The 55,229-nt window shown below is 61.7% G+C and carries 59 protein-coding genes and 1 pseudogene (2 of these 60 cut by a window edge); 50 read left to right on the forward strand and 10 right to left on the reverse strand.

Going from position 1 to position 55,229, the window contains the following annotated elements:
- The 30 genes from fliG to DM813_RS16020 all read left to right on the forward strand — a co-directional run.
- Positions 1 to 7: the 3' end of a flagellar motor switch protein FliG gene (gene fliG, locus DM813_RS15875; RefSeq protein ID WP_038613367.1), read on the forward strand. It extends 1,013 nt beyond the left edge of the window; the window shows 7 of its 1,020 coding nt (coding positions 1,014-1,020); the start codon falls outside the window, past its left edge; it ends in the stop codon at positions 5 to 7.
- Between the two features lie 29 nt (positions 8 to 36).
- Positions 37 to 798, forward strand: a complete 762-nt coding sequence (gene fliH, locus DM813_RS15880) for a flagellar assembly protein FliH (RefSeq protein ID WP_128324345.1) — start codon at positions 37 to 39, stop codon at positions 796 to 798.
- Positions 788 to 2,155 (forward strand): flagellar protein export ATPase FliI, encoded by a 1,368-nt coding sequence (gene fliI, locus DM813_RS15885; protein WP_128324346.1) that lies wholly within the window; start codon positions 788 to 790, stop codon positions 2,153 to 2,155. The genes fliH and fliI overlap by 11 nt, the downstream gene beginning before the upstream one ends.
- A 6-nt stretch (positions 2,156 to 2,161) precedes the next feature.
- Positions 2,162 to 2,614: a flagellar export protein FliJ gene (fliJ, locus tag DM813_RS15890; protein WP_128324347.1), complete on the forward strand. Its 453-nt coding sequence runs from the start codon at positions 2,162 to 2,164 to the stop codon at positions 2,612 to 2,614.
- A gap of 93 nt (positions 2,615 to 2,707) precedes the next feature.
- Positions 2,708 to 3,010 (forward strand): STAS domain-containing protein, encoded by a 303-nt coding sequence (locus DM813_RS15895; RefSeq protein ID WP_128324348.1) that lies wholly within the window; start codon positions 2,708 to 2,710, stop codon positions 3,008 to 3,010.
- An 8-nt stretch (positions 3,011 to 3,018) separates the two neighbouring features.
- Positions 3,019 to 4,719 (forward strand): ATP-binding SpoIIE family protein phosphatase, encoded by a 1,701-nt coding sequence (locus DM813_RS15900; protein ID WP_128324349.1) that lies wholly within the window; start codon positions 3,019 to 3,021, stop codon positions 4,717 to 4,719.
- Positions 4,720 to 4,744: 25 nt separating this feature from the next.
- On the forward strand, positions 4,745 to 5,092 hold the full coding sequence (locus DM813_RS15905; protein ID WP_128324350.1) for an Hpt domain-containing protein: 348 nt from the start codon (positions 4,745 to 4,747) through the stop codon (positions 5,090 to 5,092).
- An 80-nt stretch (positions 5,093 to 5,172) separates the two neighbouring features.
- On the forward strand, positions 5,173 to 6,462 hold the full coding sequence (locus DM813_RS15910; RefSeq protein ID WP_128324351.1) for a flagellar hook-length control protein FliK: 1,290 nt from the start codon (positions 5,173 to 5,175) through the stop codon (positions 6,460 to 6,462).
- Positions 6,463 to 6,602: 140 nt separating this feature from the next.
- Complete coding sequence (gene fliL, locus DM813_RS15915) at positions 6,603 to 7,100, forward strand: flagellar basal body-associated protein FliL (protein WP_128324352.1); 498 nt, start codon at positions 6,603 to 6,605, stop codon at positions 7,098 to 7,100.
- Positions 7,101 to 7,109: 9 nt separating this feature from the next.
- Positions 7,110 to 8,078 carry a flagellar motor switch protein FliM gene (gene fliM, locus DM813_RS15920; protein ID WP_128324353.1) on the forward strand — a complete coding sequence of 323 codons (969 nt, stop codon included), beginning with the start codon at positions 7,110 to 7,112 and terminating at the stop codon, positions 8,076 to 8,078.
- Positions 8,079 to 8,126: 48 nt separating this feature from the next.
- Positions 8,127 to 8,597 (forward strand): flagellar motor switch protein FliN, encoded by a 471-nt coding sequence (fliN, locus tag DM813_RS15925; RefSeq protein ID WP_128324354.1) that lies wholly within the window; start codon positions 8,127 to 8,129, stop codon positions 8,595 to 8,597.
- Positions 8,598 to 9,050, forward strand: coding sequence for a flagellar biosynthetic protein FliO (gene fliO / locus DM813_RS15930; RefSeq protein ID WP_128324355.1), 453 nt, complete (start codon positions 8,598 to 8,600; stop codon positions 9,048 to 9,050).
- Positions 9,050 to 9,802 (forward strand): flagellar type III secretion system pore protein FliP, encoded by a 753-nt coding sequence (gene fliP / locus DM813_RS15935; RefSeq protein ID WP_128324356.1) that lies wholly within the window; start codon positions 9,050 to 9,052, stop codon positions 9,800 to 9,802. The genes fliO and fliP overlap by 1 nt, the downstream gene beginning before the upstream one ends.
- Before the next feature lie 21 nt (positions 9,803 to 9,823).
- A complete protein-coding gene (gene fliQ / locus DM813_RS15940) occupies positions 9,824 to 10,093 on the forward strand; it encodes a flagellar biosynthesis protein FliQ (RefSeq protein WP_128324357.1) in 270 nt (89 codons plus the stop codon).
- A gap of 7 nt (positions 10,094 to 10,100) precedes the next feature.
- Positions 10,101 to 10,877, forward strand: coding sequence for a flagellar biosynthetic protein FliR (fliR, locus tag DM813_RS15945; RefSeq protein ID WP_128324358.1), 777 nt, complete (start codon positions 10,101 to 10,103; stop codon positions 10,875 to 10,877).
- 2 nt (positions 10,878 to 10,879) lie between these two features.
- Positions 10,880 to 12,016, forward strand: coding sequence for a flagellar biosynthesis protein FlhB (gene flhB, locus DM813_RS15950; protein ID WP_128324359.1), 1,137 nt, complete (start codon positions 10,880 to 10,882; stop codon positions 12,014 to 12,016).
- A gap of 181 nt (positions 12,017 to 12,197) precedes the next feature.
- Positions 12,198 to 14,327, forward strand: a complete 2,130-nt coding sequence (flhA, locus tag DM813_RS15955) for a flagellar biosynthesis protein FlhA (RefSeq protein ID WP_128324360.1) — start codon at positions 12,198 to 12,200, stop codon at positions 14,325 to 14,327.
- A gap of 11 nt (positions 14,328 to 14,338) precedes the next feature.
- Positions 14,339 to 15,649, forward strand: a complete 1,311-nt coding sequence (gene flhF / locus DM813_RS15960; RefSeq protein ID WP_128324361.1) for a flagellar biosynthesis protein FlhF — start codon at positions 14,339 to 14,341, stop codon at positions 15,647 to 15,649.
- A 119-nt stretch (positions 15,650 to 15,768) separates the two neighbouring features.
- Entirely contained in the window at positions 15,769 to 16,602 is an 834-nt protein-coding gene (fleN, locus tag DM813_RS15965) for a flagellar synthesis regulator FleN (RefSeq protein WP_038613333.1), read from the forward strand.
- A complete protein-coding gene (fliA, locus tag DM813_RS15970; protein ID WP_045189022.1) occupies positions 16,599 to 17,339 on the forward strand; it encodes an RNA polymerase sigma factor FliA in 741 nt (246 codons plus the stop codon). Before fleN ends, fliA begins: the two co-directional genes overlap by 4 nt.
- Positions 17,340 to 17,443: 104 nt before the next feature.
- The gene (locus DM813_RS15975; protein WP_036990294.1) at positions 17,444 to 17,818 is read left to right on the forward strand and encodes a chemotaxis response regulator CheY; all 375 of its coding nucleotides are present in this window, start codon (positions 17,444 to 17,446) and stop codon (positions 17,816 to 17,818) included.
- Positions 17,819 to 17,837: 19 nt separating this feature from the next.
- The gene (locus tag DM813_RS15980) at positions 17,838 to 18,626 is read left to right on the forward strand and encodes a protein phosphatase CheZ (protein ID WP_128324362.1); all 789 of its coding nucleotides are present in this window, start codon (positions 17,838 to 17,840) and stop codon (positions 18,624 to 18,626) included.
- A 12-nt stretch (positions 18,627 to 18,638) separates the two neighbouring features.
- The gene (locus tag DM813_RS15985; protein ID WP_128324363.1) at positions 18,639 to 20,864 is read left to right on the forward strand and encodes a chemotaxis protein CheA; all 2,226 of its coding nucleotides are present in this window, start codon (positions 18,639 to 18,641) and stop codon (positions 20,862 to 20,864) included.
- 44 nt (positions 20,865 to 20,908) lie between these two features.
- A complete protein-coding gene (locus DM813_RS15990) occupies positions 20,909 to 22,027 on the forward strand; it encodes a protein-glutamate methylesterase/protein-glutamine glutaminase (RefSeq protein ID WP_128324364.1) in 1,119 nt (372 codons plus the stop codon).
- On the forward strand, positions 22,027 to 22,767 hold the full coding sequence (locus tag DM813_RS15995) for a flagellar motor protein (RefSeq protein ID WP_128324365.1): 741 nt from the start codon (positions 22,027 to 22,029) through the stop codon (positions 22,765 to 22,767). The genes DM813_RS15990 and DM813_RS15995 overlap by 1 nt, the downstream gene beginning before the upstream one ends.
- Positions 22,768 to 22,770: 3 nt before the next feature.
- Complete coding sequence (gene motD, locus DM813_RS16000; RefSeq protein WP_128324366.1) at positions 22,771 to 23,658, forward strand: flagellar motor protein MotD; 888 nt, start codon at positions 22,771 to 22,773, stop codon at positions 23,656 to 23,658.
- Between the two features lie 45 nt (positions 23,659 to 23,703).
- Positions 23,704 to 24,492, forward strand: coding sequence for a ParA family protein (locus DM813_RS16005; protein WP_128324367.1), 789 nt, complete (start codon positions 23,704 to 23,706; stop codon positions 24,490 to 24,492).
- A complete protein-coding gene (locus tag DM813_RS16010; RefSeq protein ID WP_128324368.1) occupies positions 24,492 to 25,364 on the forward strand; it encodes a CheW domain-containing protein in 873 nt (290 codons plus the stop codon). Before DM813_RS16005 ends, DM813_RS16010 begins: the two co-directional genes overlap by 1 nt.
- Positions 25,365 to 25,425: 61 nt before the next feature.
- Positions 25,426 to 25,905: a chemotaxis protein CheW gene (locus DM813_RS16015; RefSeq protein WP_028945467.1), complete on the forward strand. Its 480-nt coding sequence runs from the start codon at positions 25,426 to 25,428 to the stop codon at positions 25,903 to 25,905.
- A gap of 1 nt (position 25,906) precedes the next feature.
- Entirely contained in the window at positions 25,907 to 26,305 is a 399-nt protein-coding gene (locus DM813_RS16020) for a DUF2802 domain-containing protein (RefSeq protein ID WP_128324369.1), read from the forward strand.
- A 42-nt stretch (positions 26,306 to 26,347) separates the two neighbouring features.
- Here DM813_RS16020 and DM813_RS16025 read toward each other — a convergent pair whose 3' ends face one another.
- The 3 genes from DM813_RS16025 to DM813_RS16035 form a co-directional block, all read right to left on the reverse strand.
- Positions 26,348 to 29,092 carry a dermonecrotic toxin domain-containing protein gene (locus tag DM813_RS16025; RefSeq protein ID WP_128324370.1) on the reverse strand — a complete coding sequence of 915 codons (2,745 nt, stop codon included), beginning with the start codon at positions 29,090 to 29,092 and terminating at the stop codon, positions 26,348 to 26,350.
- Positions 29,093 to 29,186: 94 nt separating this feature from the next.
- Positions 29,187 to 29,531, reverse strand: coding sequence for an EscU/YscU/HrcU family type III secretion system export apparatus switch protein (locus tag DM813_RS16030; RefSeq protein WP_128324371.1), 345 nt, complete (start codon positions 29,529 to 29,531; stop codon positions 29,187 to 29,189).
- Complete coding sequence (locus tag DM813_RS16035) at positions 29,528 to 31,096, reverse strand: flagellar hook-length control protein FliK (protein WP_128324372.1); 1,569 nt, start codon at positions 31,094 to 31,096, stop codon at positions 29,528 to 29,530. Before DM813_RS16035 ends, DM813_RS16030 begins: the two co-directional genes overlap by 4 nt.
- Before the next feature lie 163 nt (positions 31,097 to 31,259).
- On the opposite strand from DM813_RS16035, the gene ccmA reads away from it, so the two are divergent.
- The 12 genes from ccmA to DM813_RS16095 all read left to right on the forward strand — a co-directional run bounded on the left by ccmA (position 31,260) and on the right by DM813_RS16095 (position 40,087).
- Positions 31,260 to 31,892, forward strand: a complete 633-nt coding sequence (gene ccmA, locus DM813_RS16040; RefSeq protein WP_128324373.1) for a cytochrome c biogenesis heme-transporting ATPase CcmA — start codon at positions 31,260 to 31,262, stop codon at positions 31,890 to 31,892.
- On the forward strand, positions 31,889 to 32,557 hold the full coding sequence (gene ccmB / locus DM813_RS16045; RefSeq protein WP_038616869.1) for a heme exporter protein CcmB: 669 nt from the start codon (positions 31,889 to 31,891) through the stop codon (positions 32,555 to 32,557). Before ccmA ends, ccmB begins: the two co-directional genes overlap by 4 nt.
- 43 nt (positions 32,558 to 32,600) lie before the next feature.
- Positions 32,601 to 33,377, forward strand: coding sequence for a heme ABC transporter permease (locus DM813_RS16050; RefSeq protein WP_128324374.1), 777 nt, complete (start codon positions 32,601 to 32,603; stop codon positions 33,375 to 33,377).
- Complete coding sequence (gene ccmD / locus DM813_RS16055; RefSeq protein ID WP_128324375.1) at positions 33,374 to 33,550, forward strand: heme exporter protein CcmD; 177 nt, start codon at positions 33,374 to 33,376, stop codon at positions 33,548 to 33,550. Before DM813_RS16050 ends, ccmD begins: the two co-directional genes overlap by 4 nt.
- Entirely contained in the window at positions 33,547 to 34,002 is a 456-nt protein-coding gene (ccmE, locus tag DM813_RS16060) for a cytochrome c maturation protein CcmE (RefSeq protein ID WP_128324376.1), read from the forward strand. Before ccmD ends, ccmE begins: the two co-directional genes overlap by 4 nt.
- A gap of 11 nt (positions 34,003 to 34,013) precedes the next feature.
- Entirely contained in the window at positions 34,014 to 35,987 is a 1,974-nt protein-coding gene (locus tag DM813_RS16065) for a heme lyase CcmF/NrfE family subunit (RefSeq protein WP_206617414.1), read from the forward strand.
- The gene (locus tag DM813_RS16070; RefSeq protein WP_128324378.1) at positions 35,984 to 36,520 is read left to right on the forward strand and encodes a DsbE family thiol:disulfide interchange protein; all 537 of its coding nucleotides are present in this window, start codon (positions 35,984 to 35,986) and stop codon (positions 36,518 to 36,520) included. Before DM813_RS16065 ends, DM813_RS16070 begins: the two co-directional genes overlap by 4 nt.
- Positions 36,517 to 36,993, forward strand: coding sequence for a cytochrome c-type biogenesis protein (locus tag DM813_RS16075; RefSeq protein WP_128324379.1), 477 nt, complete (start codon positions 36,517 to 36,519; stop codon positions 36,991 to 36,993). Before DM813_RS16070 ends, DM813_RS16075 begins: the two co-directional genes overlap by 4 nt.
- Positions 36,986 to 38,206, forward strand: coding sequence for a c-type cytochrome biogenesis protein CcmI (ccmI, locus tag DM813_RS16080; protein ID WP_128324380.1), 1,221 nt, complete (start codon positions 36,986 to 36,988; stop codon positions 38,204 to 38,206). Before DM813_RS16075 ends, ccmI begins: the two co-directional genes overlap by 8 nt.
- Before the next feature lie 10 nt (positions 38,207 to 38,216).
- Positions 38,217 to 38,630 carry a hypothetical protein gene (locus DM813_RS16085; protein WP_128324381.1) on the forward strand — a complete coding sequence of 138 codons (414 nt, stop codon included), beginning with the start codon at positions 38,217 to 38,219 and terminating at the stop codon, positions 38,628 to 38,630.
- A gap of 45 nt (positions 38,631 to 38,675) precedes the next feature.
- Complete coding sequence (locus tag DM813_RS16090; RefSeq protein WP_128324382.1) at positions 38,676 to 39,614, forward strand: 2-hydroxyacid dehydrogenase; 939 nt, start codon at positions 38,676 to 38,678, stop codon at positions 39,612 to 39,614.
- A 65-nt stretch (positions 39,615 to 39,679) separates the two neighbouring features.
- Positions 39,680 to 40,087 carry a GFA family protein gene (locus DM813_RS16095; RefSeq protein ID WP_128324383.1) on the forward strand — a complete coding sequence of 136 codons (408 nt, stop codon included), beginning with the start codon at positions 39,680 to 39,682 and terminating at the stop codon, positions 40,085 to 40,087.
- Here DM813_RS16095 and DM813_RS16100 read toward each other — a convergent pair.
- Positions 40,080 to 40,973, reverse strand: a complete 894-nt coding sequence (locus DM813_RS16100) for a LysR substrate-binding domain-containing protein (protein WP_128324384.1) — start codon at positions 40,971 to 40,973, stop codon at positions 40,080 to 40,082. The genes DM813_RS16095 and DM813_RS16100 overlap by 8 nt on opposite strands.
- 153 nt (positions 40,974 to 41,126) lie before the next feature.
- Between DM813_RS16100 and DM813_RS16105 the strand changes: the two genes are divergently transcribed.
- From DM813_RS16105 to DM813_RS16115, 3 genes are all read left to right on the forward strand, one after another.
- A complete protein-coding gene (locus DM813_RS16105; protein WP_128324385.1) occupies positions 41,127 to 42,068 on the forward strand; it encodes a DMT family transporter in 942 nt (313 codons plus the stop codon).
- Between the two features lie 46 nt (positions 42,069 to 42,114).
- Positions 42,115 to 42,453: an FKBP-type peptidyl-prolyl cis-trans isomerase gene (locus DM813_RS16110; RefSeq protein ID WP_128324386.1), complete on the forward strand. Its 339-nt coding sequence runs from the start codon at positions 42,115 to 42,117 to the stop codon at positions 42,451 to 42,453.
- Positions 42,454 to 42,663: 210 nt separating this feature from the next.
- Positions 42,664 to 43,326 (forward strand): histidine phosphatase family protein, encoded by a 663-nt coding sequence (locus tag DM813_RS16115; RefSeq protein WP_128324387.1) that lies wholly within the window; start codon positions 42,664 to 42,666, stop codon positions 43,324 to 43,326.
- A 7-nt stretch (positions 43,327 to 43,333) separates the two neighbouring features.
- On the opposite strand, the gene DM813_RS16120 is transcribed toward DM813_RS16115, so the two are convergent.
- Positions 43,334 to 44,254 (reverse strand): LysR family transcriptional regulator, encoded by a 921-nt coding sequence (locus DM813_RS16120; RefSeq protein WP_128324388.1) that lies wholly within the window; start codon positions 44,252 to 44,254, stop codon positions 43,334 to 43,336.
- Between the two features lie 105 nt (positions 44,255 to 44,359).
- On the opposite strand from DM813_RS16120, the gene DM813_RS16125 reads away from it, so the two are divergent.
- From DM813_RS16125 to DM813_RS16135, 3 genes are read left to right on the forward strand one after another with little or no spacing between them, the layout of a single operon-like run.
- Positions 44,360 to 45,601, forward strand: a complete 1,242-nt coding sequence (locus DM813_RS16125; protein ID WP_128324389.1) for a D-amino acid dehydrogenase — start codon at positions 44,360 to 44,362, stop codon at positions 45,599 to 45,601.
- A 35-nt stretch (positions 45,602 to 45,636) separates the two neighbouring features.
- Positions 45,637 to 45,987 (forward strand): RidA family protein, encoded by a 351-nt coding sequence (locus tag DM813_RS16130; RefSeq protein ID WP_128324390.1) that lies wholly within the window; start codon positions 45,637 to 45,639, stop codon positions 45,985 to 45,987.
- 9 nt (positions 45,988 to 45,996) lie between these two features.
- Positions 45,997 to 46,893: a transporter substrate-binding domain-containing protein gene (locus DM813_RS16135; RefSeq protein ID WP_128324391.1), complete on the forward strand. Its 897-nt coding sequence runs from the start codon at positions 45,997 to 45,999 to the stop codon at positions 46,891 to 46,893.
- A 6-nt stretch (positions 46,894 to 46,899) separates the two neighbouring features.
- On the opposite strand, the gene DM813_RS16140 is transcribed toward DM813_RS16135, so the two are convergent.
- A complete protein-coding gene (locus DM813_RS16140) occupies positions 46,900 to 47,337 on the reverse strand; it encodes an Lrp/AsnC family transcriptional regulator (protein WP_128324392.1) in 438 nt (145 codons plus the stop codon).
- A gap of 130 nt (positions 47,338 to 47,467) precedes the next feature.
- Between DM813_RS16140 and DM813_RS16145 the strand changes: the two genes are divergently transcribed.
- On the forward strand, positions 47,468 to 48,373 hold the full coding sequence (locus DM813_RS16145) for a DMT family transporter (protein WP_128324393.1): 906 nt from the start codon (positions 47,468 to 47,470) through the stop codon (positions 48,371 to 48,373).
- 61 nt (positions 48,374 to 48,434) lie between these two features.
- Positions 48,435 to 49,355: pseudogene (locus DM813_RS16150) on the forward strand (class I SAM-dependent methyltransferase); the annotation flags it as partial.
- A 76-nt stretch (positions 49,356 to 49,431) separates the two neighbouring features.
- Here DM813_RS16150 and DM813_RS16155 read toward each other — a convergent pair.
- From DM813_RS16155 to DM813_RS16170, 4 genes are all read right to left on the reverse strand, one after another.
- Positions 49,432 to 50,910 (reverse strand): PepSY domain-containing protein, encoded by a 1,479-nt coding sequence (locus tag DM813_RS16155; RefSeq protein ID WP_128324394.1) that lies wholly within the window; start codon positions 50,908 to 50,910, stop codon positions 49,432 to 49,434.
- A gap of 10 nt (positions 50,911 to 50,920) precedes the next feature.
- The gene (locus DM813_RS16160) at positions 50,921 to 53,089 is read right to left on the reverse strand and encodes a TonB-dependent receptor (RefSeq protein WP_128324395.1); all 2,169 of its coding nucleotides are present in this window, start codon (positions 53,087 to 53,089) and stop codon (positions 50,921 to 50,923) included.
- A gap of 100 nt (positions 53,090 to 53,189) precedes the next feature.
- Complete coding sequence (locus DM813_RS16165; RefSeq protein ID WP_128324396.1) at positions 53,190 to 53,576, reverse strand: DUF2946 domain-containing protein; 387 nt, start codon at positions 53,574 to 53,576, stop codon at positions 53,190 to 53,192.
- Between the two features lie 43 nt (positions 53,577 to 53,619).
- Positions 53,620 to 55,229: the 3' portion of a mechanosensitive ion channel family protein gene (locus DM813_RS16170; RefSeq protein WP_128324397.1), read on the reverse strand. It continues 427 nt past the right edge of the window; 1,610 of the gene's 2,037 nt are visible here — the last part of the coding sequence; its start codon lies beyond the right edge, outside the window; the stop codon is at positions 53,620 to 53,622.

Below are 55,229 nucleotides of genomic sequence, written 5' to 3' on the forward strand. Positions count from 1 at the left end.
GATCTAAAGTCCGCGATTTTTTGAGTGCGTGCAATCATGTCGACCAACGAGCACCTGAGCGAACTGATTCGCGCCAACGAGGTTGAGGGTTTCGATCGCTGGGCGCTGCCCAGCTTCGACCCTGAACCCGAGCCAGAGCCCGAGCCCGAACCTGAAGTGGTTCAGGAAGAAATCGAGGAAGTGCCGCTGGAAGAAGTCCAGCCACTGACCCTCGAAGAGCTTGAGAGCATTCGCCAGGACGCCTATAACGAAGGCTTTGCCATCGGTGAACGCGAGGGTTTCCACAGCACTCAGCTCAAGGTCCGCCAGGAGGCCGAAGCGGCCCTGGCGACCAAGTTGGCCAGCCTTGAGCAATTGATGGGCAACCTGCTTGAGCCCATCGCCGAGCAAGACAGCCAGATCGAGAAAGCCTTGGTCAGCCTGGTCGCGCACATGGCTCGCGAGGTCATCGGTCGCGAGTTGCGCATCGACTCCGGGCAGATCACACAGGTGTTGCGCGAGGCGCTGAAGCTGCTGCCCATGGGCGCCGAAAACATCCGCATTCATATCAATCCGCAGGACTTCGAGCAGGCCAAGGCCTTGCGCGAGCGTCACGAAGAACGCTGGAAGCTGCTTGAAGACGAAGCCTTGCTGCCTGGCGGTTGCCGGATTGAAACGGACCATAGCCGCATCGATGCGACCATGGAAACCCGGCTCGAGAAAGCCTTGGCGCAACTGTTCGATCAATTGCATGACCAGGGCCTGCACCCGGCCGCACCTGACCTGACGGTCGAGCTGGACACAGCCGATGCGCCTTGAACGCACCAGTTTTGCCAAGCGCCTGGGTACTTACGCCGATACCGTAAAACTGCCCGCCCAGCCGGTGGTTGAGGGGCGCCTGCTGCGCATGGTCGGCTTGACCCTGGAGGCTGAAGGCCTGCGCGCAGCAATTGGCAGCCGCTGTGTGGTGATCAATGATGACAGCCATCACCCGGTGCGCGTCGAAGCGGAAGTGATGGGTTTTTCCGGCAGCAAAGTGTTCCTGATGCCGGTCGGCAGTGTTGCCGGCATCGCGCCGGGTGCGCGCGTTGTGCCGTTGGCCGACAGCGGGCGTCTGCCGATGGGCATGAGCATGCTTGGGCGGGTGCTCGACGGTGCCGGGCGCGCGCTCGATGGCAAGGGTGGCATGAAGGCCGAAGACTGGGTGCCCATGGATGGTCCGACCATCAACCCGCTCAATCGCGACCCCATCAGCCAGCCGCTGGATGTCGGCATTCGCAGCATCAACGGTTTGCTCACGGTCGGGCGCGGTCAGCGTCTGGGCCTGTTTGCCGGTACCGGTGTCGGTAAGAGTGTGCTGCTGGGGATGATGACCCGCTTCACCGAGGCCGACATCATTGTGGTCGGCCTGATCGGTGAGCGTGGTCGTGAGGTGAAGGAATTCATCGAGCACATTCTCGGTACCGAGGGGCTCAAGCGCTCGGTGGTCGTGGCCTCTCCGGCAGACGATGCGCCGCTGATGCGTTTACGCGCGGCAATGTACTGCACGCGCATTGCCGAATACTTCCGTGACAAGGGCAAGAATGTCCTGTTGCTGATGGATTCGCTGACCCGTTTCGCCCAGGCCCAGCGGGAAATCGCCCTGGCCATCGGCGAGCCGCCCGCCACTAAAGGCTATCCACCCTCGGTGTTTGCCAAGCTGCCCAAGCTGGTCGAGCGCGCCGGTAACGGCGAGGCCGGTGGCGGCTCGATAACTGCGTTTTACACCGTGCTGTCCGAAGGTGACGATCAGCAGGACCCGATTGCCGACTCGGCGCGGGGTGTGCTCGACGGGCATATCGTCCTGTCCCGGCGCCTGGCTGAAGAAGGGCACTACCCGGCCATCGACATCGAAGCGTCGATCAGCCGGGTCATGCCGCAGGTGGTCAGCCCGGACCAGATGCGTGAGGCGCAGCAGTTCAAGCAGCTGTGGTCGAGACTGTCGCAGAGCCGCGACCTGATCAGTGTCGGTGCCTATGTGGCCGGCGGCGATGCCGAAACCGACCTGGCCATTGCCCTGCAGCCCAAGCTGGTACATTTCCTGCGCCAGGGGTTGAACGACAATGTCGGTATGCAGCAAAGCCGTGAGCACCTGGCCAGCGTTTTTGCGCAGCCCAAATCCGACACGGGCGGCTGATAGGTCATGGCTCAGCCCAGTCGTGCGGCGCGCCTGGCGCCGGTCGTCGAGATGGCCGAAAACGCCGAGCGTCAGGCTGCCCAGCGTCTGGGCCAGTTCCAGCAGCAGGTGAACCTGGCACAGGCCAAGCTCGCCGAGCTCGACCGCTTTCGCGCGGACTACCAGTTGCAGTGGATTGACCGCGGCGGGCAGGGCGTGTCCGGTAGCTGGCTGGTCAATTACCAGCGCTTTCTCGGGCAACTGGAAAGTGCGATGACTCAGCAACGCCAGAGCCTGGCCTGGCACCAGAACAACCTCAACAATGCCCGCGGCACCTGGCAGCAGGCGTATGCGCGGGTTGAGGGGTTGCGCAAGCTGGTTCAGCGCTACATTGACGAAGCGCGGGTGATCGAGGACAAGCGCGAGCAGAAACTGCTCGACGAACTGTCCCAGCGACTTCCGCGCCATGATCGCTACTGATGCGCGCCAGGATGGCCCTGGCTTGCCGCGCGGTGGGCGGGCTGCTAAACCTTCTAGATGACTGCATGGGTCGTAACGGAAAGGATTGCCACTATGGGCGTTATCTCTGAGTTGTCCCAGGATGGGAAAAAACTGACGATCAAGGTCAAGGGGCGTTTTGACTTTGGCAAGCATCAGGAGTTTCGCGAGGCCTATGAGCGCAACGCGCAACCCGCCTCGGTGGTGGTTGATCTGAAAGAAGCCACCTACCTCGACAGCTCGGCGCTGGGCATGCTGCTGTTGCTGCGCGATCACGTCGGTGGCGATGACTCGGAAATCCGAGTGGTCAACACCAGCTCGGATGTCCGCAAGATTCTCGCCATTTCCAACTTCGACAAACTGTTCGACATCAGTTGAGCCAGGCCATGCCTGACGCCGTCTTGACGGTGCTGATCGCCGAAGACAGTGCGACCGACCGCATGCTGCTGGCGCGTATCGTCAGCAAACAAGGGCATGCTGTGCTCACGGCTGAAAACGGCGAACAGGCGGTGGCTTTGTTTGCCGAGCAGCGGCCGCAACTGGTGCTGCTCGATGCGCTGATGCCGGTCATGGACGGCTTTGAGGCCGCCCGGCAGATCAAGGCATTGGCAGGCGAGGCGTTGGTGCCGATCATCTTCCTCACCTCATTGAGTGAAGAGGAGGCGCTCGTGCGGTGCCTTGAGGCGGGCGGCGACGACTTTCTGGCAAAACCCTACAGCCCGGTGATTCTGGCTGCCAAGATCAAGGCCATGGATCGCCTGCGCCGGCTGCAGGCGACGGTGCTGGAGCAGCGCGACCAGATTGCCCGCCACCACCATCATTTGCTCAACGAGCAGCGCGTGGCCAAGGCAGTATTCGACAAGGTGGCGCATGCCGGTTGCCTGAGTTCACCCAATATCCGTTACCTGCAATCGCCCTACGCGTTGTTCAACGGTGACCTGCTGCTGGCCGCCTTTACCCCGTCCGGGGATATGCATGTGCTGCTGGGGGATTTTACCGGGCATGGTTTGCCGGCGGCGGTAGGGGCCATGCCCCTGGCCGAAGTGTTCTATGGCATGACAGCCAAGGGCTATGGCCTGGCAGAAACCCTGCGCGAGATGAACGCCAAGCTCAAGCGCATCCTGCCTGTGGATATGTTCTGTTGTGCGCTGCTACTCAATCTGAGTTTTTCCCGGCGCATGGTTGAAGTCTGGAACGGCGGCATGCCTGACGGCTATGTGCTGGATACTGACGGGGGTGAGCCATTGCCATTGGTGTCCCGGCATTTGCCTTTGGGGGTGCTGGCGCCTGAGCGCTTCGACGACTCCACGCAGGTACTACCGTTGGCGCTGGGCCAGCGCCTGTTCTTGCTATCGGATGGTGTGGTCGATACCAGTGACGACAACGATCAGCTGTTTGGGGTCGAGCGGCTGCGTCGGGTGCTGGTCGCCAATCGTCAGCCGGAGTTGTTGTTTGAAGAGGTGCTTGGGGCGCTGGAGGCGTTCCGTGGGTGCTGCCGCGATGACGTGAGCCTGCTGGAGATCGGCATCGTTGATCCGGATGCCTTGTCGCCGCCGCCAATGACCTATTCCGATAGTGGCCAGTGCGCGCCGCTGGACTGGTCGTCGCAGTTCGAGTTTCGTGCCGACACGCTCAAACGCTTCAATCCGTTACCTTACCTTTTGCAACTTTTGCAGGAGATACATGGCCTGCGCACCCAGAGCGGCGCCCTGCACAGTGTGCTCAATGAACTTTATTCCAATGCCCTGGAGCACGGCGTGCTGGGCCTGGATTCGGCGCTCAAGCGGGATGCCCGCGGCTTTGCCGAGTATTACCGTCAGCGCAACGAGCGCTTGCAGGCGCTGAACAGCGGCTATATTCGATTGAGGTTGCGTGTCGAGCCGCAAGGCCTGGGTGGGCGGCTGATTATCGAGGTAGAAGACAGCGGTAAGGGCTTTGATGTGAACAAGGTGCTCGGACGTCCATTGGTTGAGCAGGGGTTGTATGGGCGCGGGCTTAACCTGATACGCCGACTGAGCCGGCATGTGGAGTGGGCTGACGAGGGGCGGCGCGTATGCGTGGAGTTCACCTGGGAGGCTCTGGCATAATCCAGCTTGATCAAGGAGTGAGCAAGTGTCCGATATCCACATCGATCGTAACGTACTGCGTGACCTGCAAGAGGTCATGGAGGAGGGTTACGTGTGTTTGCTGGAAACCTTTCTGGATGACTCCGACAAACGTCTGAGCCAGTTGCATGAAGCCAAGAGCGCCCTGGAGCTGGGCCATGCAGCGCACAGCTTCAAAGGCAGCAGCAGCAACATGGGCGCGTTGGCGCTGGCCGCGCTGTGTCAGCAGCTCGAGGCGCGCGTCAAGCAACAGCCGTTGTACGGCATCGAGGACCTGATCAACCAGATCGATCGCGAGTACGAGGTTGTTCGTCATTTGTATGCCGAGGAGCGCCATCGGGTGTCGATCGGCTAAATATTCTCTGGAAATTGGCGCGACTTTTGCTGCGTCATTGCCAACTTACGTTCATTACACGCTGTCGCGGAGATTTCCACATGCCTGTCGCTTCCAATCCACTGCTGCAAAACAGTGTTGCGACGAAACCTTCGCGGGTTGCTGCCAATCAGCCGGACAAAGTGCTGCAGGCCCCGAACGACAAGGCTTCGGGCTTCTCCAGTGTGTATGCCCAGCAGTCCCGGGAGACAGCTACTGATGCGCTCAAGCGCGGCAAAGGTGCGGCGGGCGACAAGGAGGCGGTCGACGGCAAGGGTGCTGCCGCCGACAAACGTCATGTTGCCGACAGCGGCAAAACCTTGCCTGATGACCAGGGCGTCAGTACAGACGAGGCGGGGCAGGCAACTGAACCGACGTTGCTCGACCCTAATCTGGTGGCCGGCCAGGTGACGGATGCGCAGCCCGGGGCCCAGTTGATCCAGGCGCAGGCCGAAGCCGTGGCGCCGGTCGTCCAGGCGGCGCAGTTGCAGGCCCAGGTGGCGCCTGTGGCGGCGCTTCCGGCTGACCCCGAGTTTGACCCGGAGGCTGATCCCTTGGCTGATCTGCCTGCCTTGCGCATGGCGCTGGAGCAAAGCGCGCAGGCGCAGGGCACCACGTCGGCACATGCCGCCAGCAAATCGACAACGGCGCAAGCGGAAGCGGCGCCGGCCCAGCCTGCCGTCAATACCCTGGCGGCCCTGCTGGACAAGCCGGGGGCTGACGCTGAACAGGGCGAGCCAGGCGACAAGGCGTTTGCCGGCTTGCTCGATGATGGCCTCAAAGACCTCAAGGGTGCGTCCAGCGATACGCGGGTGGACAACTTCGCTGAGCGCCTCGGCGCCTTGACCCAGGCGGCTACCGCGAAAGCTGCCAGCGCCGTGCCGCTGGCGGCGACAACCCTTCAGCAGCCGCTGGCGATGAATCAGGGTGGCTGGACCGAAGGCCTGGTCAACCGGGTGATGTACCTGTCCAGTCAAAGCCTCAAATCGGCCGACATTCAGTTGGAGCCCGCCGAACTGGGGCGCCTGGATATCCGTGTGCACCTGGCGCCCGAGCAGCAGGCGCAGATTACCTTCACCAGCGGCCATGTCGGCGTGCGCGAAGCGCTGGAGAACCAGGTGCATCGGCTCAAGGAAATGTTCGCCCAGCAAGGCCTTGGCCAGCCTGATGTCAACGTTGCCGATCAGTCGCGAGGGCAGCAACAACAGGGGCAGTCTGATTCGCCGCGCCTGAGCGGCGTGGCGGCGCGGCGCAATGAGGCTGCTGGTGCGCAGGCGGAGGCTGCTGCAAGCGCCTCTGCAGTCGAGCATCAGACCGTGATTGGCTCCAGCGCGGTCGATTACTACGCCTGATCGGTGTCACTGCTTCGCGGGTAAACCCGCTCTCACAGGGGAGTGCACTGATTTATCCGTGAACAGGCCTGAATCTGGCATAACACTTGCTCAACCCTCGCCATGTGACTGAATTCTCCGATGAATGACGGAATATTGGCATGGCGAAGAGCGACGCAGAAAAAGACCCCGCCGCTAAAGGCAAACTCAAGCTGATCTTGTTGGTGGTGCTGGCACTGCTGCTGGCCGTCGGCCTGTCGGTAGGTGCGACCTGGTTTTTCCTGCACAAGTCTGCGGATAAGCCGGAAGCCGACCCGGCGCAAGTCAGCAACCTCAAGGCTGCGGCCATCTACGAACCGCTGGCCCCCGCTTTTGTGGTCAATTTCAACCAGAACGGCCGTCAACGCTACATGCAGGTGAGCATCACCTTGCAGGGGCGCGACCAGGCGGCGCTGGATGCGTTGAAAGTGCACATGCCGGTCATTCGCAACAACCTGGTCATGCTGTTCTCCGGTCAGGGCTTCGACACCCTGGCAAGCCCTGTGGGCCAGGAGATGCTGCGTCAGAAAGCGACCGCCAGTGTGCAGGAGATCGCGCAGAAGGAAGTCGGCAAACCGGTCGTCGACCAGTTGCTGTTCACCAATTTCGTATTGCAGTAGGAGCCACCGATGGCCGTTCAGGACCTGCTGTCCCAGGACGAAATCGATGCCTTGTTGCATGGTGTCGATGACGGTTTGGTACAAACCGAGAGCAATGCCGAGCCCGGCAGTGTCAAAAGCTATGACCTGACCAGCCAGGACCGCATCGTTCGCGGACGCATGCCGACCCTGGAAATGATCAACGAGCGCTTCGCCCGTTACACCCGTATCAGCATGTTCAACCTGTTGCGTCGCTCCGCTGACGTGGCAGTGGGCGGTGTACAGGTGATGAAGTTCGGCGAGTACGTGCATTCGCTGTATGTGCCGACCAGCTTGAACCTGGTGAAGATCAAGCCGCTGCGTGGCACCTCGCTGTTCATTCTGGATGCCAAGCTGGTGTTCAAGCTGGTGGACAACTTTTTTGGCGGTGACGGTCGTCACGCCAAGATCGAAGGGCGTGAGTTCACCCCGACCGAGCTGCGGGTGGTGCGCATGGTGCTGGACCAGGCGTTCGTCGACCTCAAGGAGGCCTGGCAGGCGATCATGCCGGTCAACTTCGAGTACATCAACTCCGAGGTCAACCCGGCCATGGCCAACATTGTCGGGCCAAGCGAGGCGGTGGTGGTCTCGACCTTCCATATTGAACTCGATGGTGGCGGCGGCGACCTGCACGTGACCATGCCGTACTCGATGATCGAGCCGGTGCGCGAAATGCTCGATGCGGGCTTTCAGTCCGACCTGGATGACCAGGACGAGCGCTGGATCAAGGCCCTGCGCGAAGACGTACTGGATGTCAGCGTACCGCTGAGTGCCACGGTTGCCCGTCGCCAGTTGAAACTGCGCGACATCCTGCACATGCAGCCGGGTGACGTGATTCCGGTCGAGCTGCCTGAAGAGCTGATTCTGCGGGCCAACGGCGTTCCGTCGTTCAAGGCCAAGCTGGGTTCGCACAAAGGCACCCTGGCCTTGCAGATTATTGATCCGATCGAGCGCCGCTGAGCGGCGCCGGTTGTTCCAACTCCGAATTGATTGCCCGTCGAGGACAAAATGGCTAACGAAAACGATATCACCTCTCCGGAAGAGCAAGCGCTGGCCGATGAGTGGGCAGCTGCACTGGAAGAAACCGGCGACGGCGGCCAGGCCGATATTGATGCCTTGCTCGCTGCAGACGTTGGCGGTGGCGGCTCGTCCTCCAACCGCCTGCCCATGGAAGAGTTCGGCAGTTCGCCACGCAGCAATGAGCCGGTGAGCCTGGAAGGCCCGAACCTGGATGTGATTCTGGACATCCCGGTGAGCATTTCCATGGAAGTGGGCAGTACTGAAATCAACATTCGCAACCTGTTGCAGCTCAACCAGGGTTCGGTCATCGAACTGGATCGCCTGGCCGGTGAGCCGCTGGACGTGCTGGTCAACGGCACCTTGATCGCCCACGGGGAAGTGGTCGTGGTCAACGAAAAGTTCGGTATTCGCCTGACTGACGTGATCAGTCCGAGCGAACGCATCAAGAAGCTGCGCTGAGTGAGCCGTTTGTTGCCCCGCGTGCTGGCGCTGGTTGCCGCCCTGTACGCAGATGTCGCCCTGGCCACGGTGCAGCCGGCCGCTGCGGTGGTGGCGCCGGCCAGCGGTGGCAGTGCTGCCGGTCAGTTGACGCAGCTGGTGCTGGGGCTGCTGCTGGTGCTGGGGCTGATCTTCTTCCTCGCCTGGTTGTTGCGCCGGGTGCAGGGCACGGCGTCAGGTAGTGGCCAGGTGATCGAGATTCTCGGCAGTCGTTCGCTGGGGCCGAGGGATCGCCTGCTGCTGGTCCAGGTCGGCAAGGAGCAGATCCTGATCGGCCACTCGCCCGGCAGTATCGAAGCGCTGCACGTCATGGCAGAGCCGGTCGATGTGCCGGCCGCCGCGCGTCAGGCAACACCAGAGTTCGCCCAGCGCCTGATGGAGCTGATGGGCAAGGATCAGAAGGGTAGGTCGTAATGGGCGCATTGCGCATGATGTTGACGCTGCTGTTGCTGTTGGCAGCGCCATTGGCCCTGGCTGCCGATCCGTTGTCGATTCCGGCCATTACCCTGTCCAACGGGGCAGACGGGCAGCAGGAGTATTCGGTCAGCCTGCAGATCCTGCTGATCATGACGGCGCTGAGTTTCATTCCGGCGTTCGTCATCCTGATGACCAGCTTTACCCGCATCATCATTGTCTTCTCGATCCTGCGCCAGGCGCTGGGTCTGCAGCAGACACCGTCGAACCAGATCCTTACCGGGTTGGCGCTGTTCCTGACCATGTTCATCATGGCACCGGTGTTCGACCGGGTGAACAAGGATGCCCTGCAGCCTTACCTGAACGAGCAGATGGTGGCCCAGGAGGCGATTGCCAAGGCGCAGGTGCCGCTCAAGGATTTCATGCTGGCTCAGACCCGCCAAAGCGACCTGGACCTGTTCATGCGCCTGTCCAAGCGCACCGACATCGCCAGCCCCGAGCAGGCGCCGTTGACCATCCTGGTGCCGGCCTTTGTCACCTCTGAGCTGAAGACCGCGTTCCAAATCGGGTTCATGATCTTCATTCCGTTTCTGATCATCGATCTCGTGGTGGCCAGTGTGCTGATGGCCATGGGTATGATGATGCTTTCGCCGCTGATCATCTCGCTGCCGTTCAAGATCATGCTGTTTGTGCTGGTGGATGGCTGGGCATTGATCATGGGTACCCTGGCCGGCAGTTTCGGCGGCGTTTGACGCCTCGAGGAGAAGTGGATCATGACCCCTGAAGTGGCTGTCGACCTGTTTCGTGATGCGCTGTGGCTGACCACCTTGATGGTCGCTGTACTGGTGGTCCCCAGCCTGCTGGTGGGTCTGGTGGTGGCCATGTTCCAGGCGGCCACGCAGATCAACGAACAGACCTTGAGCTTTCTGCCGCGCCTGTTGGTGATGCTGGTGACCCTGATCGTGGTCGGGCCCTGGTTGGTGCAGAAGTTCATGGAGTACATGCTGTCGTTGTACGGCAGCATTCCGCAGCTGATCGGCTGACCTGTCCATGCTCGAATTGACCGATGCCCAGATCGGCTCCTGGGTGGCCAGTTTCATCTTGCCGCTGTTTCGCGTGACCGCCGTGCTGATGACCATGCCGGTATTCGGCACCACGCTGGTATCGGCGCGCGTACGCCTGTATTTCGCCCTGGCGATCACCGTGGTGATCGTGCCTGGATTGCCGCCGATGCCCGTGGTCAACGCACTGGACCTCAGTGCGCTGTTGCTGATTGCCGAACAGATCATCATCGGCGCGCTGTTCGGCTTTTCGCTGCAGCTGTTTTTCCAGATTTTCGTGATTGCCGGGCAGATCGTGGCAATCCAGATGGGCATGGCCTTCGCGTCGATGGTCGACCCGGCCAACGGCGTCAACGTGGCGGTTATCGGCCAGTTTCTGACCATGCTGGTGACCTTGCTGTTTTTGTCCATCAACGGCCATCTGGTGGTGTTCGAGGTGCTCACCGAGAGTTTCACCACCTTGCCGGTAGGCAGTGGCCTTTTGGTCAATCACTTCTGGGATCTGGCCGGGCGTCTGAGCTGGGTGCTGGGCGCTGCGTTGTTGCTGGTGTTGCCGGCGATCATCGCCTTGCTGGTGGTGAACGTCGCCTTTGGCGTAATGACGCGTGCGGCGCCGCAGCTGAACATCTTCTCCATCGGCTTTCCGCTGACGCTGGTGCTGGGGTTGGGCATCTTCTGGGTCAGCCTCGCCGAGATTCTTCCGCACTACCAGGCGCTGGCCTCCGAGGCCTTGCAGTGGCTGCGTGAACTGGCACGGGCGCGTTAAGCATGGCAGAGAGCGAAAGCGGTCAGGACAAAACAGAAGACCCCACCGACAAACGCAAGAAGGACGCGCGGGAGAAGGGTGACGTTGCGCGCTCCAAAGAGCTCAATACCGTAGCGGTAACCCTGGCCGGTGCGGGCGCCTTGCTGGCGTTTGGCGGCGGCATGGGTGAGGCGTTGATGGAGTTGATGCGCAGCAATTTCGTGTTGTCGCGCGAGGTCATTAGCGATGAGCGCTTCATGGGGATTTTTCTCATGGCCGCGGGCAGGACGGCGCTTCTCACCGTTCAGCCGGTGTTGCTGGTGTTGCTTGTAGCCGCAATCATCGGCCCGGTGGCGCTGGGCGGCTTTCTGTTTTCCGGTAGCTTGCTGGAGCCCAAGTTCAGTCGCATGAACCCCTTGGCGGGGATCAAGCGAATGTTCTCGATCAACGCCTTGTCCGAATTGCTCAAGGCCCTGGCCAAGTTTGTCATGATCCTGATCGTCGCTCTGGTCGTGCTGTCGGCGGACCGTGACGATCTGTTGGCAATCGCCAACGAGCCCTTGGAACAGGCCATTATTCATGGTGTTCAGGTGGTGGGCTGGAGTGCGCTGTGGATGGCGGCAGGGCTGTTGCTGATTGCGGCGGTGGACGTGCCGATCCAGCTCTGGCAAACCCACAAGAAACTGTTGATGACCAAGCAGGAAGTGCGTGACGAGTACAAGGACAGCGACGGCAAGCCAGAGGTCAAGCAGCGCATCCGCCAGCTCCAGCGCGAGGCTTCGCAGCGGCGGATGATGGCTGCCGTGCCGGAGGCCGATGTCATCATCACCAACCCGACGCACTACGCGGTAGCGCTCAAATACGACCCGGAGAAAGGTGCGGCGCCGCTGTTGCTGGCCAAGGGTGCCGACTTCATTGCCTTGAAGATTCGTGAGATCGCCAACGAGCACAAGATCCAGGTGCTCGAGTCGCCGGCCCTGGCCCGTTCGATTTACTACTCCACCGAGCTTGAAGAAGAGATTCCTGCCGGGCTGTACCTGGCGGTGGCCCAGGTGCTGGCCTATGTCTATCAGATCCGTCAGTACCGGGCCGGCAAGGGCAAGCCGCCGGAGCCGCTCAAGGACCTGCCGATCCCACCGGATCTGCGCCGCGATCAGTAAGCCTTTGCTGTCGCGCTTGCGATCTTCGCGGATAAATCCGCTCCTTCGGTTATCAGTGACGCCCCCGTTTGATCAACACCGCAAAATCACCTGAAACGCAAAGTTGGAGAGCTTCTTGCAAAGGCAGCGCTGCGCGCGTCGTTCGCGTCAAAGTTTTGCTTGAGCTAGACGAGGAATACCGGTGGATCGCTCTCAGTTAATCAGCAATGCCCGTAACAACCTGGCTGGATTAGGCCGGGGGAATCTGGGTGTGCCGCTGTTGCTACTGGTGATGCTGGCAATGATGATGTTGCCGATCCCGCCATTTTTGCTCGACGTGTTTTTCACCTTCAACATCGCGTTGTCGATCGTGGTCCTGCTGGTTTGCGTCTACGCGCTGCGCCCCCTCGATTTCGCCGCGTTTCCGACCATCCTGCTGGTGGCGACCTTGCTGCGCCTGGCGCTGAACGTGGCCTCCACAAGGGTGGTCATGCTCCATGGCCAGGACGGCCATGCCGCCGCCGGTAAAGTGATCCAGGCCTTCGGTGAGGTGGTGATCGGCGGCAACTACGTGGTCGGTATCGTGGTGTTCGCGATTCTGATGATCATCAACTTCGTGGTGGTGACCAAGGGTGCCGGGCGTATTTCCGAGGTGAGCGCGCGTTTCACCCTCGATGCGATGCCGGGCAAGCAGATGGCCATCGACGCCGACCTCAACGCTGGCCTGATCGATCAGGCGCAAGCCAAGGCACGGCGCTCGGAAGTTGCTCAGGAGGCCGAGTTCTACGGTTCTATGGACGGTGCCAGCAAGTTCGTTCGCGGTGACGCCATCGCCGGCCTGCTGATCCTCTTCATCAACCTGATCGGCGGCATGCTGGTCGGTATGTTCCAGCACGGCATGACCTTCGGCGATGCCGGCAGAGTCTATGCCTTGCTGACCATCGGTGACGGTTTGGTGGCGCAATTGCCATCACTGTTGTTGTCCACCGCTGCGGCCATCATGGTAACCCGTGCCTCCGGCTCCGAAGACATGGGTAACCAGATCAATCGGCAGATGTTCACGTCGCCCAAGGCGCTGGCGGTGTCGGCGGGGATCATGATTGTCATGGGCCTGGTGCCGGGCATGCCGCACTTCGCCTTCCTGAGTCTGGGGCTGGTAGCTGCTGGCGGGGCCTATTGGCTCTGGCGCAAGCAGAATGAAGCCAAGGTCAAGGCGTTGGCGGAAGTCCAGCGTCAGCAAGACCTGTTGCCGTCCCCGCAGCGGGCGATGGAAACCAAAGAGCTGGGCTGGGACGACGTCACGCCCATCGACATGATCGGCCTGGAGGTCGGTTACCGGTTGATTCCGCTGGTCGACCGCAACCAGGCAGGTCAATTGCTGGCGCGGATCAAGGGGGTGCGCAAGAAGCTCTCCCAGGACCTGGGTTTTCTCATGCCCACCGTGCATATTCGCGACAATCTCGACCTGGCGCCGAGCGCCTACCGCCTGACCCTGATGGGCGTAATCCTGGCGGAGGCCGAGATCTATCCGGACCGCGAGCTGGCGATCAACCCGGGACAGGTGTTCGGTACCCTCAACGGTATTGCCGCCCGCGACCCGGCTTTCGGCCTGGAAGCGGTGTGGATCGACGTCAATCAGCGCAGCCAGGCACAGTCGCTGGGTTACACCGTGGTGGACGCCAGCACGGTGGTCGCCACCCACCTGAACCAGATTCTGCACAAGCACTGCCACGAGCTGATCGGCCACGAAGAGGTCCAGCAACTGCTGCAGGTGCTGGCCAAGGCCTCGCCGAAACTGGCTGAAGAGCTGGTGCCAGGCGTCATTTCATTGTCGGGTCTGCTCAAGGTGCTGCAGGCGTTGCTTGCCGAGCAGGTGCCGGTGCGTGATATTCGCAGCATTGCCGAGGCTATCGCCAACAACGCGGCGAAGAGTCAAGATACCGCCGCGCTGGTGGCGGTGGTGCGCGTCGGATTGTGTCGCGCCATCGTCCAAAGCATTGTCGGCGTTGAGTCCGAGCTGCCTGTGATCACCCTTGAGCCAAGGTTGGAACAGATTTTGCTCAATAGTCTGCAAAGGGCCGGACAAGGTCAGGAAGATGGTGTTCTTCTTGAACCGAGCATGGCCGAAAAGCTTCAGCGTTCGTTGATCGAAGCCGCCCAGCGTCAAGAGATGCAAGGGCAGCCGGCGATCTTGCTGGTCGCAGGACCGGTTCGGGCGATGCTGTCGCGCTTCGGTCGTCTGGCTGTACCGAATTTGCATGTTTTGGCGTATCAGGAAATACCTGACAACAAGCAAGTTACCATCGTTGCCACAGTAGGCCCCAACGGCTGAGGTAGTGGGTTATGCAAGTTAAGCGTTTTTTCGCAGCCGATATGCGTCAGGCCATGAAGCTGGTTCGTGATGAGCTGGGGGCTGAGGCCGCCATCATCGGCAACCGGCGGATTGCTGGTGGCGTCGAGCTGACGGCTGCGCTGGACTACAAGCTGTCTGCCCTGGCGCCGCGGGTGCCGAACGTCGAGCTCGAGGACGAACTGCGCAAGACCCAGTCGCGCATCGTCACCGCTCAGGCCGAGCTCAGCAGCCGCAGTGAAAGCGAAGAGGGTAACCGCCAGTTGTTCGCCGGTTTGCCCCTGACGGCTTCAGAGCCGCTGATCGACACCCATGTGGAGGCGCCGGTGGCACCGCCTGTGGTAGCGCCTGCGCCGGTTGACCCGCGTCTGTTCGACGCCATGCGTTCGGAGCTTTCCGGGTTGCGCGAGCTGCTGGAAGTGCAGCTCGGCTCGCTGGCCTGGAGCCAGTTGCAAGGCAACCAGCCGCAGCAAGCCAACCTCTGGCGGCGCCTGCAACGTGTCGGCCTGTCGGGGCCGTTGGCGCACGAGCTGCTGGATCAGGTCGCCGGTATCGAGGAGCCGCGTCAGGCCTGGCGCATGCTGCTTGCGCACTTGGCGCGGCGCATTGACGTGCCCGAGATCGAACCGATCGAAGAGGGTGGGGTGATTGCCATGGTCGGTCCGGCCGGCATGGGCAAGACCACCACCCTGGCCAAGCTCGCCGCGCGTTATGTGCTCAAATACGGCGCGCAGAACCTGGCGCTGGTCAGCATGGACAGTTTTCGCATCGGTGCCCAGGAGCAGCTCAAGACCCTTGGGCGGATCCTCAATGTGTCGGTGACCCACGTCGATCCGGGGCAATCGCTGGCGCAGGCGCTGGAGCCGTTGCTGCGCAAACGTGTAGTGCTGATCGATACCGCCGGCCTGCAAGCCAGCGATCCGGCCCTGCGCATGCAGCTGGAAACCCTTGCCGGACGCGGTATTGCGTCTAAAAATTATCTGGTGCTGGCGACAACCAGCCAGAAGCAGGTGCTCACGGCGGCCTACCACAGCTACAAGCGTTGTGGGCTGGCCGGGTGCATCCTGACCAAGCTTGATGAAACGGCCTGTCTCGGTGAAGTCCTGAGCCTGGCCATCAGTCATGAATTGCCAGTGGCCTATCTAACCGATGGGCCGCGCATTCCTGACGATCTGCACTTGCCCCGCCGGCACCAGCTGGTCAGCCGGGCGGTGAGCGTGCAGATGCAGGAGGAGCCCAGCGAAGAGGCGATGGCCGATATGTTCGCTGATCTCTACCACAGCCCCGGCAAGCGTGTTGGCTGAGGTGATTGTGAAGACGTTGCAAAGTATCTGCATTGATGGACTGCCAGGCATTTTTCAGGTGTTGAAAGCGCAGCCAGTCATGTGGCCTCGGTCTAAGCAAGACAAGGTAATAAACAAATATGGGTAGCATGCATCCCGTACAGGTGATCGCCGTAACTGGCGGTAAAGGTGGCGTCGGCAAGACCAACGTGTCGGTGAACCTGTCATTGGCGCTGGCCGAACTCGGCCGTCGCGTCATGCTGCTGGACGCTGACCTGGGGCTGGCCAACGTAGACGTGCTGCTGGGCCTGACGCCCAAACGCACCCTGGCTGACGTGATCGAGGGCCGCTGCGAGCTGCGCGACGTGCTGCTGCAGGGGCCGGGCGGTGTGCGCATCGTGCCGGCAGCCTCCGGCACGCAAAGCATGGTGCACCTGGCACCGGCACAGCACGCCGGCTTGATTCAGGCGTTCAGCGAGATCGGCGACAACCTCGATGTGTTGGTTATCGACACCGCTGCGGGTATTGGTGACTCGGTAGTCAGTTTTGTTCGCGCAGCCCAGGAAGTGTTGCTGGTGGTGTGCGACGAACCGACGTCGATCACTGATGCCTACGCGCTGATCAAATTGCTCAATCGCGATTACGGCATGAACCGTTTCCGTGTGCTGGCCAACATGGCGCAAAGCCCTCAGGAAGGGCGCAACCTGTTCGCCAAGTTGACCAAGGTCACGGATCGCTTTCTTGACGTGGCCCTACAATACGTCGGCGCAGTGCCGTACGACGAGTGTGTGCGCAAGGCGGTGCAAAAGCAGCGAGCCGTGTATGAGGCCTTCCCGCGTTCCAAGTGCGCGCTGGCATTCAAGGCGATTGCCCAGAAGGTTGACACCTGGCCGCTGCCGGCCAACCCGCGTGGCCACCTGGAGTTTTTCGTCGAGCGTCTGGTACAGCCAACCAGTGCGGGTCCGGTGCTATGAACGCCAGCGGTTATCGGATGTACAGCAAGGCATCGCGCGATGGCCAGTATGAGTTGATCGAGCGCTATGCGCCGTTGGTCAAGCGCATCGCCTATCACTTGCTGGCACGTTTGCCGGCCAGTGTGCAGGTGGAGGATCTGATCCAGGCCGGAATGATCGGCTTGCTCGAAGTCGCCAACAAGTACGACGCGAGCAAAGGGGCCAGTTTCGAGACCTATGCCGGTATCCGGATCCGCGGCGCAATGCTGGATGAAGTGCGCAAGGGGGACTGGGCACCGCGCTCGGTTCACCGCAACACCCGTATGGTCAGTGACGCAATTCGCGCAATTGAAGCAAAAACCGGCCGTGACGCTAAAGATCACGAAGTTGCTGCCGAACTTCAATTGAGTCTCGATGATTACTACGGGATTTTGAATGACACCCTGGGCAGCCGCCTGTTCAGCTTCGACGACCTGTTGCAGGACGGCGAGCATGAAGGCCTGCACGAGGACGGCGCCAGTGCCCAGCTCGAGCCTTCGCGCGATCTGGAAGACGAGCGTTTTCAGGCAGCACTGGCCGATGCCATTGCCAACTTGCCTGAACGCGAGCGCCTGGTACTGGCGCTGTACTACGACGAAGAGCTGAACCTCAAGGAAATCGGTGAGGTGCTGGGGGTCAGCGAGTCGCGTGTCAGCCAGCTGCACAGCCAGTGCGCGGCGCGTTTGCGCAGTCGCCTGGGGGAATGGCGGGCGCGTTGAACGTACGTTCAATGCAGTCGTGAAATGTAGTGCCCGAATTGATTGAGTGCGCGTTCAGCGCCGAACGCGTTTAAGACTGCTTGGAGGTCTAATTGAACAAAGACATGAAAATCCTCATCGTCGACGATTTTTCGACGATGCGGCGGATCATCAAGAACCTGTTGCGTGACCTGGGCTTCACCAACACCCAGGAAGCCGACGACGGCAACACGGCGCTGCCGATGCTTGAAAGCGGTCATTTCGATTTCCTCGTGACTGACTGGAACATGCCGGGCATGTCCGGTATCGACCTGCTGCGCAAGGTGCGCGCCGACGAGCGCCTCAAGCACCTGCCGGTGCTGATGGTCACCGCCGAAGCCAAGCGCGAGCAGATCATCGAAGCGGCCCAGGCCGGCGTCAATGGTTACGTGGTCAAGCCTTTCACCGCCCAGGTGCTGAAAGAAAAGATCGAGAAGATCTTCGAGCGCGTCAATAGCTGAGACACGCCACGGGGGCGCTATGGAGCAAACACAATCATCCTTGGGCGAGTTCGAGTCGACGCTGAAAAAGCACGCCCAGGAACTGGTCGACAGCCTTGAAAGAGGCAAGTTCGGCGACGCGGTGCAACTGATCCATCAGCTGAACCAGACCCGTGACCGTGGCTTGTACCAGGAAGTGGGCAAGCTCACGCGTGAGCTGCACAGTGCGATCGTCAGCTTCCAGATCGATCCGCAGATGCCTCAAGCCGAGGAAGTCTCGCAGATCACCGATGCGACCGAGCGCCTGTCTTATGTGGTCAAGCTGACGGAAGGGGCGGCCAACCGGACCATGGACCTGGTCGAGGAAAGCACCCCGGTACTCAATGAGCTGAGTGCCGAAGCGAAAAGCCTGAGTGTCGACTGGCAGCGCTTCATGCGCCGTGAAGTGGCCGCACCGGAGTTTCGTGAACTGGCCAAGCGCGTCGACAGCTTCCTGACGCGTAGCGAGGAGGGCAACCGCAAGGTCGCCGGCCACCTTAACGATATTTTGCTGGCTCAGGACTATCAGGACCTGACCGGTCAGGTAATCAAGCGCGTCACCGCACTGGTTACCGAAGTAGAAAGCAATCTGCTCAAGCTCGTGCTGATGGCCAGTCAGGTCGACCGTTTTGCCGGTATCGAACATGACCACCAGCAGCTGCGCGCTGAAAAAGATCAAGAAAAACATCCGACTCGGGGTGAAGGTCCGCAGATTCATGCCGATAAGCGTGAAGACGTTGTGTCCGGTCAGGACGATGTCGACGATCTGCTGTCCAGCCTGGGTTTTTAGGGAGCACGTTTAATGAGCTTCGGCGCCGATGAAGAAATCCTCCAGGATTTTCTGGTAGAAGCCGGGGAGATTCTTGAGCAACTGTCCGAACAACTGGTCGAGCTGGAAAGCCGCCCGGATGATGCCGACCTGCTCAATGCGATCTTCCGCGGATTTCACACTGTAAAAGGGGGCGCCGGCTTCCTCCAGCTCAACGAGCTGGTGGAGTGCTGCCACATCGCCGAGAACGTGTTCGACATCCTGCGCAAGGGTGAGCGCCGCGTCGATGCCGAACTGATGGACGTGGTCCTGGAAGCCCTGGACACGGTCAATAGCATGTTTGGCCAGGTACGCGAACGCACTGACGTGACGCCGGCTACCGCCGAGTTGCTGGCCGCTCTGGCGCGTCTGGCCGAACCTGCCGGTGCCGAGCAGGCAGTGGCTGTTGCAGCAGAACCCGTGCCGGAGCAAACCGTCGAGGCTTCGGCCGATACCGACATTACCGATACCGAATTCGAGCAGTTGCTTGACTCGCTCAACGCGGTCAAGGCGCAAGCCGAGGCCGAGACGCAAGCACCTGAGGCTGCCAGTGACGAGATCACTGACGCCGAGTTCGAGTCGCTGCTCGATCAACTGCACGGCAAGGGCCAGTTTGCTCCGGGCAGTGTCAGCGCGCCGGCGTCCAATGCCGAGACCGCGCCAAGCGCCAGTGACGAAATCACCGATGACGAGTTCGAAGCACTGCTGGACCAGTTGCACGGCAAGGGCACCTTCGCCGTCGACGCGCTGGCAGGCGCTGCACCGGTTGAAGCATCGGCCGCAACGACGACCGACGAACACATTTCCGAGCACGAGTTCGAAGCGCTGCTCGATCAGTTGCATGGCAAGGGCAAGTTCACCCCTGACAGCGTTGCCACCGCGGCCGCACCGGCGGTTGCCAGTGTCGCCAAGCCTGCCGCAGCTGCTGCGCCAGCGCCTGCCGCCAAGCCCGCGCCAGCACCCGCTGCTGCCCCGGCGAAAGCCGCAGCGCCTGCCCCGGCCCCTGCGCGCCAGGCGGCTGCGGCGCCTGACAAGCATGCCGCCAGCGAGGCGGAAACCACCGTGCGGGTCGATACCGCGCGCCTGGACGAGATCATGAACATGGTCGGCGAACTGGTGCTGGTGCGTAACCGCCTGGTACGCCTGGGGCTGAACAGCGGCGACGAGGCCATGTCCAAGGCAGTGTCGAACCTTGACGTGGTCACGGCCGACCTGCAGACCGCGGTAATGAAAACCCGCATGCAGCCGATCAAGAAGGTCTTCGGGCGCTTCCCGCGCCTGGTTCGCGACCTCGCCCGTCAGCTGAAAAAAGAGATCAACCTCGAGCTCGTCGGAGAAGAAACCGACCTCGACAAGAACCTCGTAGAGGCCCTGGCTGACCCGTTGGTGCACTTGGTGCGCAACGCTGTTGACCATGGCGTCGAAACCCCGGAAGAGCGCGAAGCTTCGGGCAAGGCCCGGGGGGGCAAGGTGGTGCTGTCGGCCGAGCAGGAAGGCGATCACATCCTCCTGTCGATCTCTGACGACGGCAAGGGCATGGACCCTAATGTGCTGCGCGCCAAAGCGGTGGAAAAGGGCCTGATGGACAAGGACGCAGCCGATCGCCTGAGCGAATCCGACTGCTACAACCTGATTTTTGCCCCGGGCTTCTCGACCAAGACCGAGATCTCCGATGTGTCCGGTCGCGGTGTGGGCATGGACGTAGTGAAAACCAAGATCGCCCAGCTCAACGGTTCGATCAATATCTTCTCGGCCAAGGGCCAGGGCTCGAAGATCGTCATCAAGGTGCCGTTGACCCTGGCGATCATGCCGACGCTGATGGTGATGCTCGGCAACCAGGCGTTTGCCTTCCCGCTGGTGAACGTCAACGAGATTTTCCACCTCGACCTGTCGCGCACCAATGTCGTCGACGGCCAGGAAGTGGTCATCGTTCGCGACAAGGCCTTGCCACTGTTCTATCTCAAGCGTTGGCTGGTCAGTTCCGCCGCTCATGAAGAGCAGCGCGAAGGCCATGTGGTGATCCTTTCGGTGGGCACCCAGCGTATCGGCTTCGTCGTCGATCAGTTGGTGGGTCAGGAAGAAGTGGTCATCAAGCCGCTGGGCAAAATGCTCCAGGGCACGCCAGGCATGTCGGGCGCCACCATCACCGGTGACGGGCGCATTGCGCTGATTCTCGACGTGCCGAGCATGCTCAAGCGTTACGCCGCCCGGCGTATTTGATTCTGGTGGCGCGGCCGCCCGCCGCGCCCCCTAATGGAGTGTTTATGGCAGTCAAGGTCCTGGTGGTGGATGATTCCGGTTTCTTCCGCCGCCGTGTCTCGGAAATTCTTTCAGCGGACCCGACTATCCAGGTCGTGGGTACTGCGACCAACGGCAAGGAAGCGATCGACCAGGCGCTGTCGCTCAAACCCGATGTCATCACCATGGACTATGAAATGCCCATGATGGATGGCATCACCGCGGTGCGGCACATCATGCAGCGTTGCCCGACCCCGGTGTTGATGTTCTCTTCGCTGACGCACGAAGGCGCGCGGGTCACCCTCGACGCCCTGGATGCCGGCGCGGTCGATTACCTGCCAAAAAACTTCGAAGACATCTCGCGCAACCCGGAGAAGGTCAAGCAGATGCTGTGCGAAAAGGTCCATACCATTTCGCGCAGCAACCGTCGTTTCAGCAGCCATGCCAGCCCGGCTCCGGCGCCGCAGCCGAGCGTCGCAGCTCAGCCGAGCGTCAGCAGCCTGGGTGCCAGCGCTGCCGTGCGCAGCGCTGCGCCAGTGCGGGCGGCGGCACCTGTTGCCAGCTCGCCTGCACCCAAGCGCAAGCCCTATAAACTGGTCGCCATTGGCACTTCTACTGGCGGCCCGGTGGCGCTGCAGCGCGTGCTGACCCAGCTGCCGGCAAATTTCCCGGCACCGATCGTGCTGATCCAGCACATGCCGGCGGCATTCACCAAGGCCTTTGCCGAGCGCCTCGACAAGCTGTGCAAGATCAGTGTGAAAGAAGCCGAAGATGGTGACATGTTGCGTCCGGGCTTGGCGTTGCTGGCCCCGGGCGGCAAGCAGATGATGGTCGACGGGCGTGGTGCGGTGAAGATTCTGCCGGGTGACGAACGCTTGAACTACAAGCCATGTGTAGACATCACCTTTGGTTCTGCAGCCAAGTCCTACGGCGACAAGGTCTTGTCAGTCGTGCTGACCGGCATGGGCGCCGATGGCCGTGAAGGCGCGCGTCTGCTCAAACAAGGCGGGAGTACGGTGTGGGCCCAGGACGAGGCCAGCTGCGTGATTTACGGCATGCCCATGGCCATCGTCAAGGCCAACCTGGCCGACGCGGTCTACAGCCTGGATGAGATAGGCAAACACCTGGTCGAGGCGTGCGTCTGATGGATGTCTTGAGCCTTATCGGGATCATTCTGGCGTTTGTCGCGATTATCGGCGGCAACTTTCTTGAAGGCGGGCACCTGTCGGCCTTGATCAACGGCCCGGCGGCCTTGATCGTGCTGGGCGGTACCCTGGCGGCAGCACTGCTGCAGTCGCCGATGAGTGCCTTCAAGCGGGCGCTGCAGATCGTGCGCTGGATCCTGTTTCCGCCACGGGTCGACCTCGCCGGCGGCATTGATCGCGTGGTCAACTGGAGCCTGACGGCACGCAAGGAGGGCTTGCTGGGCCTGGAAGGCGTGGCTGATGCCGAGCCCGATCCGTATGCGCGCAAAGGCCTGCAGTTGCTGGTCGATGGCGCTGAGCCCGAAGCCATCCGGAGCATCCTTGAGGTGGATTTCTACACCCAGGAAAGCCGGGATATCCAGGCCGCCAAGGTGTTCGAGTGCATGGGCGGTTATGCCCCGACGATCGGCATCATCGGTGCGGTCATGGGCCTGATCCATGTGATGGGCAACCTGGCTGACCCGTCGCAGCTGGGCAACGGCATTGCCGTGGCCTTCGTTGCCACCATTTATGGCGTGGCCAGTGCCAACCTCATCCTGTTACCGATCGCGAACAAGCTCAAGGCCCTGGCCATGCGTCAGTCGCGTTACCGGGAAATGCTGCTGGAGGGCCTGCTGTCGATCGCTGAGGGTGAAAACCCGCGTTCGATCGAGCTGAAGCTTCAGGGCTTCATGGAGTAATACATGGCGCGCCGTCGACAGCCCGAAGAGCATGAAAACCACGAACGCTGGCTGGTGTCCTACGCGGACTTCATCACCTTGCTGTTTGCCTTTTTCGTGGTCATGTACTCGATCTCTTCGATCAACGAGGGCAAGTACAAGATCCTTTCCCAGGCGTTGATCGGGGTATTCAACGACCCTGAAAAGAGCATGCGGCCGATCCCCATCGGCGATGAGCGCCCGCTGACGGTCAAGCCGGCCGAGCCGTTGATCAAGGACAGCGACCAGGTGGACGCCGGGCTTGCGCAGACCAGTAGCGATCCGCTGAAAACCATTACCGACGACGTGCGTGATGCCTTTGGCGATCTGATCAAGTCGGATCAGATGACCGTGCGCGGCAACGAATTGTGGGTCGAGATCGAGCTCAATTCTTCGCTGCTGTTCGGCAGTGGCGATGCGATGCCCAGCGATGTTGCGTTCAATATCATCGAAAAGGTGGCGAAGATCCTCAAGCCGTTCGCCAACCCGGTGCACGTCGAGGGCTTTACCGACGACCTGCCGATTCGCACGGCGCAATACCCGACCAACTGGGAACTGTCTTCAGCACGCGCCGCCAGTATCGTCCGCCTGCTGGCGATGGAAGGGGTAAACCCGGCACGCATGGCGTCGGTCGGTTATGGCGAGTTCCAGCCGATTACCGGCAACGACACCGCTGAAGGCCGGGCGCGCAACCGTCGGGTGGTGCTGGTGATCTCACGCAACCTTGAAGTGCGCCGTAGCCTGACCGGTACCGGTAGCGCCAATGCCACGCCGGATGCGGCATTGAAGCGGGCTGGCACACAAACTGCACCTGCAGCGGTATCACCGACGGTGGGGGGCAATCGCGTCAATCCTCCGTCATCGAACCCATAACCGTTCCTGGCAGGGCAGGCCGCCTTGCCGGGAGGAAGCAGCGTAATGAGAGTCTGGGCAGTAGCCAATCAAAAAGGTGGCGTCGGTAAGACCACCACTTCTATCGCTCTGGCCGGCTTGCTGGCCGAGGCGGGCAAGCGCGTGGTCGTGGTCGATCTCGACCCCCACGGGTCCATGACCAGCTACTTCGGGCACAATCCGGACGTTCTGGAGCACAGCTGCTACGACCTGTTCCTGCACAAGGGCGCGGTGCCTGAAGGCCTGCCAGGGCAATTGCTGCTGCCCACCAGTGACGAGAAGATCTCGCTGTTGCCGTCGAGCACGGCACTGGCAGTACTGGAGCGCCAGTCGCCCGGGCAAAGTGGCCTGGGCCTGGTAATCGCCAAGTCTCTGGCGCAGCTGTGGCAGGATTTCGATTACGCCATTATCGACAGCCCGCCGTTGCTGGGCGTTCTGATGGTCAACGCCCTGGCGGCAAGTCAGCAGCTGGTGATTCCGGTGCAGACCGAGTACCTGGCGGTCAAGGGCCTGGAACGCATGGTCAGCACCCTGGCGATGGTCAACCGCTCGCGCAAGCAGGCGTTGCCGTATCACATCGTACCGACGCTGTTCGACCGCCGTACGCAAGCTTCGATGGGCACCTTGCGGGTGTTGCGCGATGCCTATCCGGAGAACATCTGGCAAGGCTACATCCCGGTGGATACGCGGCTGCGCGATGCCAGCCGTGCCGGCGTGACACCCTCTCAGTTCGACGGCAAGAGCCGCGGGGTGGTGGCCTACCGGGCGTTGCTCAAGCACCTGTTGACCTGCAACATTGCCAAGCAGGTGGCCTGATGAATCGCGCACGCACGCTAGCTACCGGCCCGCAACTGGCATTGCAGTCTTACCTGGACGGTCTGCTGCATGAGGCCACCGAGGAAATCGAGCAGGTTGTACAGTCCATCGAAATCGATGAGTTCCAGGCCGCCGTGCTTGAGGAGCAGGCGCGCGATGCCCAGGTTGTCCGTCAGTCGCCAGCGCTGGTGGTCAAGGCTGAGCCTTTGCCGTTTGCGGAGCCTGCAGCTGTAGCGCTGCCGGCGGTGCTGCCAGTTGTTGCGCCGATGCCTGAACCCGAGCCCGAACCGGTTGCGGTTGCAGTGATTGCTGAGCTTCCGACACCGGTCGAGCCGCTGGTGGAGGTGCACCTGCCTCCGGCGCCCAACGCGCCAGTGCCGCCAGTCACCGTCGACGGCCGCCCGGCCTGGGCGGCTGAACCCTTTGAGTGCCTGCTGTTTGACGTGGCCGGGCTGACTTTGGCTGTACCGTTGGTGTGCCTGGGCTCGATCTATTCTCTGGCCGGCCACGAGCTGACGCCGCTGTTCGGGCAACCCGACTGGTTCCTGGGCATCCTGCCAAGTCAAAGCGGCAACCTTAAAGTTCTGGACACTGCGCGCTGGGTGATGCCCGACCGCTATCGCGACGACTTTAGACAGGGCCTGCAGTATGTCATTTCGGTACAGGGCTACGAGTGGGGGCTGGCGGTGCATCAGGTCAGCCGTTCGCTACGCCTGGACCCCAACGAGATCAAATGGCGAAGCCAGCGCGGCCAGCGACCCTGGCTGGCGGGCACGGTCATCGAACATATGTGCGCCTTGCTGGACGTTGCCGAACTGGCCGAGTTGATCGCCAGCGGAGCGGTCCGGCAACTGCACGCAATCCATAAATAATCGGTCGCACCAGCGACCGCACAGAGCACTCCGCCGAAGGCGGTTTTTGAGGGATAGGGGAATGAAAAAGTCGTCTGCACAAGGTTCCGAAGATCCGATCCTGCAGTGGGTAACCTTCAAACTGGACAACGAGTCCTACGGCATCAACGTGATGCAGGTGCAGGAAGTCCTGCGCTATACCGAGATCGCCCCGGTCCCGGGAGCACCTAGCTACGTGCTGGGCATCATCAACCTGCGCGGCAACGTGGTCACCGTGATCGACACCCGTCAGCGCTTTGGCCTGATGTCGAGTGAAATCACCGACAACAGCCGCATCGTCATCATCGAAGCCGACAAGCAAGTGGTCGGTATTCTGGTCGACAGCGTCGCCGAAGTGGTTTACCTGCGCCAATCGGAAATAGAAACCGCGCCGAATGTGGGCAACGAAGAGTCGGCCAAATTCATTCAGGGCGTGTGCAACAAGAACAACGAACTGCTGATCCTGGTCGAGCTGGACAAAATGATGACCGAGGAAGAGTGGTCCGAGCTGGAGAACATCTGAGGTGATCCTCGAGGTTGCAGTTATTTTTCTGGCGCTGCTTTGGGCGCTTAGCCTGTGGTTCTTCCTGAACTACAGCAAGCGCCAGCGTGAACTGGCCGCCCAGCAGGCCCAGGGTGATGCGCTGCGTGACCAGCGCATCAAGGATCTGGCTAAACGCCTGGACGACTACCAGAACGGCACGGTGCGCATGGGCGAAGCCCTGCATGAGCTGCGTGCGACGGTAGCGCCGCTGCCCGACAAAATGTTGCAGTTGGAGCAGCGCGATCCCAATAGCCTGTCGTTCGCTCAGGCGGCTCGACTGGTGGGCATGGGCGCCAGCGTCGATGAGCTGACCCAGTCGTGCGGCCTGACCCAGGCCGAAGCGGAGCTGATGAGCAAGGTGCATCGCGCCGAGCCATGAGCATAGTGGCTACCGGGGCGGGCGAATCCGCCCCGGTGGTGGTCAGGTGGTGGTCCACGAATGGTTGCCGCCTACCTTGGCAATGCGCACAAAAGGCAGTTGCTCGTGCCAGGCCTGCCTGAAGGCCTCTCGCGGTATAAATGACCAGCTATTGAGCTGCTTCATTCCCAGCAAATTGAACACTTGCCGCAATGTGCGCAAACCGGGCAAGTGCTGATCGACGACGTCGGTCAGCAGGCGTGGGCCGGTCATGCGATTGAGGCGTTGTGCATAGCGGTAGAATCCTCGCGAGTCATCGGCCAGGCTCGGCCTGCTGTTGTAGAACTCTGGATCGGCCAGGTAGCGGGCGCGCATTTCATCTGAAATCAGGCGCAAAGTCGGGTTACCTGGGTGGCTGCCGATCATGCTGGTGTTGTATTCCCAGTTCATGCCCAGCGTGTGGTTGCTCATCGGTTGCGGTAGCAACAGCCCTTCCGGTGTGGCGAGCAACGGCACGGTATCGATGGCCGCGACGTCGGAAGGTGCATCCTGCGTCGGTTCGCGCAAGGGGTCTTCGTGTGCGCTTAGCAGGGTGTCGTCGATATCCATGTATAAACCGCCCTCATGGTCGAGCAAGGGATAGCGCAGCACATCGGAGGCCGAAGAGAAGTTGCAGGCAACGCCGCCGTTGCCATCGATTGCATGGCGATATTGGTTGAAGTAGTCACTCGTGCTGAATGATTGATAGAACGGATGTTCTTCAAGTGTCAGTACCGTCAGGCCCGGTGCATGCTCTGCCAGCAGGCGTGTGTTTGCCTCGAACGCTGCCGGTGTAGCATTTGACAGAAACAGGCGCAACTCATAGTCGCTGTTGCTCAGGCGTTGCACATTGGCAGCGACATTCTCCAGCAGCTTGCTGCTGATGACCTTGTCTCCCACCCAGATCGAGGAGATCTTTTTAGGGAGCGGTTGCAATCTTGCATGATCGAGAACCGGAATCTCCACCGGTAGCGGTAAGTCAACACCCAGCGAACGTAGCGTGTTCATGCGCATCTGATCTGTTACCGGACGCTCCATGGCGTTGATGGTGACCAGGTCTCGTTGTCCTTGTCTGGCGATGTAGAAGGTGGGCATCACGGCGTTCACGTCGTCTTCAGAGATGAAGGCATCCCGTTCCATGTCATACACAACGTTCATGCCATAGCCACCCATAGACGCCTGGAGTTGATCCACTTCGCCGGTATACAGCGGCTGGCGGATAATCGAATCGGCGACCGCCGGGTCGCCACCCGGAAGGGGCGCAATGGTGTCATCCAGGATGAAGAACTCGGCTGTTTCGATCTCGGGTAGCCGAGGCGGTGAGACGGGGCTCAGCGGGTAGCCCCATTGTTCGTTGACCCGTCTTGGCAGGACGAAGCCTTCACTTTTGATACCAAACAGTGCCGGGACTTTGGCGCCCGCCTCCAGCGCCAGCGGAAGGGCGTTGAGCAGGCCGTATTCAAGGGTGGTCACACCGTCGGCCTTGGCATCCAGTGACTTGCCGTTGATCGCCTGATCCAGACCCAGGCTGAATTGGCTGATGCCGACCAGGGCAAACAACGGCGCCAGCTCCGGTACTACCAGCGCGAGCGGGCCAAGCAGGTTGATGGAGGTGCTCAGGTAACCGCGCCATCTGGCCTTGGTCACTTCACTGTCGCTGGTGATGATGAAATCGGCATCGGCATAGCTGCGCTCGCGTTGGCGCTGGCTCAATGCTTCGAACAGGTCACCTTTAATCGAGCGGCTGTAGGTGTTTGGGCGGTAATTTACGTAGTCGCGCGGTGACCAGCGGCCATCGGTGGTAAACCCTGCGCGGTTGGAGGAGCGCCAGTGGATCGCGGGGTAAGCGCCGAGCCCCTCAAGCGCTGTGTCCAGACCGCTGAAGTCGAGTCCGTCGGGGGTGTCGGCGAGGTGGAAATGCTGGCGCAGCGCCTGGCGCTTGTCGGCGTCCTGGCACTGTAGGCCAATCCAGTCCTTCATCGCATTCATACTGGCGAATTCGTGAAGCGGAGCACTGTTGCCCGGGATATAGAGCAGCACTGGCGGGCCGGCGCTGTCAGCGATACAGATAACATCGGAGGCGGCATAACCATAAATATTCAGCGGGCGGATGCGCAGACCGGGTGAGCGCTTCTCAAGTCCTGCCGCCTGCCAGCTGAGGCGGCGCCCGGCATCGCTCATAGACCCTTGCAGCGTTTGTTTGTTACAAGCAGCGATGAAGTTGATCTTGGCGGCGAGGCGATGGTCTTGCAGGTGTTGCTCCCAGTAATCGTCGAGCAACGTCTTGTAATGGGCATGAAAATCCAAATTCCAGATGTAGCGCTGCAGTGCCTCGACGTCGACGGGCAAGTGAGTGGTTGCATCGATCTGCACCGGCTCGGACCTGCGAAACAGCCCATTGAACACCGAGTAGGCTGCGCTGTTGTCCAGTACGCTGTGCTCGGGTAACGCGTTGACAATTTTCAGCGTGCCTTCGGGAAAGTAACCTGCCCAGTGTCCGGGGAGCAGGCTACCGATAAGGTCTTTGTTCGATTCGCCCTGCCAGTTCGACACCAGCGCCTGGGTGAGCGACATCCGGTTGACGATCACCGCTTCTTGGCCACGGTAATGCAGGGTGACAACGTCGGTTTGCTCCGGGTCGAGCTGCAAACCTTGAGTGGCCGCCCATTCGCCGATGCATCGGGCAGCTTCCCGGTCGGGGCGGGGGACGTGCTTGAGGAGATCGCGCACAAACTGTACGCCGGCGGCATTTACATAGGTCTGGAGCATGGTGGGGCACCTTTGTGGGGATGAAAGGTGCAAGCTTGACCATGAAGGGGAACTCGACGTGGTAGTTAGTTATGTCACCTTGTGCGCACGTAGGTCATCGTGTGCCCGACCCCGGTAGCAGGCGCAGTTGTTCAGGTGTGACATCTTTCGGCCCGCTGGTCGGGTCATTGAATCCGGCGGGCACCTTGCCGCGCAACTGCCAGGCGAAGGCGATGATTTCCGCAATGGTCAGGTACAGCGCTTCCGGAATCTGGTCGCCCAGTTCCATGCGTGCGAGCAGGCGCACCAGCTCGGCATTTTCGTAGATGGGCACTTCGTGTTCGCGGGCAATGGCCAGGATCGCCTCGGCCAGCTCATCGTCACCCTTGGCGCTGAGTACCGGGGCCTGCTGCCCGTCGTAGCTCAGGGCAATGGCCTGTCGCGGGTTCTTCTCTGTCATGCCGTTTCATCCACCCAGCGCTGTTCCAGACGGGTACGCGGCCCTTGCGGCGGGGTACCGTGATGACATTGCAACTCTGTCACGTTGAGGCCGCGAGCCAGCAAGCGTTCTCGCAGGTTGCCCAACTGACTGTCGATCAGTTGCGCGGTGCACGGGAATTCTGCCCACAGCTGGCTGGACAGCGTTCCCTGGCTGATATGGGCCTGGATCTGTACCGGGCCCAGCGGATGCAGGTCAAAGGCCAACTCGATCCGCCAAAGCATTTCCAACGGATCGCGACGTTCGCGTTCCGGGTCGCTTTGCTGCTCGGGCGTTTCTTCGCGCTGCAGCTTCATTTGCACGGGCATGAAGTCCTGGCCGCTGCGCACAGGTATTTCCAGCTGCCAGGTGGTTTGCAGGTTACCGTCGGCTGTAGTGCCGGTTTGTTCCAGGCTCGCCAATTGGTGGCTTTGCAGGCGAGAGATCGCCGCAGCCGCCAGGCGCAGCAAATGCTCGAGATCACCTTCACCTTGCTGGCTTTGCAGCTGTCGTGAGGGCAGGGGGAAACCACCGGGTTGCGGGCGCGGGCTGACCTGGCCGAGCATGCCCAGGGCATTGCGGACCATCCCGGGCATCACCTGGGCCAGGGTGCTGGCCGCAGCACCCGGGTTGAACTGGGCGTTACCGGGCAGTCCCGGCAGCATCTGCGCCACCAGACGCACCACCTGTGCCTTGAGGTCGGGCGCGAGACTGGCGGGCAGGCCGGCAAGCAGCTTGGCTTCCAGAAATACGCCACTGTTGCTCAGTGCCTGGGCCAGGCCTTTGGGGTCACTGAGCTGGCGGATATCCGGCAAGGTGTTCAGCAGCTTGTCGACATTGCTGCGTATCTCGTTGGAAGCGATGCTGTCGCGCATTTGCTGCAACTGGCTGAGCAACCCCTGCAACGAGGCCTGGCGACTTTGCTGGCTGCTCAGGTGCTGGGCGATTGCCAGCTGTTCCTGACGCCCGCTGAGCGGGACGAAGCTCAGCGATTGGTCGCCCTGGACCCTGGCACTGAGCAAGCTGCCCACTGCCAGTGGCCGGGGGCTGTCGATGGTCAGTGTGGTGCCGGCCTGACTGCCGCCGAGCAGGGTCACCAACGAGCGGAATTGTGCCAGTTGACCGCCGGCTTGCGGCAGCGCCTGGCTGGTCAGTACCTTGCCTTGCAACAGGGTGCCTATGGGCATTTCCCGGGTGTCGATACGGGTCAGGCTGGCGACGCTGCTGGCGATGGCCTGCTGCACGGTGATGGCCAGGCTCGAGGTGCTGGTCTGACTGACGGCCAGCAGACTGCCCTGCGCTAACGGCTGGCTGCTGCTGGCCTGGACATTGGTTTGCTTGCCGCTGTCCTGGGTGAGTTTGAGCAGCAGTTGAAAGTCCTGGCCGACCTGGCGCAGCGCCAATACTTCCGCCTTCGCCGTCTCGCCGGGGGCGAGCAAAGCCGGCTGCTGTGGTTGCAACAAACGCAGCAGCTCACCGGTCGTCGACGCGCGTACCTGAGCGGTGGTCGGAAGCGCTGTACCGAGGTTGTTGATTTCGCCTGTCATCCGCTAGCAACCTGTTGAAATAGCCCTCTTTGCAGTAGGACATCGCATGTATAATGCCGCCCGATCTTTCGCGATCAGAGCGGCCGGGCCGTATCTCCATTGCCAGTATAACGGCAAGGCCGGGACCGACTTGAGACAGGCATCCCAAGCATAAGGCGAAACTGTGACCCCTCAACTCGAAGCCGTGGGCCTGGCCTGCGAGCGCGACTGGCGCATGTTGTTCGAACACCTCGAATTGCGCTTGGCTGCGGGCGACATGCTGCAGGTCAGCGGCCCTAATGGCAGCGGCAAAACCAGCCTGCTGCGTTTGCTGGCCGGCCTTATGAGCCCGACAGCCGGGCAGATTCGCCTCGACGGCAAACCCCTGGCCGAACAGCGCCATGAACTGGCGAAAATTCTGCTTTGGATCGGCCACGCCGCCGGTATCAAAGACCTGCTCAGCCCCGAAGAGAACCTGGCCTGGTTGTGCGCCCTGCATCGCCCGGCAGAGCCTCAAGCGATCTGGAAGGCCCTGGAAGCGGTCGGCCTGCGCGGGTTCGAGGATGTTCCCTGTCATACCCTGTCGGCCGGCCAGCAACGCCGTGTGGCCCTGGCCCGCCTGTACCTGGACAGCCCGCCGCTGTGGATCCTCGACGAGCCGTTCACGGCCCTGGACAAGCAGGGTGTGGCGCAACTGGAAGCGCACCTGGCCGCGCATTGCGAGCAGGGCGGGATGGTTGTGCTGACCACCCACCACACGCTGGAGCGCAAGCCGTCCGGTTACCGTGAACTGAATCTGGGGCAGTGGGCCGCATGAGTGTGTTTGTCCTGTTGTTGCGTCGCGAAGCGCGCCTGTTGTGCCGACGGCCAGCTGAGCTTGCCAACCCGTTGGTGTTCTTTGCCATCGTCATCGCGTTGTTCCCGCTGGCGGTGGGACCGGAAACTCAATTGTTGCAAACCTTGTCTCCAGGGCTGGTGTGGGTGGCGGCCCTTTTGTCGGTTTTGCTCTCGCTGGACGGGCTTTTCCGCAGTGATTTCGAGGATGGCTCGCTGGAACAGTGGGTCCTTTCGTCGCACCCCCTGCCGCTTCTGGTGTTGGCAAAAGTACTGGCACACTGGGCCTTTTCCGGTCTGGCGCTGGTATTGTTGGCGCCCTTGCTGGCACTGATGCTAGGTTTGCCTTCGGCGTGCCTGCCAGTCCTGCTGGCATCGTTGTTACTCGGTACCCCGGTACTGAGCCTGCTGGGTGCTGTGGGTGCGGCCCTGACAGTGGGTTTGAAGCGTGGCGGCCTGCTGTTGGCGCTACTGATTTTGCCGTTATATATCCCGGTATTGATCCTGGGCAGTGGCGCTCTGCAAGCGGCCCTGCAAGCTATGCCGGCGACCGGTTATCTGCTCTGGCTTGGCAGCCTGACCGCCTTGGCAGTAACTCTGGCACCTTTTGCAATAGCGGCTGGCCTGAAGATCAGCGTCGGCGAATAATGAGGTCTGGGCAGTGCCCAGCAAAGACCCTGGATGTACCGTGATGAAAAGCAGCGCAATCAGCTGGACGTGGTTTCATAAACTGGGTTCGCCCAAGTGGTTTTATGCCATCAGCGGCCGCATGCTGCCGTGGCTGGCGGTTGCCGCCGTCTTGTTGATCGGCATCGGCGTGATCTGGGGCCTGGCATTCGCGCCGCAGGACTACCAGCAGGGCAACAGCTTTCGGATCATTTACATTCATGTACCGGCCGCCATGCTGGCGCAATCCTGTTATGTGATGCTGGCCGTGGCGGGCGTGGTCGGGCTGGTGTGGAAAATGAAGATCGCCGACGTCGCCCTGCAGTGTGCGGCGCCCATCGGTGCGTGGATGACCGCTGTGGCGTTGGTCACCGGCGCCATCTGGGGCAAGCCGACCTGGGGCAGTTGGTGGGTCTGGGACGCGCGCCTGACCTCGATGCTCATTCTGCTGTTCCTGTACTTCGGCCTGATTGCCCTGGGCCAGGCCATCAGCAACCGCGAAAGCGCGGCGAAGGCCTGTGCGGTGCTGGCCATTGTCGGGGTCATCAATATTCCGATCATCAAGTATTCGGTGGAGTGGTGGAACACCCTGCACCAAGGCGCCACCTTTACCCTTACCGAGAAACCGGCGATGCCGGCCGAGATGTGGCTGCCGCTGCTGCTCACCGTGCTGGGTTTTTACTGTTTTTTCGGCGCGGTGCTGTTGTTGCGCATGCGCCTCGAAGTACTCAAGCGCGAGGCCCGCGCCAGCTGGGTCCGCGAAGAAGTCCTGAATAGCCTCGGGCGGGAGATGGCACGATGAGTTTTGCCTCGTTCGGCGATTTTCTCGCCATGGGCCATCACGGCCTGTATGTCTGGTCGGCCTATGGCATCTGCCTGCTGGTGCTGGCTGTCAACGTTGCTTCGCCGGTACTGGCGCGGCGTCGTTACCTGCAAGAAGAGGCGCGCCGTCTGCGCCGGGAGAACAACCAGTGAATCCGCAACGCAAAAAGCGCCTGTTCATCATCCTCGGCCTGCTGGCCGGGGTTGGCATCGCCGTAGGCCTGGCCCTGAGTGCTCTGCAGCAGAATATCAACCTGTTCTATACCCCGACCCAGATCGCCAACGGCGAAGCCCCGCTTGATACCCGTATTCGCGCTGGCGGCATGGTCGAAAAGGGGTCGTTGCAGCGCTCGGGCGATTCGCTCGACGTGCGTTTTGTGGTCACCGACTTCAACAAATCGGTGCCGATTACCTACCGTGGCATTCTCCCTGACCTGTTCCGCGAAGGGCAGGGCATCGTCGCCCTGGGCAAACTCAACGCCGACGGCGTGGTGGTGGCCGATGAAGTGCTGGCCAAACATGACGAGAAGTACATGCCACCGGAAGTGACCAAGGCCCTGAAAGAGAGCGGCCAGGCGGCTACCGACGCTGGAGCCAAGCCATGAACGCGGCCCTGATCATTCCCGAACTCGGCCAGCTCTCGATGATTCTGGCGATCTGCTTTGCCTGTGTGCAGGCCACAGTGCCGTTGCTGGGGGCCTGGCGTGGCGACAGCCTGTGGATGAGCCTGGCGCGCCCGGCGGCCTGGGGCCAGTTTGCCTTCCTTGCCTTTGCATTCGCCTGCCTGACCCATGCGTTCATGACCGATAACTTCTCGGTCGAATACGTTGCCAGCAACTCCAACAGCGCGTTGCCCTGGTACTTCAAGTTCAGCGCCGTGTGGGGCGCCCACGAGGGCTCACTGCTGCTCTGGGCGCTGATCCTGGGCGGCTGGACCTTCGCCGTGTCGATTTTCTCGCGGCAACTGCCGCAGGTGATGCTGGCGCGGGTGCTGGCGGTGATGGGCATGATCAGCGTCGGTTTCCTGTCGTTCCTGATCGTCACCTCCAACCCGTTCACGCGTTTGTTGCCTCAGGTACCTACCGATGGCCGTGACCTTAACCCGCTGCTGCAGGACATCGGCCTGATCGTGCATCCGCCGATGCTGTACATGGGCTATGTGGGCTTCTCGGTGGCGTTCGCCTTTGCCATTGCCGCGCTGCTCGGCGGTCGCCTGGATGCGGCCTGGGCGCGCTGGTCGCGGCCGTGGACGCTGGTGGCCTGGGCGTTTCTCGGGATCGGCATCACCCTGGGCTCGTGGTGGGCCTACTATGAACTGGGCTGGGGTGGCTGGTGGTTCTGGGACCCGGTAGAAAACGCCTCGTTCATGCCGTGGCTGGTGGGCACTGCGCTCATCCACTCGCTGGCGGTCACCGAAAAACGCGGCGTGTTCAAAAGCTGGACCGTGTTGCTGGCCATTGCGGCGTTCTCGCTGAGCCTGCTGGGTACGTTCCTGGTCCGTTCCGGCGTTTTGACCTCGGTGCACGCGTTCGCCTCGGACCCTGAGCGTGGCATCTTCATCCTGATCTTCCTGCTGTTCGTGGTGGGTGGTTCGCTGACCCTGTTCGCCCTGCGCGCGCCGGTGGTTAAAAGCCAGGTCGGCTTTGCCCTGTGGTCGCGGGAAACGCTGCTGCTGGCCAACAACATCGTGCTGGTGGTTGCCGCCTCGATGATCCTGCTCGGCACCCTGTACCCGTTGATCCTCGACGCGCTTACCGGGGCGAAACTGTCGGTGGGGCCGCCGTACTTCGATGCGCTGTTCATTCCGTTGATGGCCTTGCTCATGCTGGTCATGGCCATTGGCGTGCTGGTGCGCTGGAAAGACACCCCGAGCAAATGGCTGGCCGGCATGCTGACCCCAGTGCTGATCGCCAGCGTGGTGCTGGCGCCGATCTGCGGGCTGTTGGTAGACGACTTCGACTGGCAGGTATTGACTACCTTCGCCCTGGCCGCGTGGATCGTGCTGGCCGGTGTCCGCGACATTTTCGACAAAACCCGGCACAAGGGGCTGCTCAAGGGGCTGCGTGGCCTCAATCGCAGCTACTGGGGTATGCACGTAGCCCACCTTGGGCTGGCGGTTTGCGCCCTGGGCGTGGTGCTGTCGAGCAACAACAGTGCCGAGCGCGACCTGCGCCTGGCCCCGGGCGAGTCGGTCGAACTCGGTGGTTACCAGTTCATCTTCGAAGGCGCCAAGCACTTCGAAGGGCCGAACTTCACCTCTGACAAGGGCACCGTGCGGATTGTCGAAAATGGCCGCGAAATCAGCGTGCTGCACCCGGAAAAACGCCTGTACACCGTACAACAGTCGATGATGACCGAGGCCGGTATCGACGCCGGTTTCACCCGCGATCTCTACGTTGCCCTCGGTGAGCCGCTGGACAACGGCGCCTGGGCCGTGCGTGTGCACGTCAAACCTTTTGTCCGCTGGATCTGGCTGGGCGGTTTGCTGACGGGCCTGGGCGGCCTGCTGGCAGCCATGGATGGACGTTATCGGGTCAAGGTCAAAGCCCGTGTGCGTGAAGTACTGGGCATGTCTGGAGCAACTGCATGAAGCGTTGGATCATGGTGCTGCCGCTGGCGGTGTTTCTGTTGGTGGTGGTGTTTCTTTACCGCGGTTTGTTCCTCGACCCCACCGAACTGCCGTCGGCAATGATCGGCAAGCCGTTCCCGGCGTTCACGCTCAAGTCGGTGCAGGACGGCAAGACCCTGACCCAGGCGGACCTGATCGGCAAGCCGGCGCTGGTCAACGTCTGGGCCACCTGGTGCCCGTCGTGCAAGGTCGAGCACCCCTACCTGAACAAGCTGGCCGAACAAGGCGTGGTCATCCATGGGGTCAACTACAAGGATGACAACGCGGCCGCCAACAAGTGGCTGGCCGAGTTTCACAACCCTTACCAGCTCAATATCGCTGACGACCAGGGTGGGCTGGGTTTGAACCTGGGTGTGTACGGCGCGCCGGAAACCTTCCTGATCGATGCCAAGGGCATCATCCGCTACAAGCATGTCGGTGTGGTCGATGCGACCGTCTGGCGTGAACAACTGGCGGCGCAGTACCAGGGGCTGGTCGATGAGGCCAAGCCATGAAGCGCTGGCTGGCCGCAGTTGTTTTGGGCGTTGGCCTGGCCGGGGTAACCCAGGCGGCCATCGACACCTATCAGTTTGCCAATGACGCCGAGCGCGAGCGCTACCATGAGCTGACCAAGGAGCTGCGTTGCCCGAAGTGTCAGAACCAGGACATCGCCGACTCCAACGCGCCGATTGCCGCCGACCTGCGCCGGGAAATCTTCCGCATGCTGGGCGAGGGCAAGAGCAACCAGCAGATCATCGACTTCATGGTCGATCGCTACGGTGATTTCGTGCGCTACAAGCCTGAGCTGACGGCCCGTACCTGGTTGCTGTGGTTCGGCCCGGGCGTGCTGCTGGTGGGTGGTTTTGGCCTGCTGGCACTGATCGTGCGCAAGCGCCGTGCGCAAAGTGCGGGTGGCCCTGTCGACCTTTCCCCCGAGGAGCGCGAGCGCCTCGCCAAATTGCTGGACAAAGAACAGACCCATGACTGAATTCTGGCTTGCTGCAGGCCTGCTGTTGCTGGTGGCCCTGAGCTTTTTGTTGATCCCGGTGTTGCGTGGCCGTCGTGCGCAACTGGAAGAAGACCGCACCGCGCTGAACGTCGCGCTTTATCAGGAACGGGTCGCCGAACTGACCGCTCAGCAGGCGGCGGGCGTTCTCGATGCCGATCAACTGGCAAAAGGCCGCGATGAGGCCGCCCGCGAGCTGCTGGATGACACCGAAAATGCCGAGCCGCAACGTCTGGGGCGGCTCGGAAAACCGCTGCCGTTGCTGGCCGCGGTGCTGGTGCCGCTGATGGGCCTGGGCCTGTATATGCATTTCGGCGCCAGCGAGCAGGTCGAACTGACCCGTGAGTTCGCCGAGGCGCCACACTCGATGCAGGACATGACCGAGCGCCTTGAGCGCGCTGTAGAAGCGCAACCGGATTCGGCTGAAGGTTTGTACTTCCTCGGGCGTGCCTACATGGCCCAGGAACGGCCGGCCGACGCTGCCAAGGTCTTCGAACGCGCCGCCGCGCTGGCGGAGCGTCAGCCGGAGTTGCTCGGGCAGTGGGCGCAGGCGCTGTACTTCGCCAATGGCAAGCAGTGGACCGAACAGCTCCAGACACTCACCGACGAAGCGCTCAAGGCCGACCCCAACGAAGTTACCAGCCTTGGTCTGCTCGGCATTGCCGCGTTCGAGAGCGAGCATTACCAGCAGGCCGTCGATTACTGGAATCGCCTGCTCGTGCAATTGCCGGAGGGCGATGCCTCGCGCAACGCCCTGCAAGGCGGCATCGAGCGCGCTCAGGAAAAGCTCAAGGCGGGTGAGGGTAAGGTTGCTTCGGCACCGGCACCGGCACCGGCACCGGCACCGGTGGCCGGGCCACGGTTGAAGGTGCGCGTGGAGCTGGCTGCTGCGCTCAAGGATCAGGTCAAGCCTGACGACACGGTGTTCATTTTCGCCCGTGCCAGTTCCGGTCCGCCCATGCCGTTGGCCGCCAAGCGGGTGACGGTGGCGCAGTTGCCCATCGAGGTCGAGCTCAGCGACAGCGATGCAATGATGCCGAGCATGAAACTGTCGAGCTTTCCTGAAGTCCAACTGGTTGCACGCGTATCGCGGGCTGGCAAGCCGACCCAGGGTGAATGGATCGGTCGTAGCAGCCCGCTGGCCAGCAGCACCACCGCTGCTCAGCACCTGACCATCGACAGCCCGGACCAGTAAGAGAATCACTATGAACAGCATCGCACGCCTGACCTTACTTTCCCTGGCCATAGGCTTGAGTGCGTGTACTGTTCAGCAACCCAGCGAGCCGACTGCGCCGCCGATCGAAAGGCTACCCTCGGAGCCGGCCAGCAAGCCGGTTCCGCGTCCGAGCACGGTGCCGAGCAAGCCGGCGGTCACCCCGGCGACCAAGCCGATGCCACGCACCTCGGCCAGCTTTGCGCCCCCGCCGGGCGGGGCCAGTCACTGGGACCCACGCCTGGGCGTCTATGTGCTTGAAGGCCAGACCAACACCTTCTACCGCCAGCGCACCTACTACCGCTGGAACAACGGCTGGAGCTGGTCAACCAACCTCAACGGCCCCTGGCAGGAAACCGACAGCAGTGGTGTGCCAGGCGGTCTGGGCCGGGCTTTCGCGCAATAGCCCAAGCTGCGCATAATGCCCCTTCGTATTGAACCGGAGGGTGGCATGAGCAAAACAGTCCTGGTACTGGTGGAAACCGTTGACGATTACCTGCCGTTGCTGGAACAGGCGGGCTATCGCCTGGTGCGTGCCCAGACCCCGGCCCTGCGCGCCGAAGCCATTGCCCGTGACGGCGGCCAGATCGATGCCGTGCTGACGCGAGGCCCGTTGGGCCTCAGCGCCGATGAAATCGCGGCCTTGGCCAACCTGAAAATCATCTGTGTGATTGGCGCTGGCTACGAGCAGGTTGACCTCGCTGCTGCTGCCGCCCGTAGCATCACCGTCACCAATGGCGCGGGCGCCAATGCCACGGCCGTCGCCGACCATGCGATGGCACTGCTGCTGGCCTTAGTGCGCGACATTCCCCGGGCCGATGCCTCAACCCGGCGGGGCGAGTGGAATCGTGTCATCAGCCCGTCGGTCAGTGGCAAACGCCTGGGCATTCTCGGGCTTGGCGCGGTCGGCCTGGCCATCGCCAAGCGCGCGGCGCAGGGTTTTGACATGCCGATCAGTTACCACAACCGCAGCCCGCGCAGCGATGTGCCCTACACCTATTGCGACAGCCCGCTGGCGCTGGCCCAGGCGTCGGACTTCCTCATCGTCGCCACCCCCGGCGGCGCCAACACCCGGCAACTGATCGATAAAACGGTGCTCGACGCGCTGGGGCCGGATGGCTTTCTGGTCAATATCGCCCGGGCCAGTGTGGTCAACACTGCAGACATGCTCGAGGCGTTGCGCACTGGCGCGATCGCTGGTGCAGGGCTGGACGTGTTCGATGACGAGCCGGCAGTGCCGGATGCGCTCAAAGCCCTGGGCAATGTCGTGCTCACCCCGCATGTGGCCGGGCAGTCGCCGGAAGCGGCACGCGACACCGTGGCGCTGGTGTTGAAGAACCTGCAGGCATTCTTTGCCGGTGAGCCAGTGCTGACGCCGGTGCGAGGGTGAATTCAAGGGTGGAGCACCAACTGCTAGACTGATTCGCTCCTTATCCCAAGCAAGGAGCGTTGATCATGTCCCTGGAAAAGCACGGTAGCTGCCTGTGCGGCGCCGTCAAACTCAGCGTCAGCCTGGAAAATGCAAGTGTCGATGCCTGTCATTGCAGCATGTGCCGCCAGTGGGGCGGCGGGCCGCTGTTTTCCGTGCACTGTTCGCAACCGGTAAGGTTCACGGCCGGGCAACCCGTGTTCTATGAATCATCCGAGTGGGCCGAACGGGGCTTCTGCGGCCAATGCGGTACCCATCTTTTGTACCGGCTCAAAAGCGGCCAGTTCGATTCCGTGTCGGTAGGGGTGCTGGAAGGCGACACCGACTGGGTCTTCGACCTGCAGGTGTATGTCGACAGCAAGCCGGCGTACTACTGCTTTGCCAACCAGACCAAAACGATGACCGGTGCTGAAGTCGAAGCCCTGTTCAACTGAGCGCCAGCAGCCAGGTGGCGAAGACCTGCGCTGCAGGTGAACAGGGGGCCTGCTTGTCGTGCACCAGATAGTCGGCTTGCCCGGTGTGCACGACAAACGCCGATACCTGGCGAATGGCGCCCTGGTCGATACGTTCACGCGCCATGAACTCCCAGCCAAGCCCCACCCCCATTCCCTGCATCACCGCCTCGAACACCAGGTTGACCTGGTTGAACGTCACTGCATCGGCGGGTGCCTTGTAGGCCTGGCCTTGATGGCTGAACCAGTCCTGCCAGTCCAGGCAGTTCCACGCCGAGGCATCCAGTTGTATCAAGGGCAGGGCTTGCAGTTCGCTCAACGAGTCGACCGTGGGCAGGGCGCGTTTGGCGCTGGCAATGGGGTAAATGGTTTCATCGAACAGTTTGTCGGCCGTGAGCGAACTCCAGTGGCCGTGCCCGTAGAGGATGCCGAAGTCGTAGTCGCTGATGTCGCTTTCGCTGATTGCGTTGCTGGCGTGAATGTTCACGGTCAGCTCCGGGTGTTGTTCGTTAAAGCGCAGTAGCCGCGGGAACAACCAGTACTGAGCTACCGCATGGGTGCAGATGACGCTGACATTGCGGCTGCCATGGCCCGACTTCAAACGCAGGACATTGCTCAGCAGGCGCTCAAGCATCGGCTCGACGATGGCGTTGAACTCGGCGCCGGCCGTGGTCGGTGCGATGCCGCGGGCACGCCGTTCGAACAGTACGGCGCCGAGGTGCTCCTCCAGCAGTTTGATCTGCTTGCTCACGGCGCTTTGCGTCAGGTACAGCTCGCTGGCTGCACGGGTGAAACTGCCCGTGCGCATGACCGCTTCAAAGGCAATCAGGGTATCGAGCGGGGGCAGGTGACGGCTGAAGCGGCTCATGTCGAGAGTCCGGTTGGGGAATGGCTGCATCATAGGAGTGAAGTCGCAGGTGATAAAGGTATTCCGCTGGGGAATGCCTGCATGCCGAATGATCTTTTGTTCGCAGGCCTGCCAGAAGGTAGCCTGCGCACTTCTTTGAGCAGGAGCAGGCAAGTGAAACAGGGTGTGGCCTACGCCGGGATAGCCGGTGCGATGTGGGGGCTGGTACTGATGGTGCCGCAGTTGCTGCCGGAGTTCAGCCCGGTGCTGCTTGCCTGTGCGCGATTCGTGTTGTTCGGTGTCGTGACCCTGATCCTGGCGGTGCCGATGCGCAAGGTGCTGGGGCGTTTGACGATGGCAGACCTGTGGATGCTGGGACGTCTGGCGCTGGTCGGCAACCTGCTGTACTTCATCTTCCTGGTGGCAGCCATCCAGCGCCTGGGCGTGGCACCCGCCTCATTGATCGTCGGTGTCTTGCCGCTTACCATCACCCTCTATGGTCGCCATGACAGTGGCGGCGTGGCCCTCAAGCAGTTGTTCGCGCCGCTGCTGCTGATTCTTGCCGGCATGCTGTGTATCAACGTGCAGACCTTTGCCGTCGAAGCGGGCACGGCCGGCGATAAGCTTGCAGGTGTGCTCTACGCGTTGGCAGCATTGGCCTGCTGGACCTGGTACGCAGTGAACAACAGCCGCTACCTCAAGCTGTGCGGGCATTTCGACAGTCACCAGTGGTCGGTGCTGGTTGGCGTGATGACGGGAGTGTTCAGCCTGGTGCTCGTCGCTGCACTCGTACTGTGGCAGCCGGCACAGCTGCAGGTGGAGGCGGCGCCTGAGCGATGGCGATTGTTCTGGCTGTACAGCCTGGGCTGCGCGATTTTCGGCTCCTGGCTGGCAGCGCTGTTGTGGAACGCTGCTTCCAAACGCATGCCGTTGACCCTTAGCGGTCAACTGATCGTCTTTGAAACGCTGTTTGCCTTGCTCTACGCCTTTATCTGGCGCCAGAGCGGGCCGAGTGTGCTGGAGGCGGCGGCGATCATTCTGGTGATTGGCGGGGTGTGCTGGTCGATGCGCCAGCACGGCACCCCGGCAACGCTTGCCAAACCTGTGCATTCCTGAGAAAAGGCTGCCACGACACACTTTTCACGCGTTAACGAGGTCAAGCATGAGCAGCGAACTGCAAATCACCGACATCCAGCTGGGTGAGGGCAAAGAGGCGGTCAGGGGCGCGCTGATTACCACTCAGTACACCGGCTGGCTGGAGGACGGCACTAAATTCGACTCCTCTTACGATCGCGGCAAGCCATTTCAATGTGTGATCGGCACCGGCCGGGTGATCAAGGGCTGGGACCAGGGCCTGATGGGCATGAAGGTGGGCGGCAAGCGCAAGCTGGTGGTGCCCTCGCACCTGGCCTATGGCGAACGCAGCATGGGCGCAATCACGCCGCATTCGAACCTGACGTTCGAGATCGAACTGCTGGAAGTGCTGACACGCGACGAATGACCGATAGTTGAATTAATTCAGCAACATTTGTTTGTTACATTCACCTTTGCTCAGGGTTGAGCACTCAGGGATCGAACCAAACGGGCTTGACGCACTCTCAGTTAACCCCGCTCCACGGATGGAACGACAGACAGGGATCACCCGCGGCCTCGGCCGCGGCGTGTCACAGGCGGGTCAGCCGTATCCCTTTTTGCCGAATGAGCCCGCTTCATGACGTTGTCTACCCTGTTCAAACGCCACCGCCATGCCCTTTGTTCGCTGGTACTGCTCGGTGGTGTCACCCTGCTAGCCCTCGAGGCTGTCGAAAGCCGCGCAGCCCCAGTAGACGGTGTGCAGACGTTAGTGTTTCTGCGTCATGCCGAAAAGCCGGGAGAAGGGTTGGGGCAACTCAATTGCCAGGGCCTGAATCGCGCCCTGGACCTGGCCACTGTGCTGCCGGAAAAATTCGGCAAGGCCGACTATGTGTTTGCCGCCAACCCATCGCGTCACGTCGAGGAAGGCAGCAAGGACGACGCCTACAGCTACATTCGCCCGTTGATGACCATCAGCCCGAGTGCCATCAAGCTGGGCTTGCCGGTGAACATCGACTTCGGTGCGAACGACACCGCTGCCCTTGCAGACGAACTCCTGCAGAACAAATACCGCAACGCTACCGTCTACACCGCCTGGTCCCACGGCTACCTGCCCGAGCTGATCAACACGGTGGCCGGCAAGGCGCTGGGTGAGAAACAGGTGATCACCGAGGACTGGGACGGCGGCGATTTCGACTCGCTGTATGTCCTGACCCTGACCTGGCACGACGGCAAGGCCAGCCTGCTCAGCCGTAACTACAAGCAGGGCCTGAACAACGGTGAGCAGAGCTGCCCGAGCTGATTGCCATTCAGGCGCTGTGAGCGGGCAGAGTGGGCACTTGGGCAATCTGTTCCCGCGCATGCTTGCCAAACAGCTGCAACAGGTCGTCCAGCGTGTGCGGATGACTCTCGTTGGCCCGGGTCAGGGCATACAAGGTAATCGGCAACGGTGGGTCAAGGGGACGCACCAGCGTGTGCTGCGAACCCAGGGCGGTGAAGGGGTCGATCAGCGCCAGCCCGGCGCCGGATTCGACCATGGCTCGCGCGAGCGAATAAGTCTGCACACGAATGGCGATACTCGGCGCTGGCTCCAGGTTTTTCAGGTAACTCCCCACCTGCGCGGCCAGCGGATCGCTGCTGCTCAAACCAATCAGCGGCGCGCCGGCCAGGGCATCGACGCCCAGCGGTAGGCCTTGACTGCTTTCGCTCCAGTAGCCCTTTGGCGCCATCGCCACCAGCACGCCATGGGCCAAGGCCTGCACACTCAAGCCAGGGTGGTCGGGGTGGCGCAAGGTCAGCGCAACGTCGATTTCACGCATCAGCAACTGTTGCACCAGCTCACGGCTGTGCAAGCTTGAAAGTTCGCATTCGGACTGCGGGTGACGTTCGGACCACTGGCTGATGACCGGCGGCAGCAGCGACAGCGCCAAGGCCGGTGTGGCACCGATACGCAACTGCAGGCCGGGCTGGCGCCGCAAACTGGCAGCCAGGCGGCGCACGCCTTCGACGCTGTCGGAGACCTTGTCGACCTCACGCTCCAGGGCCAGGGCCTCGGGGGTTATCTGCAACTTGCCACGCACCCGCAGGAACAGCGGAAAGCCCAGCTGGGCTTCAGCGTGCTGAAGGATCTTCGAGACCGCCGGCTGAGTGACGTGCAGCAGCTGTGCAGCACCGCTGATCGAGCCGGTCTGGCGGATCGCCTGGAACACTTCGATGTGACGTAAACGCATGGTCTGGCCCATAACCTTTGTTTATGGATGCCTCATTCTTATTCATTATCCAGCCGCTGTCACCGGCCCTAGTCTGAAGGTCTTCGGACTTTTCGGTGGTTGCACATGGCTCAGCGGGTGGTGGTGATCGGTGGTGGCGTGATTGGTCTGGCAACAGCTTATGCCCTGGTGCGAGAAGGCTTTGCAGTCGACCTGATCGAGGCGCGGGACAGCCTTGCCGGCGGTACCAGCTTTGCCAACGGCGGGCAGCTTTCGTATCGCTATGTGTCGCCGTTGGCCGATGCCGGGGTACCGCTGCAGGCATTGGGCTGGCTGCTGCGCAGCGATTCGCCGCTCAAGCTGCGACCACGCCTGGACCTGGCGCAATGGCGCTGGCTGGGAGCCTTCATGGCGGCGTGCCGAAGCTCGGTCAATCGCACCAATGCGGCGCACCTGCTGCGTCTGGCGTTGCACAGTCAGGCCACCCTGGCGCAATGGCGCAACGATGACGCGCTGGAGGATTTCGCCTGGCGGCGCAACGGCAAGCTGGTGACCTTTCGCAACGCGGCCAGTTTCGCCCACGCCCGTGCTCATCTGCTTGATCCCAAGGACCAACAGGTGCTGGACGCCAGCGCGATTGCGGCACTCGAGCCGAGCTTGGCCGAAGCGCCTTTTATCGGCGGCGTGTTCACCGCGGATGAAGAGGTTGCGGACTGCCAGCGCTTTTGCCTGGCCCTGGCGCAGCGCTTGCAGGCTTCCGGGCAATGCCGGTTCTTGCTGGGGCAGACGGTCACGAAGATCCAGCATGCCGACGGTATGGTGCAGGCCGTGGAACTGAACGATCAACGCCTGCCGGTGGAGCGCCTGGTGCTGTGCGCCGGGCACCGCAGCGCCAGCCTGGGCTTGCCGGGCTTGCACCTGCCGATCTATCCGCTCAAGGGCTATAGCCTGACCGCGCCAATCACGGCCGGACACCAGGCACCCGATGTGAGCATCACCGATTACGACCGCAAGATCGTCTATGCCCGGCTCGACGATCAGCTGCGGGTGGCGGCGATGGTCGACATCGTCGGCTATGACGAATCGCTCGACCCTGCACGGCTGGCGAGCATGCGTCAGCTGGCGGCAAGCACATTACCCAACGCGGCCGATTACACCCATGCCCGGGAGTGGGCGGGTATGCGCCCGGCGACTCCCAGTGGCGTGCCGCTGTTGGGGACAACCCGTTATCGCAACCTGTGGCTCAACCTCGGCCATGGTGCGCTGGGCTTTACCCTGGCCAGTGCCAGCGGCCAGCTTCTTGCCGAACTGATTGCCGGGCGTGCGCCTTCGATCGACCTGCACGGGCTGACCCCTCGGGCGGCCTGACCTGCATACGTACAACAACCACCAGGAGTGTCCCGATGTCGATAACCCGTTTGCACAGCAACGAACGCTTGAGCGCCGCCGCCCTGTATGGGCAATTGGTGTTCCTCTCCGGTCAGGTGCCCACGTGTACTACCGGGATCGCCGAACAGACCCAGGAAGTACTGGAGAAGATCGATCAGCTGTTGGCCGAGGCGGGGAGCGAAAAAAACCAGATACTCAGCGCGACGATTTACCTCAAGGACATTGCCAGTGATTTCGACGCGATGAACACCGTCTGGGCGGCATGGCTGGCGCCGGGTTGTGCACCGACCCGTACCGCGTTGCAGGCTGAACTGGCGCGCCCCGGCGTGCGTGTGGAAATCACTGTCATTGCCGTGCGCGGCTAGGAGGTCGTCATGTTCAAACCTGCTCTGTTTGCCCTGTCACTGGTGTGTGCGCATTCGGCGCTGGCCGACACGGTGCCGCTCAGCGGCACCCTGAAGAAAATCGCTGACTCGGGCAGCATTACCCTGGGCTATCGCGATTCATCCATTCCCTTTTCTTATATCGGTGACCACAGCGGCAAACCCATGGGCTACGCGGTGGATCTGGCCGGTGAAATCGTCAAGCACTTGCAGAACAAGCTGGCGATACCGGCGTTGAAGGTGCGCTACAACCTGGTCACTTCGCAGACCCGAATTCCACTGGTGCAGAACGGCACTGTGGATCTGGAGTGCGGTACAACGGGCGTTACCGCCGAGCGTGCGAGGCAGGTGGACTTCTCTTACGGATTCATTTTCGTCAAGGGCCAGCTGTTGACCAAAAAAGACAGCGGCATCCAGGGGCTCGATGACCTGAAGGGCAAGAATGTGGTCAGCACCGCGGGAACCACCAATGAAAAGTACCTGAAGAACTACAACCTCGAGCACAACCTCGGCGCCTTTGTGATCAGTGCCAAAGACCACGGTGAAGCGTTCATGATGCTTCAGTCCGGCCGCGCTGCGGCGTTCTACATGGATGATGCGCTGCTCTACGGCGAGCGGGCCAAGGCACGGGATCCGCACGACTGGGTGGTGGTCGGCGAGGCGCAGTCGAAGGAAATTTACAGCTGCATGATGCGTAAGGGCGATGAACAGTTGCTGGTGGCGGTCAACGAGGCGCTGGCGGATGTTTATCGCAGTGGCAAAATCGAGGGCATCTACCAGCGCTGGTTCGAACAGCCAATTCCACCCAAGGGCCTGAACCTGGAATTTCCAATGACCAGCGAACTGAAGGGCCTGATTGCCCGGCCATCGAGCGAACCGGTGCAGTAAGTGCGCTCAGGCCATCGGCGGCAAGCGTCGCTTCACCGGGGTCTTTTTCACGATGGCGGTGTTGGTCTCGGCATGGCTGTTGAGCTTGTCCAGCAGCGTATCGAGCTGTTCCATCGAACGCACATGCAAGCGGGCGATGAAGCAGTCGTCGCCGGTCACCTTGTCACACTCGGTGAACTCGGGGATGGCCATGATCTGGCGCTCTACTTCCTGTAACTGGCCGGGCAAAGGGCGCACGCGGACGATGGCCTGCAGCTGATAGCCAAAGCAGCGCGGATCAACTTCCACGGTGTAGCCCTTGAGCACGCCGCGTTCTTCGAGGCGCCGCAAGCGTTCGCTGACACTGGGGGCCGACAGCCCGCTGAGTTGGGCAAGGGCCTTGAGCGAGCGGCGCGAGTCGTCCATCAGGGCCTTTATCAGCAATTGGTCGATATCGTCGGTCATCGCAGCCTCATTAGGCAATTGATGAAATCTGCCTTGATAGTAAAGGTGAAGTGGCAGTTTAGCCTGCTTTATCCACTGGAGCGGCAACCACCAGGCTCGCATAATTTAGCCATCGTTCAGGAGGTGAGTGATGGACAATTCAATACGCCGTGGGTCGCTGGAGATGGTCGCCGCGATGTTGATATCGGGGACCATTGGCTGGTTCGTACTGGTGTCCGGGCAACCGGTGCTGGATGTGGTGTTCTGGCGCTGCGTGTTCGGTGCCACGACCTTGCTGCTGATCTGCCTGGCCATGGGCTTTCTCAAACCCGGCATCCTGACGCTGGCCACGTTCGCCCTCGCGGTGCTCAGCGGCGTGGCCATCGTCGGTAACTGGGTGCTGTTGTTTGCCTCCTACTCGCGCGCCTCGATTGCCATTGGTACAGCGGTGTACAACGTCCAGCCATTCATGCTGGTGGGGCTGGCCGCGGTGTTCCTCGGTGAAAAAATCACCGTGTCGAAGCTGTTCTGGCTGGCACTGGCGTTCCTCGGCATGCTGGCGATTGTCAGTGCCCATGGCAGCGTGGGCGGCAGTGGCAGCGATTACCTGCTGGGCATCGGTCTGGCTCTGGGCGCGGCGTTTCTCTATGCCGTGGCGGCGTTGATCATCAAGCGCCTGAGTGGCACGCCGCCGCACCTGATCGCGCTGATCCAGGTGTGCACCGGAATTTTGTTGCTGGCGCCCTGGGCCAACACCTCGGGCCTGCCCGGCGAGGCGGGTGCGTTGGCCTCGCTGGTGACGCTGGGAATCGTTCACACCGGGGTGATGTATGTACTGCTGTACGGCGCGATCCAGAAACTGCCGACGGCGTTGACCGGAGCCCTGTCGTTCATTTACCCGATCGCGGCGATCTTCGTTGACTGGTTTGCCTTTGGCCATCGCCTGGCGCCCCTGCAATGGCTGGGCGTGGCCGCGATCCTGCTGGCCGCAGCGGGCATGCAGCAAGGCTGGTGGTTCAAGCCTGCGGCCAAGGCCGTAGCGGCCAAGCCGGAGTGAGCGCGGCGCGATGCCGGCGGGCAGGGTAGAATAGGCCGCTTTACACGCGTTGAAATTGCCCATGACCTCTGTGATCGACACCCTCCAGCACCACTTGCTTGCGGCCCTTGACCCGGCGCCGGCAGAAACCCGCCGCTTGTTTCATGGGCGTGGGCGCTGCTGGCCAGGGCTTGAGCAAATCACCGTGGACTGGTTGCAAGGTGTGCTGCTGGTGTCGCTGTTTCGCGAGCCACCGAGTGGCCAACTGGTCGCGCTTGAACAGATGTTGCTGAGTCTGGCGCAGGCGCCGTGCTGGAGTGGGCAGGCGATGTTGATCCAGCACCGTTACCTGCCCGAGAGCCCGGGGCAGTGGCTGCTGGGTGAGCCGAGCGAGCACTGGCTGATCGATGAAGACGGGCTGCGCTATCAGCTCGATCTGGGTTTGAAGCAGAACACCGGGCTGTTTCTTGATATGCGTTACGGTCGGCGCTGGGTGCGTGAGCAGGCCGCCGGCAAGCGCATACTCAATCTGTTCGCTTACACCTGCGGGTTTTCCGTGGCGGCGATTGCTGGTGGTGCCGAGCAGGTGGTCAATCTGGACATGGCCCGTTCGGCGCTGAGTCGCGGGCGGGACAATCATCGGCTCAACGGCCATGACCTGGGGCGAGTGAGCTTTCTCGGGCATGAATTGTTCAAGTCGTGGGGCAAGGTGCGCAAGTCGGGGCCTTACGACCTGATCATCATTGATCCGCCGACGTTTCAGAAAGGCAGCTTTGTGTTGACGCAGGACTACCGCAAGATTTTGCGCCGATTGCCGGAGTTGTTGACTGAGGGTGGGACGGTGCTGGCGTGTGTCAATGATCCGGCCATCGGGCCTGATTTTTTAATCGAGGGTATGGCCGAAGAGGCGCCGGACCTGGTGTTTGTCGAGCGTTTGGCCAACCCACCGGAATTTCCCGATAACGATCCAGCGGGTGGACTTAAAGCACTGGTGTTCCGCTCGGGCCCTTCGCGGATAAATCCGCTCCTACAGGTACGGCGCAGATCTCAATCATCGCACTTCCCCTGTGGGAGCGGGTTTACCCGCGAAGTTTACCGCGCGACAGTCGCCGCCATCCCAACACCGCACCACTGACGCTGAGTATCAGCCCGCCAACGCTGAATGCGATCATCCAGATATCCCAGGCCGGCCGCCGCTGTAGCAGCGGTAACCAGTCCCAGCTATGCAGCAATGCAAACAGCCATCGCGACACCCGTTTCGGCTGATCCACAACCCCTGACACTTCACCTGTATACAGATCCAGATGCAGCCAGGTTTGCTGAGGGTCATCAAAACGCACCCGCAACGCCGGCAGGCGTTTTTCCAGGTGCCCGAGCATGCTTTGCTCGGCCCGTTCGTAATAGTAAAAGTCGTAGCCATCGAGTTGCTCACTGCGCATCTGCCCTTGCGGCAGAACCGCCTGCGCAGCGCGTTCCAGCACGGCCCTCGGCAAGCGCCTGAGCACCTGCCCGTCGGCCATCGACAGCACCCGCGTACGGCCGCCGCCGTCGTAGCCGATCACATACCCCGCGCTACCGATCAGCCGCCATTCCAGCTGCCGCGCAACCAGACCGTCATCGGCAAAGCGTGAAAGTGCGTGTGCGGTGGACACCGGAAAGGCCTTGGCCGTCAGCGGCCCACCCTGGTACGCAGCGGTATCCAATGGCGCTGAGCTGCTGAAAATCCGCCAGGGGTTCATCGACATCAAGCCACTGAAGATCCAGGTGATCGCCAGCACCCCGAACAGCAAGCCACCGACATGGTGCCAACGGGCAAAGCCCCGATAAGGCGAACGAGAGCCACTGCGGTAAGGGCGGTTGAAGCGCCAGCGCAGCACACCGATCACTGCCCCGAGTACGGCCATGATTGTGGCCGTCAGCGACAGGTAGATCACCAGGTTGCTCCACAGCCCATCCATGCCGATGCCGCGCAGTGGATACAGCCAGTGCAGCCAGGCGCCGACGAAATTCCAGCCACGCTCCAGGGCGCTGGCGTCGCGCACCACCTCGCCGGTTTGCCCCGAAAGGTACAACAGCGTGCCGTCGGCGTCGGCAAGTAGTACCCGTTGCAAGGGCCTGTCGGCATTGAGGGCGCGGGAATGGCTCCACAGGTCTTCCTGCACCGCGCCCTGATAGCGGGCTGCTGCCAACGGGGCGTACTGGCGCGCAGCAGCCAGGGCCTGTTCGCGCCCGGTCAACGGCACGCGCAGACCGGTGCGCGCATCAACCGCTACGTTGCTGCGCCCCGGGTAGCTGAACAGGTAGCGCGGCTCTCCTGCTACCGTACTCAGGCGGATGCTGGCCGGTGCCCGTTGCGGATCGGCAGCGTCCAGAGCAGCGGCGAGGTCGACGCAGCAGTCCTGCAGGTTCAGCACAGGCAAGTGCGCGAAATGCTCGCGGGGTGTCAGCTTGGGGTAGCCGACATACAGCATGACCACGCCCGAGAAGAACCACAGGGCCATGAACAGGCACAGGCCGATACCCAACCAGCGGTGCCACAAGTACAGGTAGCGTTTCATCAGTGGCGTCCTAGAAGCGCGTCTGCACGGCCAGCTCGACAGTGCGCGGTGCACCGAGGTACAGCATGCTGGATGAAGTCCACTGGGCATACACCTCGTCGGTCAGGTTACGTACCCGGGCGGTGATGCGTGTGTCGGCATCGACCTTGTAGGCAGCAAACGCACCAAAGATCGTGTAGGACGGTGCATGGCGGGTGTTGGCCGCATCGGCATACACCGAGGACACGTAGCGGCTGTCGGCGCCGACTTGCCAGGTGGGGTCGATGTCGTAGGTCAGCCACAGGTTGGCCACCCGCTCGGGGATGTTGGTCGGGGTGTTGCCCTTGCGCGATACGCTGGTGCCGCCGACGTTCTCATTGAATTCGTCGTACTGGGCATCGACGTAGGCAAGGTTACCTTCGGCCAGCAGCTTCGGCGTGACGTGCAACGAGGCCGCCAGCTCGACACCGCGCGAGGATTGCTTGCCCACCGGCTGGGTGGTGCCAGGGTTGGCCGGGTCGGCGGTAGCCAGGTTCTTGCGTTCGATGTGGTAGGCGGCAACGGTGGCGGCGCCACGGCCATCAAGGAAGCTGAACTTGCTGCCGACTTCCACTTGCTTGCCGGTGCTCAGGTCGAAATCACGCACCTGGGCAAAACTGGCGGTGGTGAGGATGCCGGCGGGTGGGTCGGCAGCCGTGCTGTACTGGACGTAGACGTTGGCTGTGGGGGTCAGTTCGTAGACCAGGCCGACACGCCCGGTAGTGGGTTCGTAGATGCGCTTGAAGTCGCGTGGATTGTTGGCATCGACCGTACGGTAGTTATGCACCTGAAGGTCGATGTGGTCATAGCGCAAGCCGGTCAGCAGCGACAGACGATCGGTCAGTTGCAAGCGGTTTTCGAGGAAGGCCGCCCAGGTGTCGACGGTGTTCTGACGGTTTTTCTGATAGCCCGGCACCATGCCCTTGAGGTCGTAGAAATGACCCGGGTCGAAGTGCGCCGGATCAACACTGTCGAACACCCCGGTGATGGAGCGTGGATAGTTCATCTGCACGTTATGGCTGTAGTCGATGCCGCTCGACCACTGGCTGTTCAGGCCCAGCAACCGGCCTTGATGCAGCAGCTCGAAGCGGTTGCCGTTGAGCTCCTGGTCGTGCCGCTGCAACAGCGCGTTGGAACGTCTTACCTGGCTGTTGTCAGCGTTGTAGGCATAGGTCTCGAGGTTCCGGAAGTTGCGCTCGGTGTTGTAGTGATACAGGGTGTTGCGCACGGAGGTGGCATCGTTGAAGCGGTACTCGGTGATCGAGCGCAGCCAGCGCACGCGCTGTTCGTAGCGACCGTCCTCGACGTTGTAGTTCTCGAAGCGCCGGCTCTCGTCGACCTTCATCTCCCCGCCGAGCGGGTTGAGCACCGGTGTACCCCAGTAGGGGCTGTCGACCGTTTCGTTCTGGTATTCCAGGGCCAGGGTATGCGAGAGCTGGTCGTTGATGTCGGTCAGCAGCGAGAACGCCACGCTCCAGGCATCGCGCTCTTCGCGGTCGACGTAGCCGTTGCTGTGGGTATGGCTGAAGTCCAGGCGTGCGTAGTTGCGAATGCCGTCGCCTTCGTTCAGCGCGTGATTGAAACCGAAGGAGGTTTCGCTGCTGTCGTAGGAGCCATAGCTGATGCGTCCTTCGTTGAAGTCTTCGTCACGGCTGGCCAGCTTGGTGATGTAGTTGACCGAACCGCCCACCGCACCTGCGCCGAACAGGAAGCTCGACGGACCGCCAATGGCTTCGACGCGGTCATAGATCCAGCTGTCTACCGGTCGTGCGGCAACGGCGTCGTACTGGACGCTGATGCCGTTGAACAACTGGGTGATCTGCGCCCCGGAAAAGCCCCGGTAGGCCACCGAGCCGGCCGAGCCGGGCGGTGAGGCCGCGGTCATGCCGGGTACGCCGGCAAGTGCGTCCTGGGTGGTCCTGGCGCCGCGTTGTTCGATTTGCTGACGGTTGACGATATTCACCGATGCCGGTGTTTCCCGTGGGGTCAGGCCCAGGCGTGAACCGGTTTGTGATGGCGTGTCGAGCAGTACGCCGTCGTCGGATTCTGCGCGACCTTCAATGCGCAGGTCAGGCAAGGTCAGTGGCGCCTCGGCCGAGGCATTGAACGATAGCGCGCAGAGCAGGGCCGCGCAGCCGGAGAAGCGATAGGAGTAGGGCATGAAGCACTCTCTGGAAATTGAGCCAGCGGCCCGCTGCACCTGTCAGGCAGGCGCAGCACAAGAGGGCCGGTACAGGCAGCCCGGTGAGCTGCCAGAGGGTTCAAGCCAGAAGCGGGGAGGCGCGGGGGTTGGCGGCAGGCCAGCAGTAGCGCGGCGGTGCCTTGCTGCGCAATTCGCGGTGGTAGCGACGCACGCGGCTGGCGGCCAGCAGCCAGCCGATAACCAGGGTCAGGGCCAGGCAGACCACGGCAGCGGCGCAGACCGGGCAGGTTTGCAGGCTGTCCCAGCCAGCGACGGTCTGTTCGCCAAAATCACTTTTGAGCGTCGGCCCGGCGCTGCCCATGGCCGAGCAGAAGGCGCCACCGATGCCGTTGAGTTTCAGGCCCATCATCTGCCCATGGCCGATACCGCAGGCGAACAGATTGAACAGGACACAGAAGTACAGGGTCCAGGCAATCAGCGGGCGGTTGGCTAGGGATGGCGTCATGGGCGCGACTTTATCATCGTTGTCCAGGGGCTAGAAAGCCGAATCAGGCCTTGCCGTCACCCAGGCGTGCAGGTGGAGGGTTGTACTGGGCAAAGCTCACATCGTCGGTCTCGTCTACGCGCTTTTTCAGGCGTTCATTGAAGGCGCGATTGACCGCGTACTGGCCGCCCGAAGTGGTGCGGAACTGCGCGGTGAGAGTGATGCCGTTGAGGTTCATGCTGTCGACCCCGAACACCTGCAGCGGGCCTTGCAGGCTGTGGCGCAGCAGGGGGTCTTCGCTGATCGAATGGCCGACTTCGCGAATCAGTTCCAGGGCACTGTCGACGTTGGTCTGATAGCTGAACTGCACTGAGAAGAAGGCATAGGCGAACTGCCTGGACTGGTTGGTGACCGCCTTGATCTGGCCGAACGGCACCGAGTGCACAAAGCCTTTGCTGTCGCGCAGGCGCAGGGTTCGAATGGTCAGGCTTTCCACGGTACCGGCGTGGTTGGTGTCGAGTACCACCCAGTCGCCAATGGAGATGGTGTCTTCGATGATGATGAACAGGCCGGTGATCACATCCTGAACCAGTTGTTGCGAGCCAAAACCGATCGCCAGGCCGATCACCCCGGCACCGGCCAGGAACGGTGCGACGTTGATGCCCAGGTTGGCCATGGTGGTGATGGTGCAGATCACCACCAGCATGATTTTGATCGCATTGCGCAGCAACGGCAGGATAGTTCGCACCCGCGTGCTGGGCTGGCGGCTGTTGCGACGCCCTACGGTGGGCTTCATCGCTTCCTGGATAGCCGTGTCGATCACCACCCAGAGCAGCCAGGTGACCAGCAGGATCAGGCCGATGCTGCTCAGCGAGTCGCTGATGGCGCGGCCCAGGCTGTTGCGCATGGCGAAGTCGAGCACCGAGAAACCCCAGATACGCCCCAGCAATACGATAAACGCCACGGCGATGGAAATGCGCAGCAGGGCGCGGGCCAGGTTGCGCACCAGCTCCTTGTAGGGGCGCAGGCGCTGCCTGGCATCAACTTCTTCCTGATGTTTGAACATGTGCTGGAACACGGTGCTGAGAAACACCGTGCCGATTAGCAGGATCGAGGTCAGCAAGGCTTTTTGCAGGGCGCGCTGGCTCTCTTCGCCGGCGCCGATCAAGTGGATGGCCGAGACCAGGATCATCATCAGGATCGGCAGGAACCACAGTGCTGAGAAAATTCGCAGGGTTTCCTGCACGGCACGGTGCTGCAGGCGATCGGGCAAGGCCCGGTTGCGGATCAGGTGCGCAACCGGGCGGCGCAGCTTGAGTACCAGTACGGCAAACGCCAGGGTCGCCAGCAGGCCGGTGACGGCGGCGACGCTGCTGGTGATGTTGCCGCCCAGGTAGCGGGCGATCTGCGGGCTGGTCAGGGCATCGCTCCAGGCGGCAAGAAAGCCGATCAGGAACAACGGTCGCGGCGCTACCCGGCGAATGATGCGCACGGCGGTGCGTTTGTGCCCAGCGTCGAACAGGGTGATCAGGCAGAGGATGATCGAGGTCGAGAAAATGCCGGCGCTGGTGGCATAGGCCAGGCTCATGCCCAGCGCACGACCGGCAGAGAGCGCGAGGAAATGACTGATGTAGAGGGTGATGATCAGGCTGGCCACGGCCGGCAGGGTGAACA

Origin of the sequence: Pseudomonas alkylphenolica (assembly GCF_004025535.1) — a bacterium.
Lineage (GTDB): Bacteria > Pseudomonadota > Gammaproteobacteria > Pseudomonadales > Pseudomonadaceae > Aquipseudomonas > Aquipseudomonas alkylphenolica_A.

What these genes read in the sequence shown, in the direction of transcription:
- DM813_RS15910 (WP_128324351.1), top strand. Translation starts at nt 5,173, where the DNA reads ATGCCTGTCGCTTCCAATCCACTGCTGCAAAACAGTGTTGCGACGAAA.
- DM813_RS16035 (WP_128324372.1), bottom strand. Translation starts at nt 31,096, where the DNA reads ATGACAGGCGAAATCAACAACCTCGGTACAGCGCTTCCGACCACCGCT.
- DM813_RS16075 (WP_128324379.1), top strand. Translation starts at nt 36,517, where the DNA reads ATGAAGCGCTGGCTGGCCGCAGTTGTTTTGGGCGTTGGCCTGGCCGGG.
- DM813_RS16100 (WP_128324384.1), bottom strand. Translation starts at nt 40,973, where the DNA reads ATGAGCCGCTTCAGCCGTCACCTGCCCCCGCTCGATACCCTGATTGCC.
- DM813_RS15985 (WP_128324363.1), top strand. Translation starts at nt 18,639, where the DNA reads ATGAGCTTCGGCGCCGATGAAGAAATCCTCCAGGATTTTCTGGTAGAA.
- DM813_RS16010 (WP_128324368.1), top strand. Translation starts at nt 24,492, where the DNA reads ATGAATCGCGCACGCACGCTAGCTACCGGCCCGCAACTGGCATTGCAG.
- ccmB (WP_038616869.1), top strand. Translation starts at nt 31,889, where the DNA reads ATGAGTGTGTTTGTCCTGTTGTTGCGTCGCGAAGCGCGCCTGTTGTGC.
- DM813_RS15975 (WP_036990294.1), top strand. Translation starts at nt 17,444, where the DNA reads ATGAAAATCCTCATCGTCGACGATTTTTCGACGATGCGGCGGATCATC.
- fliA (WP_045189022.1), top strand. Translation starts at nt 16,599, where the DNA reads ATGAACGCCAGCGGTTATCGGATGTACAGCAAGGCATCGCGCGATGGC.
- DM813_RS15895 (WP_128324348.1), top strand. Translation starts at nt 2,708, where the DNA reads ATGGGCGTTATCTCTGAGTTGTCCCAGGATGGGAAAAAACTGACGATC.
- DM813_RS15980 (WP_128324362.1), top strand. Translation starts at nt 17,838, where the DNA reads ATGGAGCAAACACAATCATCCTTGGGCGAGTTCGAGTCGACGCTGAAA.
- DM813_RS16070 (WP_128324378.1), top strand. Translation starts at nt 35,984, where the DNA reads ATGAAGCGTTGGATCATGGTGCTGCCGCTGGCGGTGTTTCTGTTGGTG.
- fliM (WP_128324353.1), top strand. Translation starts at nt 7,110, where the DNA reads ATGGCCGTTCAGGACCTGCTGTCCCAGGACGAAATCGATGCCTTGTTG.
- DM813_RS16015 (WP_028945467.1), top strand. Translation starts at nt 25,426, where the DNA reads ATGAAAAAGTCGTCTGCACAAGGTTCCGAAGATCCGATCCTGCAGTGG.
- DM813_RS16165 (WP_128324396.1), bottom strand. Translation starts at nt 53,576, where the DNA reads ATGACGCCATCCCTAGCCAACCGCCCGCTGATTGCCTGGACCCTGTAC.
- DM813_RS16050 (WP_128324374.1), top strand. Translation starts at nt 32,601, where the DNA reads ATGAAAAGCAGCGCAATCAGCTGGACGTGGTTTCATAAACTGGGTTCG.
- DM813_RS16130 (WP_128324390.1), top strand. Translation starts at nt 45,637, where the DNA reads ATGTCGATAACCCGTTTGCACAGCAACGAACGCTTGAGCGCCGCCGCC.
- DM813_RS16160 (WP_128324395.1), bottom strand. Translation starts at nt 53,089, where the DNA reads ATGCCCTACTCCTATCGCTTCTCCGGCTGCGCGGCCCTGCTCTGCGCG.
- DM813_RS16135 (WP_128324391.1), top strand. Translation starts at nt 45,997, where the DNA reads ATGTTCAAACCTGCTCTGTTTGCCCTGTCACTGGTGTGTGCGCATTCG.
- DM813_RS15995 (WP_128324365.1), top strand. Translation starts at nt 22,027, where the DNA reads ATGGATGTCTTGAGCCTTATCGGGATCATTCTGGCGTTTGTCGCGATT.
- DM813_RS15900 (WP_128324349.1), top strand. Translation starts at nt 3,019, where the DNA reads ATGCCTGACGCCGTCTTGACGGTGCTGATCGCCGAAGACAGTGCGACC.
- motD (WP_128324366.1), top strand. Translation starts at nt 22,771, where the DNA reads ATGGCGCGCCGTCGACAGCCCGAAGAGCATGAAAACCACGAACGCTGG.
- DM813_RS16005 (WP_128324367.1), top strand. Translation starts at nt 23,704, where the DNA reads ATGAGAGTCTGGGCAGTAGCCAATCAAAAAGGTGGCGTCGGTAAGACC.
- fliP (WP_128324356.1), top strand. Translation starts at nt 9,050, where the DNA reads ATGGGCGCATTGCGCATGATGTTGACGCTGCTGTTGCTGTTGGCAGCG.
- DM813_RS16145 (WP_128324393.1), top strand. Translation starts at nt 47,468, where the DNA reads ATGGACAATTCAATACGCCGTGGGTCGCTGGAGATGGTCGCCGCGATG.
- DM813_RS16120 (WP_128324388.1), bottom strand. Translation starts at nt 44,254, where the DNA reads ATGCGTTTACGTCACATCGAAGTGTTCCAGGCGATCCGCCAGACCGGC.
- fliQ (WP_128324357.1), top strand. Translation starts at nt 9,824, where the DNA reads ATGACCCCTGAAGTGGCTGTCGACCTGTTTCGTGATGCGCTGTGGCTG.
- ccmI (WP_128324380.1), top strand. Translation starts at nt 36,986, where the DNA reads ATGACTGAATTCTGGCTTGCTGCAGGCCTGCTGTTGCTGGTGGCCCTG.
- fliJ (WP_128324347.1), top strand. Translation starts at nt 2,162, where the DNA reads ATGGCTCAGCCCAGTCGTGCGGCGCGCCTGGCGCCGGTCGTCGAGATG.
- DM813_RS16095 (WP_128324383.1), top strand. Translation starts at nt 39,680, where the DNA reads ATGTCCCTGGAAAAGCACGGTAGCTGCCTGTGCGGCGCCGTCAAACTC.
- DM813_RS16085 (WP_128324381.1), top strand. Translation starts at nt 38,217, where the DNA reads ATGAACAGCATCGCACGCCTGACCTTACTTTCCCTGGCCATAGGCTTG.
- DM813_RS16110 (WP_128324386.1), top strand. Translation starts at nt 42,115, where the DNA reads ATGAGCAGCGAACTGCAAATCACCGACATCCAGCTGGGTGAGGGCAAA.
- DM813_RS16090 (WP_128324382.1), top strand. Translation starts at nt 38,676, where the DNA reads ATGAGCAAAACAGTCCTGGTACTGGTGGAAACCGTTGACGATTACCTG.
- fliN (WP_128324354.1), top strand. Translation starts at nt 8,127, where the DNA reads ATGGCTAACGAAAACGATATCACCTCTCCGGAAGAGCAAGCGCTGGCC.
- DM813_RS16125 (WP_128324389.1), top strand. Translation starts at nt 44,360, where the DNA reads ATGGCTCAGCGGGTGGTGGTGATCGGTGGTGGCGTGATTGGTCTGGCA.
- DM813_RS15990 (WP_128324364.1), top strand. Translation starts at nt 20,909, where the DNA reads ATGGCAGTCAAGGTCCTGGTGGTGGATGATTCCGGTTTCTTCCGCCGC.
- fliR (WP_128324358.1), top strand. Translation starts at nt 10,101, where the DNA reads ATGCTCGAATTGACCGATGCCCAGATCGGCTCCTGGGTGGCCAGTTTC.
- fleN (WP_038613333.1), top strand. Translation starts at nt 15,769, where the DNA reads ATGGGTAGCATGCATCCCGTACAGGTGATCGCCGTAACTGGCGGTAAA.
- flhF (WP_128324361.1), top strand. Translation starts at nt 14,339, where the DNA reads ATGCAAGTTAAGCGTTTTTTCGCAGCCGATATGCGTCAGGCCATGAAG.
- DM813_RS16115 (WP_128324387.1), top strand. Translation starts at nt 42,664, where the DNA reads ATGACGTTGTCTACCCTGTTCAAACGCCACCGCCATGCCCTTTGTTCG.
- DM813_RS16155 (WP_128324394.1), bottom strand. Translation starts at nt 50,910, where the DNA reads ATGAAACGCTACCTGTACTTGTGGCACCGCTGGTTGGGTATCGGCCTG.
- ccmD (WP_128324375.1), top strand. Translation starts at nt 33,374, where the DNA reads ATGAGTTTTGCCTCGTTCGGCGATTTTCTCGCCATGGGCCATCACGGC.
- DM813_RS16140 (WP_128324392.1), bottom strand. Translation starts at nt 47,337, where the DNA reads ATGACCGACGATATCGACCAATTGCTGATAAAGGCCCTGATGGACGAC.
- DM813_RS16025 (WP_128324370.1), bottom strand. Translation starts at nt 29,092, where the DNA reads ATGCTCCAGACCTATGTAAATGCCGCCGGCGTACAGTTTGTGCGCGAT.
- flhB (WP_128324359.1), top strand. Translation starts at nt 10,880, where the DNA reads ATGGCAGAGAGCGAAAGCGGTCAGGACAAAACAGAAGACCCCACCGAC.
- fliH (WP_128324345.1), top strand. Translation starts at nt 37, where the DNA reads ATGTCGACCAACGAGCACCTGAGCGAACTGATTCGCGCCAACGAGGTT.
- DM813_RS16030 (WP_128324371.1), bottom strand. Translation starts at nt 29,531, where the DNA reads ATGACAGAGAAGAACCCGCGACAGGCCATTGCCCTGAGCTACGACGGG.
- fliL (WP_128324352.1), top strand. Translation starts at nt 6,603, where the DNA reads ATGGCGAAGAGCGACGCAGAAAAAGACCCCGCCGCTAAAGGCAAACTC.
- fliI (WP_128324346.1), top strand. Translation starts at nt 788, where the DNA reads ATGCGCCTTGAACGCACCAGTTTTGCCAAGCGCCTGGGTACTTACGCC.